Consider the following 57,671-nt stretch of genomic DNA (forward strand, 5'->3'; position numbering starts at 1 on the left):
CTCCTTCACGGAACAGGGGGTGTTGCTGTTTTTACCCTATACCAACTCCTAAAGCAGAGGAGTATACCTATTACCTGGTAAAGAGGCTGGCATATACTTAGGCCAGCCCGGCTTCACTTTCGTTGGAAGTACAAAGAGCTGTTTATGCTTCGTTATACTTCATAGAGCTGCCCTCATGAAGAAGTAGAGCCAGTAGTAGGTGGCCTGCTAACTTACTCCTACTCTCATGCTAGTAACTAAGTAGCCTGCTTGTTAGCTATACTTCACTTCCGTTTGAATCACCATTATACAGGTGTCGATTCTGTTGCCTTCAGAAGGGATCTAATTATAGTATACCTCAGAGCTGTTCCTCATACTTTTTTGTAGTGAACGACGACAGCATCACAGGCTAGTAAGTCTTACCTCAGGTATAAATTATCAGATAAGGTTATACTCCCTGCAAAAGCTTATAATAACCTACCTTTTATAAAACAGCAGCGCCCGTAAGCGAGATCTCACTTACGGGCGCTGCTATTAGGTTATATCTTCTTTCTAGGACTTCTTACCTGCAACAGAAATCTGCATGGAATCAAAGGTGAGATACTGTTGGGCCAGCCGCTGAAGCTCGGAAGGCGTTATCGTTTTTATACTTGTTACAAAGTTGTTGTAGTGCTCGTAGGGCAACTCATATAGTATAATGCGTTTGTAATGGTCGCATTGCTCAAAGATTGTAGCAATGTCGTTCAGGAACTTGCCCAGCATGTAATTCTTTACCGTCTCCAGCTCTTCTTCTGCAATCTCTTCCTGCTGCAGTAGTTGCAGCTCTTTCCTTATTTCCTCGAGCGTATTTTCTGTTACAGCATAATTCACATCCGTGCCGATATAAAAGAGTGTATCGTATTCTTTAGGAGAGATGGCTGAGAAAATGCCATACGTATATCCTTTGTCTTCCCGGATGTTGCGCATCAGGCGGGAGCCGAAGTAGCCCCCCAGTATTTCATTAAGCACCGTCAGGTTCAGGTAATCGGCAGCGTGGATGGATGGGAATCGTTTGGCAACCCGGATAGAGGATTGCAGGCTTTCGGGCATATCCACAAAGTGGCTGTTTTCTGTGGCCGTACTTATTACAGCAGGATCAAGTATAGCAGCTGTGCCGGACGCAAGCCGGAGCTTGCTGATCTCGGTGGTAAGCTTGTCTTGCGTCTGCCTGTCAATGCTGCCACAGGCAAACACTTCCAGGTTTTCGGTTATGTAATGGGTTTCGTAGAACTGCTTTAGCTCAGGTAATGTAAGCGTATCAAAGGCATCCGCTTCAAAGCCGAATACATAGGGGTGGTCCTTGCCATAAATGGCTTTGGTAACGCTGTTGGTGGCCAGGTAGCTGTTCTTCTGGCGCTGCAGCTTTATATTCTGAATAGAGCGCTGCTTGAGCAGGGCAAATTCCTCTTCCGGGAAAGACGGGTTTTGCAGCACATCCAGCACGAGCGGCAGCAGATGGTCCAGGTGCTTGGCCAGGCAGTACAGCGTAAATTCAGAACGGTCGTAGCCATGGTTGTTCTCGAAAGAGGCGCCATAGTAGGCCACAGTTTCGGCAATCTGTTTGGCGGTGCGGGTATGGGTGCCTTCCAGCAGCATTTTGGCTGCCAGGTCCGATACACCGCTGCGGGGCTCAAACCACTTACCGGCTTTAAAAACAAAATCCAGCCTGATCACAGGCTGGGTTTCGCTTTTTATAACATGCAGTCTTGCTTTGTTTTCCAGGTTTGTGACCTCGGCTACTTGCAGCGTAACAGCATCTATATCGTATGTTTCAGGAGCTTTTGTTCTATCAAGCATTCTTATTGGTTCGGGTTTATACTTACTCTAAGTTAAGCGCCAGGGTAAAGCGCATGGTGTCGGCCAGCGGATTGCCCTGGTCGTTGGGGATCAGGTAAGCGGCATCCAGCGCAAACTTCTGGTACCGCAGGCCCAGGCCTAATGATAAGTACTGGCGGCCGCCTTTGCTGGGGTTCTCATAAAAATAACCGGCGCGGGCTGCAAACAGGTGGTTGTACCAGTACTCAAGGCCACCTGAAAGATTCACTTCCTGCATCTCCTCGCTAAAACCGCCTTCTGCATCGCCGAACGAAGAGAAGATGCCACTCACCACACTCTGGTCCGAATCGGCACCAGGCGATGGCACAAGCAGCTTATTGGCATCCAGTGCAAAGGTCAGCGTGTTGTAGGCGTCCAGGTTATAGGTTACTGCCGTACCCAGCTTCAGGTTAGTGGGCAGAAAGTCTTTCTCATCCTGGGTAGTATAGGCGATTTTTCCGCCAATGTTAGAGATGTTACCGCCCAATGCCAGGTTCACTTTTTGGCCCAGGTCTTTGTTGTAATAAATGCCGATGTCTACGGCTGCGGTGTTGCCGGGCTTGGACTCGAAGGTAGTGGAGCCGCCGCCAACATTCACGCTACCTGCCAGGTTAGAATGAATAAAGCGGGCACCAATACCCAAACTCAGGTTCTCGCTCAGGGCCTGGCCATAAGCCACCGAAACGGCATACTCTTTGGGGCTGTAATCCTGAATGGGGTTGCGATTTTCGTCAATGAACTGGATATCGCCCAGATCAAAGTATAAAAGTGAAAGCGAAATAGCCGAAGTTTCGTTTAGTTTTTTGTAACCAGACAGGTAGCTGAGCGACATATCATCCACGATATTGCGGAGCCAGGGAGAGTAGGAAAGGCTCACGCTCATATCCTGATCTACAAAGCCCAGTTTGGCAGGGTTCCAGTGCGGGGAGTTGGCATCCGGGCTAAGGGCTACGCCGGCATCACCGAGAGCAGCAGAGCGGGCGTCGGGAGCTACCGTAAGTATAGGAACAGCTGTGGTGACAGCCTTTACATCGTTGTCCTGGCCAACTGTAGATTGTCCGAAAGCCAAGGGTGCCGAAGTCAAGGCCAGTAAAAATGTAGCTGCCTTTAAAAGTGTACTTCTTTTATACATAGAATGGATGTTGATAGCTAAATCAAATATAAAAAGAATATAGAACTAATTTAATTTAATAGTACAAGTTTCTCAAATACGGAAGCCCGGGAGCCATCCTGCTGCGAGCGTACATTTACCTTATATATGTAAACGCCGCGTGCCAGCAAATCATTATACTCATCCCGGCCATCCCAGGTTAATTCGGCAATATGCGCCTTGCTGGCCAGGGTAGTTGTCTGCAGTGTCTTCACTAATTTGCCTGACACAGTAAAGATCTGGACCTGAATATCCAGCGTTTCACCGGCTCTGTTATGATCAAAATGGAACGTTGTTTTAGTGGAGAACGGGTTTGGATGATTCAGCACATGTTCTAACGCAAGTTCTGTGTCATTTGATACAATAAACTCTATGTATTCTTCGGCAGCATTGTTCGATGTATCCCAGGCCTTGAGCCGGAGCGTGTGGGGGCCGGGCGGAAGATCCTGTAAAGTATAGCGCACCTGCCCCTGCTGGTAACTATCGGCTTCGGAAGTATAAAAGTCATTGAGTACGATAAGCGCTTCTTTATTGTTATCCAGCACCGCCGTGATCTCGTGGCCAATACCGATACCGGCCGTATTGAGGCCATTGGCATCGTAGAGTTTTGCCAGTAAAACAGGACTTTTGCCGGTGCTTCCGCCGGATACGAATGATTCATCATCCAGAAATAACCTGATAGTCGGCGGCGTGTTGTCGGCCACCGTGCCTTTGGCGGCGCCTCCGATCACGATCTGCTGGTTTGCGCCCATGGCATCCTGGCTGCCGTTGCTGGCATAAAGCGTGATCTTGCCCGGCCCGTAAGTATAGGCAATGTCTTTGGGCACCACAAAAGCTGCTTCGAACAAACCCTGGCGCACGGTGGCTTTGCCGTCGTAGAGCACATGCTCAAACACCTTTACCGGCACCGGGGCGCTTTCGTTGCCCAGCGTGTTGCGCAGCAAGGGCTTTTCATACACTGTCAGGCGCAGCTCACCATTAAAGCCGGTTGCTACAACGCCGGCACTGCTGGTGATTTGACCACCCAGGGTTACTTTTCCAAGGGCGCCTAACGTGTCGGCACCGGCCTGTTTGCCGTTGATGCGGGTGATCTGCGCCTGCAGGTCCGGGTAAGCCAGTTGCAGCGAGGGGTCGCTGAGCAGCGTGAAGTTGCGGTTGTTTACGCCCCGTGAGCCACTTTGCTCGTCGGAGATGCTGTTGTTCTTGGTACGCAATACCAGATCGCCCAGGCGCGGCAATTGCCCATTGACAGGCGTAAAAGCAGCCCGGAAGAAGTTACGGTTCAGCACGCGGTTGTCGGTCGCGTAAACGGGGCGCGTAGTAGTGATCAGGCCCACCGCGCCGCCCTGGGGCTGCAGCACGGCCAGCTCGGCTCCTGAAATGCGGCCCGGGTCGTCGTAGCGGCCAAACTCGCAGGTGGCCGTCAGTAGAAAGGTCAGGTTATCTTTGTTGTGCCACTCCTGCACCTGAGGTAGGGTAAGGACCTGCTCAGCTGCCCAGCTTACCTCGTTGCCATGGCCGGTATAGTTGGTGATCAGCGAGCCTTGCGCGATGGCCTCATTCAGAGCCGCTGCCGCTGCCGGCGATCGTTGCCCGTTGGCAACCGCTTCCTGCGGAAAAAGGTCGAGGTATACTTTGTTGGGCGTATAGTTGGGGAAGGTGGCCTCCACGTAATTTGCCAGGAACTCGGCATCTTCCAGGTGCTCGTTGCTGTCGCCGTCATCGGCTACAAACGTGATCCGGCTGCGCCATTTGCCAAAGTGCGCGGGGCTTTCATAGGCCATAATCTTGTCTACCAGCGTGGCGGCCTCCTGCTCCGTTTTAGCCGGCAGCCGGCCAATGCCCACATCCAGCAAATGATCGCCGGTTATTGTTTCTGCCCATTCGCCTTCGTCCTCATCCAGAAAGCCATAATAATCTTCGGAAGAATAGCTTGTAATGGGATGCAGCGATTCCCGCGATTCATACACAGGCACCTGCAGGTTATTTTTACCAAGATGATTCTTATAATCGTAGGAGGCATCGCCGAAAAGCAGCAGGTATAATGCATCAGCGCCGCTCTTACGGCTGCGGCTGTACACCATCCGCATAAAATCCCGGATAGCCGTGACATCCTGCGCGCCCGACGAGAACTCATTAAACACCTGGCGGGTGGTAACAACCTGCACCTGCAAGTTGCTGTGCTGGCTGCGGTAAGCGGCCAGGCGGGTAGCCTGTGGCAGCAAGGCCGGGTGTGTGACGATCACCAGGTCAGTGGCGCCGTCCAGGTTCACGGCATGCAGGTTTTGGTTGCCTATTTTGCCGACGGGAGTTGGGGCAAGGCCAGCGGCATTCTCAAAGACTACAAACTCCCGCAGCACATCAGTTGGCGCACTAAAGCGGAGCGGCGTCGCTGCCATGGTTTGCTGTTGCAGGGGCTGCACCGGATCCGTCACATCCCACACCAGGGCGGTGGCCAGGGCGTTGGCAATTTCGAAGGTGCTGGCCGGGGCTGCCATACTTGCTACAGACCGGAAATTGGTTTGCGGGCCATACAGCTGTAGCTGGCGCGTATAGGTCAGCGCCAGGTAATTGAGGTAGCCCAAAGAAGTAGAGCTGCCCCCGGGGTTAAACTGCAGGGTCGCCTTTAGCTCGGTGGGGTTGCCCAGCGCCTGCTGCCCAATCTTGTAATCCCGAACGCTGTTGACGCCCTCCGGGTGATAGTTGTAGGTGCCCCGGTTAGTTATACTTTGCGATCCGAGCGATTGCCCATTGAGCTGCAGGGTAAAGGAGCAGTCGGCCGGCGAGTTGGCCATCACAAAAGCCCGCAGCTTAATTTCCGAGCCCGGCACCAGGCCTGATACGGGAAAGCTGACATCGCGCGAAGGTGTAAACGAACTAAACTCCTCGCCATACCATTCGCGGCCGGAGTATACCATGTTTTTCAGGTCCTGCTCATGAAACAGGTGTTCGTCGTAACTGCGGATGGTTTGCTGCGCCCCTGTTGCCTGCCCACGCGAAGCAATGCGCCTGCCCGAAGTATAGCCTACCCGCAGAAAGTAATATGCCGTGTCGGTGTATACATTGTAGTGGTGGGTAAATTGGTGCGCTTCCGCATCGTAAGCCCAGGTATGCGGCCCCTGCGCATAAAACTGGATGTAGTCGCCGTCATCAAACCGGCCGTCTGCTTCGCCGCTCACGCGGATAGCGTTTTCCAGCAGGTCGTCGGAACGCGGGGCGGCGTTGGGCTGGGGCAGCATGCCGCCGCCATTGCCATACACCTGCAGCGTCCGCGGGTCAATGCTTTGCGGGTTGATGCCCAGCGCCTGCAGCATGCTTTTATCGATCTTATAGATGCCCGAAGCGGTTACAGCCAGCTTGTACCACTCGCCGGTACTGAGCACCGAAGTGGAAGTATAGCTGCCTTGGGCGCGCGCTGTGGCTTGTGTGGCGTTTGGGGCTTCGGAAGTATAGGTATAACTGAACCGGACCAGTTTTTCGAGCTGCCGGGTCTGGGGGTTACGCCGGATCGGCAGGAGGGTGACCAGGCTGGCGGGCACTTTGTTTTCAGTGGCGTTTACGATGCTGACGGCTGGCGTGGCGCCAAAGGTAGTGCCGGTAAAAAGCTGCTGCTCCTGCGCTGTGAACGGGGCATAGGTTTCCTCTGTCAGGCGGAAGCTGCGCAGGTGCGAGCCCGAAATGCGGAGGCGGTAATAAGGCAGGCGCTGGCTATAATCGATGATGGCACCGGTAAAAGCCGGTATTTGGCCGGGGTTGCCCTGGCCGGGCGGCACTTGCTCCTGCTGCTGCCAGGCCAGCGCGATGGCCGGCAGTGGCGCTGACTGGGCCCGGACGCCGGTGCTGCCGGCGCCAAACCACAGGAACGCGCAAACGACGAGCAATCGGGAGGGCCTCATCATATCAGAAAGCTATAAAAAGGAGGAAGATGCCCGCCAGGCCGGCAGGCATCTTCTTATACTATAGATACGGCTGCTTACGCCGGCACGCGGCTTGCTTATTGTTGCGAAAGCTCGAAAGTATAGGACTCCATGATCAGGTTGGCCAACAGTTTGTTGCAGGCTTTGTCTACCTTCTCGCGGGCGATCTCTTCTGATTCGGCTTCCAGTTGCAGGGTAATATGTTTTCCGATGCGTACGTCGCCCACCTGGTCCAGGCCCAGGTGCTCCAGGCCCAGCAGCACGGCTTTGCCTTGGGGGTCTAACAACTCCGGACGGGGCATTACATTTATTTCGGCAGTAAATTTCATGATGCGTGTGAGGTTTTTTGAATAATGGACAAAAGGATATATAACACGATGATCAGCGGTATGGCTGCGAAGTTAAGCAGTGCCAGTAAGATAACCGAAATCCCCAGGAAAATAAACCGCGTGGCGTTGTCCTGCCAGCGCAGGTTTTTAAACTTGAGGGCAAACAACGGCAGCTCGGCTACCAGCAGAAACGAGAGCAGCACGGTGAGCGGCACCAGCACCAGCGGGTTAAGGATGATCTCGTAGTGGATCAACTCGCCGTTGGCCAGGATTAGGGGCAGCGAGGCCACAAACATGGTACAGGCCGGTGTGGGCAACCCGATAAACGAAGTCGTCTGGCGGGTGTCGATGTTGAATTTGGCCAGCCGCAACGCCGAGAAGATCGTGATCAGAAATCCGAAGAAGGGTATAATACTGGCCGGCACGCCCAAGAAAGGTTGCCCGGCTTTGGAGAGCAACATAAAGACCATCACGCCCGGCACCACGCCAAACGAGACCATGTCGGCCAGCGAATCGAGTTGCTTGCCGATTTCGGAATACGCCTGCAGCACCCGAGCTAACATGCCATCCAGAAAATCGAGCACAGCCGCAATGCCCACCAGGTAGGCACTATAAACCAGCTGATCCTGGAAAGCAAAGTATAGCGCCAGGCAGCCTGAAAACAGGTTGAGGCAGGTAATGGCATTGGGCAGGTGTTTTTTCATGCAGGGCAGGCAGCGTGCGTTACTGTAAAAAAGGGTTATGTTGTTTTTCGTAGCCGATGGTGGTTTCAGGGCCATGACCCGGGTATACGGTTACTTCGTCGGGCAGCGTGAAGAGCCTGGTTCGTATACTTTGCAGCAGCGTTTGGTGGTCGCCTCCCGGCAGGTCGGTGCGGCCGATGCTCTGCCGGAACAGCACATCGCCGCCAATCACTACTTTGTCGGCTTCGTTGTAAAAGACCACATGGCCCGGGGCGTGGCCCGGTGCAAAAATAACCTGCAGCTCCGTTCGCCCGAATTTGATGACATCCCCATCCTTCAGGTAACGCTCCGGCAATTGCTCGGCATACTGCGGAAAGCCGTAGGCGGGTGCGTAAGTTGGCACGGCGCGCAGCACCTGCTCATCGGCGGCGTGTATCTCCAGGCCCACATTGTAGGTACTGGCTACAAACTGGTTGCCCAGCACATGGTCGATGTGGCAGTGGGTGTTCAGCAGGCGCACCACCTTCAGGTTATGGTCGGCAATGTACTTTTTTAGCTGCTGGCGTTCTTCCGGTGCATAGCAGCCGGGGTCAATCACCACGCACTCGCTGGTGTCGTCGTGCAGCAGGTAAGTGTTTTCCTGAAAAGGGTTAAACGTAAAGCTGGTAACTTCCATGGTAGTATACTTTTGGGTAAGCGGACCCATAAAACCGGGTTCCAAGTTACAAATTCTACGGGTACAACGCGTAACTTGCCCCTATGAAATACGATTTTATAGTAGTAGGCCATGGATTGGCAGGTGCTATACTTGCCCATACCCTGCGCCGGCAGGGCCGCAGTGTGCTGGTAATTGATAAACCTAAACCGGATTCGGCTTCTAATGTAGCGGCGGGTCTGGTGAACCCGGTGGCCGGCAAACGCTTTGCCAAATCGTGGCGCGTGGATGAGTTCCTGCCCGCGGCCGACACGTTTTACAAGGCACTGGAGGCCCACTTTGGCCAGGAGCTATACATCCACAAGCCCATTTACAAGATCTTTTCCTCGATAGAAGAGCAAAATACCTGGATGGCCAAAAGCGCAGGCTCCAACTGGAGCGAATACATCCTGGGCACCTATACCCAAAGCCTGGCGCAGCCTACGATACAGGACCCCTACGGCGGCATTATGATCGGACGGGGCGGTTACCTGCTGGTGTCAGAAATGTTGCAGCTGCTGGCTGCTGAGCTGCTGGCGGCGGGCCTGTTGCTGCCCGAGCGGTTCGATATGGCGCAACTGCAGCTTACGGACGAGGGCGTGCAGTATAAAAACATAACGGCCAGCCAGCTTGTTTTCTGCGAGGGATACCAGGTGGTGCACAACCCCTACTTTGCGTGGCTGCCGCTGCAGCCTACCAAAGGCGAGGTGCTGGAAGTGCAAACGCAGAATTTTAACCCCGAATGCATCTATAACAAAGCCGTTTACGTTGTTCCGGTAGGAGCAGGCCTGTTCCGGATCGGGGCTACCTACAACTGGCGTACGCCGGACGAACAGCCGACCCGCGAAGGAGAGCAGGAACTGACCGAACGCTTCAGCCAGATCACTTCACAAAGCTACACGGTGGCCAGCCACAAGGCAGGTATCCGGCCGGCCGTGCGCGACAGGCGCCCGCTGGCAGGGCGGCACCCCAGGTATGCGCAGCTAAGTGTGTTTAACGGTATGGGATCCAAAGGCGTGCTCATGGCCCCCTACCTGGCAGAACACGTTGCCACGGCGCTTACCAGCGGGGCGGATGTGATGCCGGAAGTAAATATTTCAAGATATTTTTCGTTATATTACGACTACATAAATCACCAGAATCTTCAACCCTAAGCGCATGCGTCTTTCTTTAAGGTTACTGTTGCTGTTCGCGTTTTGCACCCTGGCGGGCACAGCCCTTCAGGCGCAGCCTGGCCGCGATACGTTTGGCAAGAGCCGCATCCAGTATAAGAACTTCGACTGGAAGCTGTATAGCACTCAGAATTTCAACATATACTTCTCGCAGGGCGGGCAGGACATTGCACAGAATGCCGCCGCCTACGCCGAACGGGAGCTCAAGCGCGTTACCAGCCTCATCGGGTATTATCCTTATTCCAAGGTCACCCTCATCCTCTATAACTCCCCCACAGACCTGAAGCAAAGCAACATCGGCATCGACAACGACCAGTTTGAGACCGGGGGCGAGACCTTGTTTATGAAGAACAAGGTGGAGATTGCCTTTAGCGGTACCCAGACCGAATTTAAGCGCGACCTGAGCTTTAAGCTGACAGAGCTTTTGCTCAACGACATGATGTATGGCGGCAGCCTGAAGGAGGCCCTGCAAAGCAGCTACCTGCTGCGCCTGCCGGACTGGTTTGTGAGCGGGGTGTCTGCCTATACGGCCGAAGGCTGGAGCCTGCCGATGGACAACTACATGCACAACATGATTTTGAAGGAGCCGCAACTGAAGCCTGAAAAGCTTGTTCTGCTCAGTCCGCAGCTCACGGGCCAGTCTGTCTGGAATTACATTGCAGAACGCTACGGCTATACTTCTATCCAGAACATCCTGAACCTGACCCGCATTACGCGCGATGTGGAGATCGGCATTACCAGCAGTCTGAACATTCCGTACAAGCGCTTCCTGGCCGACTGGTACAACTACTATAAGCAGATCAACACCCGCTCGGATAACCCGCTGGTGCTGGTGCCCGACAACGCCAAACTGTTTAAAAGCAATAAGCAGAACCTGCGCTATACCGAACCGATGCTGAACCCGGACGGAACGCTGCTGGCCTATGCCGAAAATGAAGACGGCCGCTACCGCATTATTGTGCAGGACGTGCGCACCAAACGCGACCACGTGGTATGGCAGGGCGGCTACAAATCCCTGGACCAGGCCAATGATTATACCTTGCCGGTGCTGGCCTGGCGCAGCAACAGGCAACTGGGCTTTGTGGAGGCGCGGCAGGGCAAAATGGTGCTGCGGCAGATAAATGCTGGCCGACGGCGCGCGCGCATTCCTTTTCTGGATGACCTGCGGACACCCGCTTCCGTGCTGGACCAGTTTACACAGGTACATGACCTGAGCTACTCGGATGACGGGGAGAGCGTAGTGGTGAGCGCGGTGCAAAACGGCCAGTCAGACTTGTATCTGATGCGCGCCAACGGCCGCTCCGTGCAGCAGCTCACCAACGATGTATACGACGATATTCAGCCGGTATTTCTGAAGGGGAGCGAAGGCATTGCTTTCAGCTCTAACCGCTGGGTGGACTCTACCGGCATGGCCACAGCCGCTGACTTTAATGCGGTGGTAAACAACTACGACATTTTTGTGCTGCCCCAGACAAGTAAACAGGCGCCTGTGCGGCAGCTCACCAGTTCCATTGCCAGCGAGTATAGCCCCCGGGCCCAGAAAGATGGTAGCCTGGTATACCTGAGCGAAGAGAACGGCATCCGCAGCCTATACCATTATGACATGGCCGCGGGCACCAGCAGGCCCCTTACCAACTTTGAGCAAAGTATAACCCAGTATGATTATAACAGCGCCAGCAACACGCTGGCTTTTGTAGCTTCCGACCGCTCCCGCGATTATGTATACCTGCTGCCGGCCTTTACGCCTACTTCGCTGGCCATGCTGCCCAAAACATCGCGCCAGATCATTCTGGAAACGCGCGCCCGGGTGCCCCAACAGGCTGCTGCGGCGCGCAAACTACTGGAAAGTGACACCACCACGGCCAAACCCCGGCGGCAAGGCGAAGTGAACATCGAGAATTACCAGTTCGAAGGCGACAACCAGGCACAGCAGCAAGACAACAACCAACCCAAAGCCGGCGGCGTGCGCCGTGCCACCTCCGCCGTCAGCAATCCCGGGCTCGTGGGGCCCATCGACTACGATATCCGGTTCAGCGTGCAGCAGATCGTTACGTCTGTGTATGCTGATCCGCAACTGGGCTTTGGCATTGTAGCTGGCGTAAACATGAGCGATCTGTTTGAGAACCACCACATCCGGGGCAACGCTTTCCTGCGCACCGATCTGGAGACAAGCCGCCTTTCTGCTGAGTATATGAACCTGAAGAACCGTGTGGATCTGGGCATGCAGTTTCACCGCGATGTGATTGTGACGCAGGAAAATGAGACTGGTGCCGTGCTGCGCTTTGGCCGCAACGAGTTCTCACCGGTGCTGGTATACCCGCTCAGCTACAGCACCAGTATCCATGTGCGCCCCATGTTTGTGAACACCCGCTTTACGTTTATCAACAACTTCTCCTCGCCCGACAGCGTGACCAACTTTGGCGGTGGCAATATTGAGTTTGTGTTTGATAACACGGTAACCACCGGGGTGAACATGATGCTGGGTACGCGCATGAAAGCGGGCCTGCTTAACCTGAAAAGCTTTGGCAGCTCGGAGGGCAACTTCAGCAAGTTTTATGTAGACCTGCGCCACTACCAAAAGCTGCACCGCCAGATCACGCTGGCTACGCGCCTAAGCTACGGCTCCTTCTTCGGCAATTCTCCCAAGCGCTTCCTTATCGGCGGCATGGACAACTGGCTTATCTCCAACGATGCCGATGAGAATGATGCCAACAACATCCTTATTACCTCGCCGGCCGACCTGTTTTACCTGCAGTACGTAACGCCGCTCCGGGGCTTTGACTATAATACCCGCAACGGCAGCAAATACCTGCTGGCCAATGCCGAGCTGCGCATCCCCATTGTGCAGTACATTTATAACGGCCCGGTGCCTTCGGGCTTTTTCCGTAACCTGCAGTTTACAGCCTTTGCCGATGCCGGCTCGGCCTACAACGGGTCTAACCCGTTTACGGGCCGCAACTCCATCAACACCCGCGTGATAGGCGGCCGTACCAGCCCCACCGAAAATGATCCGTTCGAGATCACGGTGGTTAACTTCCGTAATCCGTTTTTGCTGGGCTATGGCGTAGGGGCACGCACCACGCTGCTGGGCGTGTATGGCAAGCTGGATGTGGCCTGGGGGCAGGAGGATTATGAGCAGAAAGGGCCTAAATTTTATATCACGCTGGGCTACGACTTCTAAACCACCTGATGAACCGAAAGACCAGACGCTTTGGCCTTGGCACGCTGCTAGTTGTACTCCTGGCAGCCGCCTGGATCCAGATGGCCGACAAGAATTATGTGTACAAGGCTGTTTACCACAATTTTGCTGACATCGATGATAACCAGATCTTTGAGCAGCGCAAGGTAGACGCGCCCCGCAAGGCGCAGCCCTGGCCGCTGGCAGCCCGCTACAACAAGGTATCCCTGCCGGCGAGCCTGCAACAGCTGCACCAGGACCTGGAATCAGTGGCTTTCCTGGTGATCCACAACGATTCTATCCTCTACGAAAAGTACTGGGACGGCTACTCCGATAATTCCAAAAGCAATTCTTTTTCGATGGCCAAGAGCATTGTAAGTATGCTGGTGGGCGCGGCTCTGCAGGAGGGAAAGATAAAAAGCGTGGAGCAGCCGGTAAGCGACTTCCTGCCGGAATTTAAAGAGGGCGCCAAAGCCCGCATTAAAATAAAAGACCTGCTGCGGATGAGCTCCGGCCTGAACTGGGACGAATCCTACGTGAATCCCTTCTCTATGACCACCGAAGCTTACTATGGCGATAACCTGAAGAAAGTGATAGGAAGGCTGGAGGCCGTGGAGGAGCCGGGCAAAAAATACAGTTACAAAAGTGGCGACACGCAGGTGCTGGCGTTTATACTGAAAGCAGCTACCGGCAAAAGCCTGAGCGAATATGCCGAAGAGAAACTATGGAAGCCGCTGGGCGCTGCCCATGATGCCGAATGGAGCATAGACCACCTGGGGGGCATGGAGAAAGCCTACTGTTGCTTTTTTTCCAACGCCCGCGACTTTGCCCGCTTCGGCAAATTATACTTACACAATGGCATCTGGAATGGCGACACCCTGGTGCCCCCCGCCTATGTAAAAGCCTCGCTCACCCCTAACGGCCTTGTGGATGCTGCCGACGGAAAAAAAGTGGATTTCTACGGTTACCAGTGGTGGCTGCTGCCCGCTTATAAAGGGCAGCGTATCTTTTATGCCCGCGGCATACTGGGCCAATACATCATCGTGATCCCCGAGAAGAACCTCATCATCGTGCGCTTGGGCAAAAAGCGCGGCGAACGCATTGGCCCGCATCCCAGCGAAGTAATGGCCATGATCGATGGCGTGAATGAGATGGTGCCTTAACAAAGTATGGCTCCGGTTTTAGCAAAGCTGAAAAATTCACCTGTAAAAACCGGCGTTACCACTTACGCACATAATGCAGATAACCGTCATCGTGACGGATACACTATAGTTATGTGTAAATTAAAACAATGAATAAAGAAATAATCATTTTCTTAACTATTCATCTCATCGTGCCAATGGCGGGACTAATCTTCTACCTTAGACTTGTTCAGAAGATAAAAAGAGAAAAGGTAGAGAATCCGCCTATCATTGATCTGTTTTTAACTTTTGCCACATACGGTGGACTTTTACTTGTAATGTTAACGACCTTCTTCTGGGAATGGTCAGCAATGGCATCTCTCGGTGCATTTTACCTAACTATTTTAGGACCTATAGTAATGGGAGTCATTGCATATAAGAACTACAAAAACAGAAATGTCTCCAAGTATCATGAATGGACATATTGGGCTGGAAAAGCATACTTTGTCTTTCTTGCAGTGTCTGTTTTAATTGCTTTTATAGTTGAACAAGAATAACATCCGCCAACAAAGTACAGGCACCATGTTCGGTGTATACCTCACCCGCTGCCTGTACGAGACCGTTAGGAGCGATTAGAAAACCAACCAATGAATAGTAAGAAAAGGCCAGGCAGCATTATGCCATTTCTGAGAATAGCTTTCATAGCTTGTATAACCACGTTGCTATTCACTTGCTGTGCTGTTCAGAAGCAACCGCAGCAAAAGATGGCCGTGAAAGATATGATGATCCGGATCGCTGAAATAGAAATAGTACCCAACTATCTTGAGGAGTATAAGGCTATTCTGAAAGAAGAATCAGAAGCTTCTGTTCGTCTGGAACCGGGTGTTATTTCCATTTATCCCATGTATCAGAAAGACACTCCGACCCAGATCAGGATACTGGAAATATATGCTGACAGGCAAGCCTACGAATCGCACCTAAAAACGCCCCATTTCCTGAAATACAAAACCTCCACGCTTAACATGGTAAAAGCATTACGGCTTATAGATATGGAAGCGCTGGACCCGAAAACGATGCCGCACATATTCAGCAAACTAAAGGAGTAAAAAAGCGAAGGGATTCGAAGTATAAAAGTTAAAGCGCCTGCCGCTGGCATTGCCACAAACTAATAGCGGGTGATTTGGTGAACCAGGGCTTCCGGCTCTTAAAGCCATACTTTGCGGGCACACTGTAGAGGGCTTCAGGCGTTGCCACAAACAAAGGCACTTAGTCGGTGCTCCATAAATGCTGTGTTTATTGGCGAAATGCCTGTACCTTCAGGGCACAAATCAGGCACAACCCAATGCACAAAACACGGTTAGAAGCATTCAGCGATGGCGTGCTGGCCATCATTATCACGATTATGGTACTGGAGATTAAGGTGCCGCATGGCTACGATCTGGAGGCGCTGCGCCCCCTGGTGCCGGTGGTGATCAGCTATATCCTGAGCTTTATTTATGTGGGCATCTACTGGAACAACCACCACCACATGCTGTATACCGTAAAATTTGTGACCGGCGACATACTTTGGGCCAACATGCACCTGCTCTTCTGGCTCTCGCTTATTCCGTTTGTGACCGGCTGGATAGGCGAAAACCATTTTGCCCCCATTCCCATGGCCTGTTATGGCTTGGTGCTGCTCTTTAACGCAATTGCCTATACTATTTTACAGCACCGGATCATCAAAAGTCACGGCCCGGATTCTATACTTGCCAAAGCCATCGGCAAAGATATTAAAGGCAAGCTGTCTCCTGTTTTATACCTGGCAGGCATCTGTGCTGCCTCTGTCAGTTCCTGGCTTTCCGGGGGCATCTATGTGCTGGTTGCTTTTATGTGGCTGGTGCCGGACAGGCGCATCGAAGTGCTCCTGCAGCATCGGAAAGAACAGGAAGCTGCAAAAGAAGCCTAAAGTTTGCCTGTTGGTTATACTTGTTTTAAGGCAGCTTATCGGTTACCACAGCGTATTGCGGGTCTTCCAGGATGTTGACCTCTATCATATTGCCGGCCTTTTCGAGCAGGCGGCGGCAGTCTTCGCTCAGGTGGCGCAGGTGCAGCGTTTTGCCGGCGTTCAGGTAACGTTCGGTCAGCTTGTTCAACGCATCTATACCTGACATATCGGCTACCCGGCTTTCCCTGAAATCAATGATCACTTCCTGCGGGTCGTGCTGCACATCAAATTTCTCGTTAAACGCAGTGACCGAACCGAAGAATAGCGGGCCGAAGATCTCGTAGTGTTTTACTCCGTCGGCATCGGTATACTTGCGGGCCCGGATGCGTTTGGCGCTTTCCCAGGCAAAAACCAGCGCCGAGATGATCACCCCGATCAGGACAGCCAGCGCCAGGTTGTGCAGCCAGATGGTGATCACCGCTACCAGGATACCGACGAAAATATCATGCTTCGGCATTTTGTTAATGATCCGGAAACTGATCCACTCGAAGGTGCTGACAGAAACCATCACCATTACACCTACGAGCGCCGCCATCGGTACTAACTCAATCACTGGGGCACCATAAAGTATGATCAGCAGAATGGTAAGCGCGGCTATAATACCCGATAAACGGGCCCTTGCCCCGGCTGAAAGGTTAACCAGCGTTTGCGCTATCATGGCGCAGCCACCCATCCCGAAGAAAAAGCCGTTCAGCACATTGGCACTGCCCTGGGCGATACTTTCGCGGTTGCTGTTGCCGCGGTTACCCACTATCTCATCTACCAGGTTCAGCGTCAGCAGGCTTTCGGTTAACCCAACGCCGGCCATGATCAAGGCATAAGGAAAAATGACGGTAAGGGTTTCAAAAGTAAAAGGCACCTGCGGTATATGGAACGGCGGGAGGCCACCGCTGACGGAGGCAATGTCTTTCACTGTTCTGGTATCGATGCCAAAGCCCAGCACGAGCAGGAAAATCACTATAATTGCTACCAGCGAAGCAGGAACGGCTTTTGTGAGCTTCGGAAAGAAAACGATGATAGTCACCGTAAGCGCTACCAGGCCCAGCATGATCAGGAGCGGATCGCCGGAAAGCCAGGTTGTTTCGCCGTTCACTACTGTTTTAAACTGCTGTAGCTGCGAGGTAAAAATGATAACGGCTAGGCCGTTCACAAAGCCATACATAACGGGTTGCGGCACCAGCCGGATAAACTTGCCCAGCTTAAACAACCCGACCAGGATCTGAAAAATGCCCGCCAGCGCTACAGCGGCAAATACGTAGTCGATGCCATGCGACTGCATGAGCGCGATAAGAACGACCACCGTGGCACCTGCACCACCGGAGATCAGACCCGGCCTGCCGCCAAAAACAGCCGTAACCAAGCCCATGATAAAGGCCGCATACAAACCTACCAGCGGCGGGAAGCCGCCCAGTATGGCAAAGGAAAGCGACTCGGGCATCATGGTCATTGCCACGGTGAGCCCCGCCAGAATCTCGTTCTTATAATTGATTTCTTTCAGTTTGATCGAACTGTAAAACATAAAGTATAAAGTATAGCAGCGTGGCAGGCAAGTATAAAATCAGCCCGGGCGCACTCGTAAGTATGCGATAAAAGTATGATAGATAAGGGAATTCAGGCCAGGCCGGAACAGCTTGGCAAAGCAAGCATCATGGGGGCGTGACGGTCCGGAAGTGCCTTGCTTTTCTCATAATGGGTGTAAAAGTAGGACTTTTAGAACTGCCATCAAATTGGCCGGTTATACTTTACCGGTACAAGCCCCTGCTGCTACAACCAAAAAGCCCCACCTATACTATAGGCAGGGCTTTTTTATCTTATAAGAAAATCTAAGGTCTTATTTCTTAGATCAAGCGCCTCACTTAAGCGTTGACCATCTCTAGGATTGATTCGAAAATAGCACGGCCATCGGTGTTGCCCAGTTCCGGGTCTACGGCGCGCTCGGGGTGCGGCATCATGCCAAACACGTTTTTCTGCTCATTGGCTACACCGGCAATGTTAAGCAAGCTGCCGTTGATGTTGTAGATCTCGTGCGTATCGGCAATGTTGCTGCTATACTTAAACATGACCTGGTCGTTGTCTTCCAGGCGGCGCAGTGTGTCCTTGTCGGCATGATAACGGCCTTCGCCATGTGCCACAGGTATTTTGTAGGCTTTGTTCAGGTCCAGGTTACGGGTTGGCAGCAGGTTGGTTGTTACCGGCCGGATGTAGACGTTGTCGCAGATAAATTTCTGGTTTACGTTGCGCAGCAGGGCGCCGGGCAGCAAACCCGCTTCTGTCAGGATTTGGAAACCATTGCAGATGCCCATTACGTACCCGCCACGGTTGGCGTGCTGCACCACTTCCTGCATAATCGGCGAGAAACGGGCAATAGCGCCGGAGCGCAGATAATCTCCGTACGAGAAACCGCCGGGCAGCAGTATAAAATCACAACCTTGCAGGTCATGGTCTTTGTGCCACAGCTTTACAACTTCCTGCTGCATGCCCACGCTAACGGCATCAACCAGGTCTTGGTCGCAATTGGACCCCGGGAAAACGACTACACCAAATTTCATACGTCAAAGTTACATAAAAAAGTATTGGCCCACCTACACAATGGCCGGCTTTTAGCAGCTTTCGCGGCAGGCGCTAAGCAAAAGTGAATAATTATCCCTAATTTGCCAAAGTATCATTTTATAAAGACCTATGTTGCAATCCATGACAGGCTTTGGCAGTGCCCGCCTCGACGCCGATCAGTACTCCATTTCAGTGGAGATCCGTTCGCTAAACTCGAAGGGCATGGACCTGAGCGTGCGCCTGCCGCGTTTTCTGGCAGAGCGGGAGTATGAGATAAGAAATTTGGTGACCAAGGTGCTGGTGCGCGGCAAAGTAAGCGTGTGCATCGATTATACCCGAAACAAGGCCCAGAAAGCCCGCAATACCATTAACAAAGAATTACTGCAGACTTATTACAAAGAGCTCAGCGAAGTGGCCGATATGGTGGGAGGCTCTAAAACAGAACTGTTCCGGCTGGCGTTGCATATGCCCGATGTGCTGCAGCAGGACCAGGCCGAAGAAGAAGCTACCGGTGCGGAATGGGACAATGTGCAGCCTCTTTTCCAGGAAGCCCTGCAGGGAATTGCCATGTTCCGCTCAGACGAAGGCAAGGCACTGACCACCGAGATCATGTCGTACATCGATAAGATCCGTATTCTGCTGGCCGAAGTGGACAAGTATGACCCCAGCCGCATGGAGCAGATCCGCACCCGTATCCGGTCACATATGGGCGAACTGGCGAGCTCCGAGCATTTTGATAAGAACCGCTTTGAGCAGGAAATGGTGTATTATATGGAGAAGCTCGATATTGCCGAGGAGAAGGTGCGCCTGGTCAATCACCTGCATTATTTCACCGAAACCGTTTTCCTGCCCGAGCCTACCGGCAAAAAGCTGGGCTTTATTGCACAGGAAATCGGCCGTGAGATCAACACCATCGGTTCCAAAGCCAACGACGCAACCATTCAGCGCCACGTGGTGGACATGAAGGAAGAACTCGAAAAGATAAAAGAGCAGATCAACAATATTCTGTAAGCTATACTTTAGCAAGTATAACCCGGGCGCCTGCTGCTGATGTGTTCAGTGGCAGGCGCTTTTGTTTAGGCAAGGTGCCAAAGACCTTGCGGTGTCTGGCTATAAGCTTGGTAGCTTACCTGGCGCAAGCGTCCGCTTGTGCCTTGCTAGCGCTGGCATTCCCCTCTGAAAGCCATACCTTGCCATCCGGGCTATACTTATACTTACCTGAAAGCTATTACAGCAGCACAAGCAGACGCTTGCGCTATAGCATCTCTAGACCTCGCAGTGTCTTTCAGACTTGCGAGCGTCTGACACAACGTGGAAGCAAGAGAAAGTATAAATAGCCTACTGCTGCAGTGCAGCCGCAAAATCAGTGATAAGGCGGAAAACCTCCGGGAATTTGGTGAGCGGCAGTTGGCTGGCGTAGTCGTGCACGTTGTGGTATGCGGCCGTGCCGCCCAACGTATAAAAGAAGAACGCCGGCACCCCGGCCTCCGAAAAAGGAAAGTGGTCGGAATTGCCAGCTTTGCCCCGGGCCCTGATCTGGGGCAGATACTGGTGCCGGTCATTAATCGCCTGCAACAGGGTATACTCCGGCTCGTGTACTTTGCCGTTCACTACCATCAGGCCGTCGCTGCCGGTGCCCAGCAGATCCAGGTTAACCAGGAACCGGATGCGGGAGAGTGGAAAGAGCGGGTGCTGCACATAATAGCTCGAACCCAGCAGGCCCGCTTCCTCGGCGGCAAAAGCCATAAACACCAGGCTATACCTGGGCTGATGTGCCGGCTGGCTGTAGTAGGCGGCCAGCTCCAGCAACATGGCCGTGCCGCTGGCATTGTCGTTTGCTCCCGGAAAGTATACACCCTTGCCCTGGCCGCCCAGGTGGTCGTAATGTGCTGAGAAAACCAGAAAAGAGTCCGGGTGTATACTTCCTTTCACAAAGCCGAGCACATTCTGTGTAGGGTACGCAGGCATCAGCTCTGCCTTAACCTTATACTTTAGTTTTTTAGCATTGGCAGGCCAGCTGCTTTCGAGTACCTCCAGCACGGGCACAGGGCTTTGTTGTTGTGCTACTGTGGTCAGCAGGCTTTTTTGCAGCACCACGTGCACCCGGGCCTGCTGCAGTTGCTGCTGGTAGGCCGGCGGAAGCGTGCGCAGCTTTCGGGCATCCTGCTGGCGATATACCAGGACATACTTGCTCATGTCTTTGGCAAAGAACTGCTGCGCAGCCACCGTATCGGTAAACAGGAGGGTATCCAGCACAAGTATAGCAGCTTTGCCTTTGCCGGAAGGCGAGGCGGCATTTGCCACAAAGTCCTGGCCCGGCACCAGCTGCCGGTTATTTATTTGCAGACAAGGGGTTTGGATGATGCGGTTAACCGGAAGTGTAAACGGCTGAAAATAGCTGCTTTGGGCCGGCAGCGGTTGCAGACCTACCTGGGCAAACCGGTCCCGGATGTAGCTGGCAGCTTTGGTATCGCCGTTCAGCACGTAGCCGCGGCCGTGCATCGTTTCGGAGGTAAGGGTGTCGATGGTGCGGTGTACGCGGACCATGTCCTGGGCCTGCGCCTGCGCCTGCGCCAGGCACAACAGCAGCAGGAAAGTATAAAGGAGCTTCATAAGCTGCTGAAAAGAAGATAAGGTGTGGCAGGCAGGTATGGCAACAAAACGAAAGCCCTGGCGCCTACAACACGGAGCACCCTACCATTCATAGATCCATTTAAAGAGCACAATGCCCAGCAGGCACCCGATGGTATCGGCCAGTGCATCAATAAAGTCGCCTTGGCGGCCTGCTGCAAAATAGCTTTGCAGTAGTTCGATGGCCAGGCCAAAGAGCACGCAAACTACAAAAGACAAACGGATGGCCGTGTGCCGCAGCCGCATGTAGGTGTACTGCTTTTTAAGCCCGACGATCATCAGGAAAACAAGTACGGTAAAAAGAAAAGCGTGGGCAAAGGAATCGAAAGAGAGGAGCGACCAGAGCGACATGTTGGCCGGCATGGAAGCAGAGGGCAGCAATGTCAGCAAAAGGATCATTGCTGCCCACAGCAGAGTAAATAGGTTATAGCGTAAAATCACAACCTACTTGCTTTCTACCATTATTGTCCGGTTACCTCGCGGTAAGCAGCGGCAGATAAAAGGCCTTCTAACTCGGCAGAGTTGTCTATTGACATTTTAATGATCCAGCCATCGCCGTAAGCATCAGAATTTACCAGCTCGGGGCTGTTTTCCAGTTTCTCGTTTACTTCCAGTACGGTGCCGCTCAGAGGGCTGAAAAGGTCAGAAACCGTTTTTACGGCTTCTACTGTGCCAAACACGTCGTTCTGGCCCACTTGCTTGTCCAGCGTGTCGATATCTACATACACAATATCGCCCAGTTCGCTTTGTGCAAAATCCGTGATGCCCACATAGGCTATATCACCCTCTACACGTACCCACTCGTGGTCTTTGGTATACTTCAGGTTTTCAGGTAAGTTCATTTGTTCTGTTTTTTAAGTATTGCTGTTCAAAAATACGCCCTTTTTTGCAATGCCAAAACTTTATTGCAAACTAACTCGCAGCTGCACGCCTCCTTCGGTTACACTGTTGCGGAACGAGGTGGAGATCTTCGGATCCGATACGGTGCGCAGGACATAAAACTGCAGGTTCAGGCGCTGGCTCAGGACATAATCGATGGTCGGGCGCAGTTGCAGCTGGCGGGTACCATTGGTGATCTGGTTCTGGCTGCGCTCCACCTTCTGATCGTCGCGGGAAATAGCGCGCTGCACCGTCTGGTTGTCGCGCACCGACAGATCCAGGCGCATGGTCAGCTCGTTGTCCAGCACTTTGCGCTCGCCGCCGATCTTGAACGGAATCCGGAAGCGGGTGGTCGTATAACCAAAGCCCAGCACATAGTCCTTCACGTGCATTTCCGTTACCTGCGCGTTGGTCAGGTTCAGCGACAGGTTGCGCTCCACTTTATACTCGAGCCGGCCTGTAAGGTTAGTCTTGGTGCGGAAGTTCACCCCGATCAGCGGCGCCAGGCGTTCCGATACGGTTAGCTGGTTCACGATATAGTATGGCACGATCTGGCCGGCATTGTTGAGCTGGTTGGGGAAGCCGCCGGGCTTCTGCTCGTAGGCCAGCGAAGTAGTAAAGCTCGTGACGTTATAGGTAGCATTATAGGCATGCGTCAGGTTTACCTGGCTGAACCACTGCTGGAAGAACGGCAGCTGCGAGAGGCCATTGTAATCCACGCGCCAGTTCGGAATTGGCAGGCGCTTGAACGGGCTTTCGGCTTTGGCTTTATACCCGTTTATGTCGCGGCCCTGGTAGGCATACACAAACGCCTTCAGCAATACGTCCTGCGAGTTGAGCGTATACGCCGAATCGGAAGCCGTAGGGTTGGCACTCATCAGGCGCTCGCGCACTACATAGCGGTTCGAGATAAAGTCTTCGAACGCTGCCGAGGTGCCGTTGCTGGTCGACTCAAACAAGGTGCCCAGTGCCAGGAAGGAGGTACTGAATGCGCCGGAGTTGAACGGATTCTGGCGCTGGTCGGCATCGCTTACATGGCCAAAGTCATCATACTCCTTGCGGTAAAACACTTCCTCGATATTAGACATGTTGCGGCGCACGTCCACCTGCACGTTAAAGGTGCGGAAAGGCTCCAGGTTGGCCTGGGCCGTAAAAGTTTCGGTGCGGATGGAGCTCAACGGTGTGTTCAGGTACTGGCTGCTGTCGGTATACCAGCCGTTTCTGCTGGCGCGGTTATAGAGCTGGTCCAGGTCTTCCTGCTCACCAAGTATAAACGGCAGCCCCGGCGCGTCAAAGCCGCTGTCGAAACCAAAAAGGCTGGTCGTCGGCAGATAGCCCGGCAGCAAAGTGCCCCGGTTCTGCAGGTAGGTAAAGTTAATAGAGCGCGTCATCATCAGCACCCGCGCCAGCGATTTGGCCAGCAGCATTTCCGACTTGGGCTTGGCGGCCGTTGTGTCGCCGGGGGCTGGTGCGGCTGGCTTTCCGGTAGCAGGCGTGTTTACGTTCTTCAGGAAGCGGACCTTGTTGTAGAGCTTCACCATATCGAACTTTCCGTTCACGCTAAATTCGGTGCTGTTTTCCACGGTGTTTCCCAGCTGGAAAGTCGTGTCCTGGTTCAGAGCGGTAGAGCCGGCCGTCCAGATGTAAGTGGCAGCATAACGCGTTTCTGCGCCTACCCAGTCGGTCAGCGGGAACTTATCGAGCGGCAGTTTATAGTTCAGGGCTACTAGCTGGTTAAAGTTGGTGTTGCGGCCCCCGCGCTTCAGGTTATCCCAGATCACTTTGCTCTTATACTTCAGGGAGTCCACTTCGCTGTTGATACGCGCATCGGGCTCGTCTACTACGGCGCGGTTGGTGGCGGTATAGTCCAGCGAAAGGCTTTTGCTCAGGTCCCACTTCAGATCGTAGATGCGGTTAAAGTAAAAGTACTTCTGGAATGTAGGGTCGATGCCACGGGAGGTAATAAGGCCTGTCTCGGAGTCGCGGCGCTGCAGGAACGTTTCGTTGTAGCGGCGGTCCAGGTCGGCTCTGAAGGCAAAGCGGCTGGGCAGCGGCGTAAAGTTCAGGTCCTTGAGCAGGCGCAGGTAAGGCGAGTTCAGGGCTTTGCTTCGGGCTAGCGGCGTATAGTTCTTCGGCGTAGTGGCATAGGTATACGCCACGGCGCCCATGTAGGTCTTGGTATAATCGCGGTCGGTTTCGATGTTGGAGAACATGCGCTCGGCATAGGAATACGACAGGGAGAGGTTCTCCACATCATAGGGCTTTACCTTGGCCTCGGGGTTAGTCCGTTCCTTGTGCACATTCAGCAGGCTGATGCTCTTGCGGGTCTCGCGCGTAGTCACTTCCTGTTTATAAGCGGCCCGGGCTTCGTTGTCGTCCCCAAACCGCGTCAGCGACTGCGCCAGCGGCACATCTTGGTCTAGCGGGTCGTATTGCGGCTCGCTGTTCAGGGTGCCATACTGCACCGATACCGGTATCTTTATACCTGATTTCTCGGGCAGGAATTTTTCGGCGGCAATGTTGGCATTGACATCCAGCAGGGCAGTGTTCTCGCGCGAGCGCTGCGCTATTTTCTGCTGCAGCCCGCCAAAACCTACGGTAGTATAAGAGCCTGTCGCCGTAACGTTGGCAAAGTCGGCCAGCTTGGTATTCAGCCGGGCATTGGCGGCCCAACCCGACTGGTTTTTGAAGTCGGTTACGCGCAGCTCGTCCACCCACAGGCATACGGAGTGGGCACGGCCGCTGTCGTTTGGCCTGCGCGGGTTGCGGATACCGATCATTACGCTCTGCACCTCGCTGAAATCCGGGTTACCCAGCACGCGGATGGTCTTGTCGCCGATCGTTACAATGTAAGGGCGGTTGCGGTCGTAGCCGCCGGGTTCGCTATTACGTCTAACTTTGGCGTTCACAAACTCATCCAACGAAATATCCACTTCATTTTCCAGCGGCCATATCTCACGCTGGCCGGTGCTGTTGCGTGGCGTCATCTTCAGCGGCACCACATACTCGTAATAGTTCTGGGTATAGTCGGTACCGATGCGGATAAAGGCTTCCACATCGCCATCAAGCGTGTTCGGGTCCTGGGTTTCGGCGTGCAGGAACATCTTCAGGCGCTTGTAGGTAAGCATATCCAGCGAGATGTTCTTATACACGGCTTTAGAGAACGAGTCTTTCAGGTCTTCCACACACAGCTGCAGCGACTGCTCGTTCTGGCGGCGGTTGGTGGTCGAGGCATAATCGCGAAGGCGGTCGATGCCAGGTGGCAGCACATACGGGGTAGCGCCTTCGGTGGCCTGGCCGTTTTCCTCTATGTTCACCGTGGAGATGGTAAAGGTTTTGGCATCATCGGTACAGGTCAGGCACGGGTTTCCGTCGTTAATCGGCTGCTGGTACTGGCGCCACTGGTTGGCCACAAACTGAAACTGCACAAAGCGCAGCACCACCGGGTCGGCAAACTGCGTCATGTACATACGCATGAACCGGATAGACTTAAAGCCGCTGATGTTGCCTACGCTGCCTGTTGGCTGGCGCACTGGCACCCGGAACTGGTACCAGGTCACGCTGTCGCCGTTGATCTTCTGGCCCACGGCATCCACAATAAAGTTCTGGCCCACGTTCAGCTGGCCCGGCTTCAGGTTGATCTTATACTCGTAATACTGCTCCAGGTCGCTGATAACATTGTCCTTGTTGAGGTCTTCTTTATCAGGGAAGGCGTAGTTGGCAAAGCGACTGTTTTCCGGGGAGTTGTTTTCCATGCCGTTATACATCTTGTAACGGGCCAGGATGCCGGCGTTCTGCTGGTCATATAACGGGTCGAGCTGGTGGCGGAAATCATCTGCTGAAGGGTCGTCGAGCACCGCTTTGGGCGCTGACCCCGGGATCTGGTTCAAAAAGCTGTTCTGGAAGTAGCTGCGCTCAGAAGCATCGTTCAACCCGTCCAGTCCGATATCCTGTGATTGCCGCGCGCCCGGTACGCCGGTAAACGCATCGGTCAGGAACTGCTCAGTTGTTACGCGGCCCCAGATCGTCTCATCCACATTCTGCAGATTGGCTGCATCGGTTGGTAAGCCGTTTTCAAAAGAATACTGGTTGTCCTGCAGAATATCTTCCGATACGCTTCCCAGGTTCAGCACCAGTTCGCCTCCTTCCTTGTTCTGTACCGGATTTCCCTGGGCATCTTTCCTCCCGTTCGGGCCGGAAATAAAAGGGTCCATCATCCAGAACTCGATGTACTCGATGTTGGCATTGTCGAAGTCGGTATCAAAGCCGATCTCGCGGCTGATACCGCCATAGTTGTTGCGCGGGTCGCCGGCCAGCAGGCCCTGTGGCGTGAGGTTCGGGTTATAGTTGTACTGGCCCCGTTCCCTGGGGTAATACGCCAGGTCAAAGGTATACTCAAAGGTATTGGCTACCTCGGGGTCACGGCCGGGGAACACTTCGTTGCGACGCACGCCGCGCACGTAATGGTTTTGCAGTTCCTCTTTGGTGATGTTGGAAGGCTTCAGCCCGTCGGCATCGCGGTAAAAGATCTGGTCGATCGTATACCAGGCCAGTTTCGCCCGGTTATAGGAGTACGCCAGTCCTGCACCCGGAATGAGCGGCTCAGGCGTGGAAGCCAGGCGCCAGCTGGAGTTGTTGTAGCTACCCAGGTTATAGGGTGTTTCCGCCCCTTCAAAATCATCGATGTATGAGGTGCCGTCTTCGTTTACCGCCGATTTGGTTTTGGCAGGCACCAGTTGAGCAAACTCGCCGCTAAAGGTAATGGAAGAAGGTGCTTTGGTCTGAATCAGCGGGATGGCATCGGTTAGTTTTGTCAGCAAACGCGAATTCTTCTGCAGGTTCACATCAAACCCATAGATGGTGTTGTTCGTCGGCTCGTCGCCAATGCTCACGCGGTTAATGTAAGGCTGCTCGCTCATGTGCAGCACCGTGGCACCCAGGTTTACGTCATTACTCAGGTGATAATCGAAGCGGGCGCCCAGCATACTGCGCGGCTGGATGTTGAGCAGCTCGGCTTTCTCGTAGGTTACCCGCAGGTCGCTGGCAGAGCTGATGTAGCTTGGGTTAAGTATCTTGATGCGGCCCAGGTCATAGAACACCTGGTAATCGGTGCCTTCTACCAGGCGGGTGCCGCCGGAGTATACGGCCACGGAACCTTCGGCTACCCGGAAGCCCGGCAGCGCGATCTCATCGGTAGAGGACGCCTGGTAGCGGCCCTGCAGGAAAAATTTGGCTTTGGCACTGTTCTGCTGAGCATCCGTCTGGGTCTGGTCATACAACTCCTGGAACACATAGCGGTCGATGAGCTCGGGGCGACCTTCCAGTTTGCTGGCCAGGTAACTGCCGAAAGGCTCTACCTCCGGGAAGAAAATGCGGCCTGTTTCAGGGTCGATCGTGATACCCGGTAAAAAGTCGAAGTTGCCGTCGCTTGGTTTGTCGTTGTTGGTGTTTATGTTATCCAGGTTCATCACCTCTACCAAGGGTACGTTCTGGATCGGGCTGGGCTCTTTTAAGCTGGTGATGTCAACGCCTGTTTCGTCGTCCTTGTAAATAAGCTTGAGCTGGAAATCTTCGCGGTTTACCTGTGTAGCGTCCAGGCTATACACGTTTTTCATCATCAGGTCCCAGGTCGGGTAATCCAGCGACGGGTTGGTAGCCTTGAGCAACTTCATCTGGATCACCTGCTCGTCCTGCAGGTTCTGATAGTCTTCCATCATTTCGCCCACCTGGTAGGTTTTACCATTGTAGGTATACTCAAACGCCACACCCAGCACCTGCTCGGGCAACAGCGCGGTGTTAAGCGAGATGTAGCCCAGCTGCGCATTGAACTTATACTCGCGCGGGTCCAGCCTGCGTGCCCGCACGTGTTCAAAGTCGATGCCTTTCTGCAGGCCCTGGCTGCGCAGGTACTGGTCTACGTTGGCATTGTTGCGGGCAGTAGGGTTGGTGAGTAAATTGTACAGGCTATTGGCATCGTTGCTGGCAGGAGCGGTAGGCGGCTTGCTCTGGAACTGCTGCCGGAAAGGAGCTGCCTCGCCCAGGTCCATGTAGGCCACCATGTTGCGCAGGTTCTCGGTTGCCCGGTTGCTGTTGGTCACATACAGTTCGATACGGCGGATCACGATGCCCGAATTTACCAGCGGCAGGTTTTTGAGGGCATTGTTGTAGCGGTCGCGGAAGAACTGCGACAGGTAAAAGTGGCGGTCTTTATCGTAATTGTCTATTCTGATCTCGAAGGGTTTGTTCTGTGCGCCGTTCTGCACCACCACTTCGTCGTTGCGGCCGCGTACGCTGGAAGCAATGGTGGTTACGCCCAGGCGCCCGAACTGCAGCTGTGCTTTTACGCCAAACAGGTTCTGCGCGCCCGTGATGAGGGAGTTGTTGAGGGGCAGGCTCACGTTACCGGCTTCTACCTTACGAATGATCTCTTCTTCGTAACCGGTATAATCCAGTTTCATGTTGTTCTCGAAATCGAAGTTGGCGTTGTTGTCCCAGTTAAAGTTGAGGCGCATTTTTTCGCCGATCTTGCCCACCAGGTTCAACGAGATGTTCTGATCGAACTCAAAATCGCCGGTGCGCTGCTGGCGCAGCGGAATAGTCGGGTTCTCGTTGCGGTTAAAACGGGCACCAAACTTAAGCGAGACGTTGCCATTGGGCTGGATATCAACAAAATTGCCGCCAAAGATGCGGTCGAACACCGGGCTGATGTAAATCTTGGGCACCAGGCGGTTGCTGCTCACCACGCTTTCGCCATCCAGGCCGGCAGACTTTTCGCGCCAGTAATTGCGGATCGCCTCCCGCTGCTGCCACTCCGAGTACTCCTGCATCGTCATCGACGAAGGCGTGCGGTAATTCACATCGCCCAGCGTTTCGGTAATATTATACTGCTTCAGGCTATCATCCAGCTCCACGTTGAGCTTCAGGTTTGTCGGCTGGCCCAACAGCAGGGGAGACGGACTGGTACGGGTACTGAACGGACTGCCGCGCCGGTCGGAAGGCACAAACGTAGGCCGGCGGCTTGGGATATACTGCTGTAGCTTGGTAGAGTCTGCTTTTGCGGTATCCTGGCGGGCGGTATCCTGTAGTAGAAGATTATCTAAAATAGTTGAATTGAACCGGCTACGCGAATGCAGTTCCTCTGCCTGCGACATCCACGCCAGCAAAGAGATAGCTGCAACCATAGCGAGAAGCAGGCTGTTTTTTTTACTTTTCCGGATCAAATGGGTATATTCTGTTAAGAAGATTTCAACGCAAACTTTATCAGTTCCTCTACGCTCAAATTACTGCCTTCGCGTTTGATAATACTGTCCAGCGTTTTTTCAGCTACAGTCTTGGCAAAACCCAAAGTAACTAAAGCAGATAACGCTTCGGCACGGACCATATTGTGTACCGTTGCCGGTGCCGAAGTAGCATCTGAGAGGAGCACTTCTTTCTTCAACTTGTCCTTCAGCTCCAGTATTATGCGCTGCGCCGTTTTGGCTCCAATTCCTTTCACATGCTGAATGGTGCGCACGTCCTCCCGCACAATAGCCTGCTGTATTTCCTCTACCGAAAGCGACGACAGGATCATCAGCCCCGTATTAGGGCCAACGCCGGAGATCGAGATCAGGTGCAGAAAAGCATCCTTTTCGGCTGTGGTGGTAAAGCCATACAAAGTATGGGCATCTTCCTTGATGTGCAGGTAGGTATGCAGCTTGCAGCGCTCCCCGGTCGGCAACGAAGAATACGTACTCAGCGAGATCTTGATCTGGTACCCGATGCCGTTCACATCAATGATGACGTAGGTCGGGTCCTTATACGTTAATTTGCCGTCGATGTAGGCTATCATGTATATATTTATATATTCTGATTAGTATGATTCTGTGCATCTACGACAGCAATGGTCACCATGTTCACAATATCTCTGATCGAGCTGCCCAGCTGCAGAATATGCACCGGCTTGCGCATGCCCATCAGCACCGGCCCAATGGTCTCGGCTCCACCCATTTCCTGCAAAATCTTGTAGGCAATGTTGCCTGCCGTCAGCGTCGGGAAAATGAGGGTGTTGGCCCCTTTTTCTGCCAGCTCGCTAAACGGGTAATTCTCCCGCAGCAGGTCGCGGTTCAGAGCCGTATTGGCCTGCATCTCACCATCCAGCAGCAAGTTAGGGTAGCGCTGTTTTGCTTTTCGCACGGCCTCTGCGCCTTTGTCCGGAATTTCGCCCCGCACTGATCCGAAGTTAGAGAACGAGAGCATGGCTACCCGCGGCTCGGTGTCAAAGAAACGAACCGTACGGGCCGTCAGGCCAATGATGTCAACTAATTCGTCTGCCGTTGGGTTCACATTTACGGTGGTGTCGGCAAAAAAGTAAGGCTCTTTTTTATTCAGGATGATATACATGCCCGCTACTTTGTTTACGCCTTCTTCCACGCCAATTACCTGCAGGGCCGGAAGGATGGTTTTGGAATAGTCGCGGGTTAAGCCCGAAATCAGGGCATCGGCCTCTCCGGTCTCCACCATCATACTTCCAAAGTAGTTGCGGTCACGCATCAGGCGGCGCGAGTCAAAGAGGGTTAGTCCTTTGCGCTGGCGCTTGTTGAAAAGCATTTGTGCATACTCCTCCCGTCTGGTGTCCTCCTCAAACGTGTCGATGATGGTTACGCCTTCCAGGTCCAGGTGGTTTTCCCGGATAATGGTTTCGATCCTGCTGCGGTTGCCCAGCAGAATCGGGTTGGCAATGCGCTGCTCGCGCACCATCTGCGCTGCTTTCAGAATTTTAAAGTGATCGGCTTCCGCAAAGACCACGGTTTTAGGCGCTTTTTTAGCCTGGTTCGTGATGCGCGTCATCAGCTTCTGGTCGATGCCGATGCGTTCCTGCAGTTCCAGTTCGTACGCTTCCCAGTTAGTGATAGGCCGGCGTGCTACGCCGCTCTCCATGGCTGCCCGGGCCACAGCCGGCGAAACGGTAGTGATCAGGCGCGGGTCCAGCGGTTTGGGGATGAGGTAAAAGCGACCGAAGTTGATGGAATTATCGCCATACGCTTTGAGCACCAGGTCGGGCACGGGCTCTTTGGCCAGGGTAGCCAGCGCATGGACGGCAGCCAGCTTCATGGCTTCGTTTATTTCGGTGGCCCGCACGTCCAGGGCACCCCGGAAAATGTAAGGGAAACCCAGCACGTTGTTTACCTGGTTCGGATGGTCGGAACGGCCGGTAGCCATGATCAGGTCCTCGCGGGTGGCCATGGCCACATCGTAATCAATTTCAGGATCCGGGTTGGCAAGGGCAAAGATGATCGGGTCCGGGGCCATGCGGTTTACCAGCTCGGGCGGCAGCACGTTTGCGGCCGATAAGCCGATAAACACATCGGCGCCTTCCATAGCTTCTGCCAGCGTGTTGATCTTGCGGGTGGTCACAAACTGCGCCCGGTAAATGTCCAGGTCGTTGCGCTCGGGACGGATGATGCCGTCTTTATCAAACATGACAATGTTGTCGAGCTTTGCCCCCAGGGCTACGTAGAGTTTGGTGCAGGCAATTGCCGCAGCGCCGGCGCCGTTGATCACCATTTTGATCTTACCGATCTTTTTACCCGTCAGCTCGAGGGCATTGAGGAGTGCGGCCGAGGATATGATCGCCGTTCCGTGCTGGTCGTCGTGCATGAGCGGAATATTCATCTGCTCTTTCAGGGCATTCTCGATCTTAAAGCTTTCCGGTGCTTTGATATCTTCGAGGTTGATGCCGCCAAAGGTAGGCTCCAGTGATTTCACGATCCGAATAAACTCCTCGGGATCGGTGCAATCGATCTCGATATCGAACACATCGATACCGGCAAACTTCTTGAACAAAACGCCTTTGCCTTCCATCACCGGCTTGGAAGCATCCGGACCAATGTTGCCCAGCCCCAGCACGGCTGTGCCGTTTGAAATAACGCCCACCAGGTTACCCTTAGCGGTATACTTATATACATTATCTTTATCAGCGGCAATCTCTTTGCAGGGTTCGGCTACACCCGGTGAATAGGCAAGGGCCAGGTCGAGCTGTGTGCTCAGCATTTTTGTCGGTACTACCTCTATCTTTCCCGGTTTGCCTTCCATGTGGTAGTTCAGGGCATCCTGTTTGTTCACTTTGATCATGATATGCAGTATTGTTTGTATTATTATGTTGGGCCCAAAGGGCAACGCGCCTTCGTCTTTCGCTGGAAACGATGCAGGTTAAAGACCAATTTCCTAAGAAAGTATGGCTATTCAAAACGCAGCCGCAAAGATACGGCCTATACAAGGTAATTGAAGCAGAAAATGCACTTTTTTACCACCTGCCCTCTTGCTGGGCTTGGCTGAGAATAAAAAAGCACCTCCGATAGAAGGTGCTTTTTTATACCTGGGGCGTAGGCGATTAGCTGATAATGAGCTTTTGCCCGGGCTTGATGGCGTTCGTTTTTAACTTATTGAGTTTCTTGATCTGCTCTACCGAAATACCATTGTACCGTTTAGAAATGGTCCAGAGCGTGTCGCCGGGCTGCACGTGGTAGATCTGCTCCTGGTCGGGTTTCTCCACCGTGATCTTCTGGCTCATAGCCGCCTTGGCAGCTTTTGCCGGCGCCTGTTCCGGTGCCGGCGGGGTGTTTGCCGCAAGCAGGGCAGGGGTGGCTTCCTCCTCCGGGGCATATACCACCAGTTTCTGATGCGGCCTGATCTGGTTACCGGATAGTTTGTTCCACTCGCGCAGCTGGCTTACGGTTACGTTATACTTGTCGGCGATCAGCGTCAGGTTATCGCCACGCTGGATAACGTATGTTTTTGTTTCGGTAGCAGGAGCAGCCTTTGCGGTAGCGCGGGCAGGAGCAGCAGCCGGTTGTTTCTTTGGTTCGGCGGAGGCAAGCAGCACAGGCGCCTGTTCAGGTATGTCGGTTGGAGCGGGCGCGGTTATAGGGGCCGCTGCCAGCAGAATGCAGCTTCTGTCGTCGGCACTGGCCAGCAAAGCCGTGCGTTGTGCCGGAATCCGAAGCGGGTAGTTGCGGACGTGCTCGGGCAGCACGGTCTTTTTGATCTCCGGGTTCAGTGCCTTCAGCGTACCGGGTGCCAGGTGCAGTTCCAGGGCTAGCTTCTCGAGGTCTACCGACCGGCTCACCCGCATCGTGTCCACATCCATCGCATACAGGATAGAGTCGGAGAAGATATTATGATCCGGCGCATACTTCATGGCGTAGATCACGGCCGTCATGGAAGGGATGTAGCCGCGGGTCTCTTTGGGCAGGTAGGGGAAGATCTCCCAGAATGTTTTTTTACCGCCACCGGCTTTGCGGATCGCTTTGTTCACATTGCCGGGGCCGCAGTTGTAGGCAGCCATAGCCAGTTCCCAGTCGTCGTACATGTTGTAGAGGCGGCGCAGAAATTTCATGGCTGCTTCAGTGGATTTCTCCGGGTCCATGCGCTCGTCGATGTATTGGTTCTGCTTCAGGCCAAAGTCTTTGCCGGTGCCGCCCATAAACTGCCACAACCCTACGGCGCCGGCATGCGAGGCAGCGTGCGGGTTCAGGCCCGACTCCACAATAGCGAGGTACTTGAGGTCCTGGGGCATGTTATGTTTCTTCAGATACTTCTCAAACAACGGAAAGTATACGTTTTCGCGCGTGATCATCATGCGCGTATACTTGCGGTTGCGGATAGTGAAGTAATCAATAAAGCTCCTTACATAGTTGTTGAAAGCCAGTGGAATATCAGCCTCGATGCAGCTCAGGCGGTCGGCAATCACCTCGTTAGGCTCGTTGGGGATATACTCCACCAGCAGCGCCAGTTCCTCCGGGGTAAGCAGCACGGTATCGATCCGGGGCCGGAGAGAATCTTCTGAGACAGCTTTTTCAAGCAAACGGCTATAGTTTGTAGCCTGGGCAGCGTGCGCCCAGATGCTGCCAACTATAGCCGCAACTATGGTAAAGAGTTTCGAATGGGTCATAGAGTGAAGTTATGCTTCAACGGTTATCTTATCCAAAATGTAATTTGAGAAAGCCAGCAAAGCTGTTTCCTCAAATGAGCGGGTCATGAGCTGCAACCCGATGGAAAGGCCGTTGGCATCGCGGCCAACCGGAATAGAGATGGCCGGAATACCTGCCAAGGAAGCCTGAACCGTAAAGATATCGGCCAGATACATGGCCAACGGATTGGCTGTATTTTCCCCTATCTTAAAGGCAGTAGTAGGAGCCGTAGGCAATATAAGAAAATCATATTGCTGAAGCAACTCGTCTGTTTTTTCCTTTATCAGGCGGCGTACTTTCTGGGCTTTGGTATAATAGGCGTCGTAATAATCGGCACTTAGCACAAAGGTGCCCAGCATGATACGGCGCTGCACCTCGGGGCCGAAGCCTTCGGCACGGGTCTTTTTGTATAAGGAGGTCAGGTCGGTGACATTGGGAGAACGGTAGCCATACTTCACCCCGTCGTAGCGGCCCAGGTTGGAGCTGGCTTCGGCCGTGGTCAGAATGTAGTAGGTCGGCACCATAAAGTCCAGGTATGGGAAATCAACTGCCTCTACTGTGTGGCCGGCCTCGCGCAGCATGTCTTGCACGCCCAGAATGCTTTCTTTTATTTCGGCATCCAGGCCTTCGCTCTCAAAGCAATCGCGGATGTAGCCGATCTTATACTTCTTATCGGCGGCCAGCAGCTGGCTGTAGGCGGGTACTTCGCGCTGGCTCACGGTGCTGTCGTAGGCATCCGGACCTGCCATCACCTCCAGCAGGAGCGCTGCGTCTTCCACGTTTTTGGAAATAATGCCGATCTGGTCAAAAGAAGAGGCGTAGGCCATCAGGCCATAGCGCGAAATGCGGGAATACGTAGGCTTCAGACCTACCACGCCGCAGAAAGAAGCCGGCTGGCGTACCGAACCACCGGTATCGGAACCGATAGAGGCCAGGCACAGATCGGCCTGCACGGCCACGGCAGAGCCGCCCGAAGATCCTCCGGGCACGCGGCTGTGGTCGTCTGCATTTAACACAGGGCCAAACGAGGAGTTCTCGTTGGAGGCGCCCATGGCAAATTCATCGCAGTTCTGGCGGCCAATAATAATGGCATCCTCGGCCAGCAGGCGTTGCACAGCCGTAGCAGTATATAGCGATTTAAAGCCGTTCAGAATCTGGCTGGATGCCTGCAGGCTGTGCCCCTGGTAAGCCAACACGTCTTTTATGCCGATAATCATACCGGCCAGTTTGCCGGCCGTACCATTGGCCAGTTTCTGGTCTACGGCATCGGCACGGGTCAGAGCTTCGTCGTTAAAGGTTTCCAGAAAAGCATTTAGTGCCGCCTTTTCTGAAATATTCTGCAGATAGTGCTCTACCAGCTGCCGGCACGTAACCTGGCCATTCGCTATGTCCGTGCGGATGGCACGTAGGGAGTGATAGTTTTTCAATCTTTTTTCGGCTTGTCGTCGTCCTTCACAGAACGCTCTAATTCGTGCTTGATTTCGTTGGTGGCGTCTTTAAATTCACGGATACCTCTGCCCAGCGAGCGGGCAATACCCGGAATGCGGTCAGCGCCGAACAGGAGCAGGAAAGCCATGAAAATGACCATCATTTCTCCTCCTCCCAGATCCCCCAGAAAAAGGAAAACAGTACCTAACAACATATGGAATGATGTTTAAATATACTTACTTCACGTTGTTCTTTACGTGGTCTTCTTTAGCAGCAGATTCAAATTCGTTTTTAACGTCTTTTGTGGCGTCTTTGAATTCCCGGATGCCTCTACCCATCCCTTTAGCCAGTTCTGGGATACGCTTGGCGCCAAAAAGTAGCAGAATAACCAAAAGGATAAGCATTACTTCCGTGCCACCCAAGCCTCCAATAAATGCGAAAATGTTGGTGATACCCATATTTTAATGTTTAGAGTGTTGATACAAAATTAGGAGTATATTTTAAATTAACCCATAACACAACAGATTAGTTTACCTCATAACCATGTTGTGCAAATACTTACGGGGCGCCAGCATAAACGGATTGGGATGTTCCCCAAGTATGGCGTCGGCAAGCTACCGGCAATAAGAGGATCCTTTTTTGCATCTTGAATTTTCCCGGAAGCAGTGAATTTTTTCCCAAATCTGGATGTTTTGAAAGCAGGTATAACAATATAGAAGCTGATTATAAACGTGTTATACTTGTAGCCGTTTTTGGCCCGGATATTGTTCGCTATAGTATAGCAGCAGGCTTTAAATGAAAATGAAATACGTTCCTATATAAGTATAGAGGGATATTTAAATATAATTTTCATTTTAGCAACAAATATTCAAAAAAAACAGTATGATGCTTCATAATCCGGAAGAATGTTTTTAAATTTGTTAGTTGTTGTGTGATTTCTGCCAGGATTTTATAGTATAAAAAGAAATTAAAGCAGATAGTCCTGAATAAATAGGATATCTGTTATATATAAAAATATTAAGTTTGTTTTCATAGCTTGGAAAGGCACCCTGCTTTGTAGGGTGTTTTTTTATTTTAGCCCCTTCGGTTTAGCCTTCCGCTGCACCTATTATACTTCCGGAAAAGGTCCTGCGCAAACAAGGCTTTCTAATTTCAGGGATAACATCAAAAGAGCTGGCCGAGGACTTGTGCCCGGCCAGCTCTTTTGATGAAGTAGTGTCCTTTGCTTAAAGTAAGTATTACCGGGCAGGAAATCCTTATTTGTGGATAAGCCAGGTAGCGGGGTTCAGGTTGTTGCTGTTTTTCCAGATCTGGAACTGCAGCGCCGTAGTGCCATCCGGGTCGGTGTACACCGTTCCGATCACATCTTTCAGCTTTATCGTTTGCCCGGGTGTTACGCTCACCGTCTTTAGCTTGGCATATACGGTAAAGTAATCGCCGTGCTGCACCATCACAATGTTGTTCATGCCCGGCACGCTAGCTACTGTCAGCACTTTGCCTTCAAAAATAGCGCGGGCAGTGGCCCCCTGGGTGGTCTGGATATCAATGCCCCGGTTCTCAACTACCACACCTTTTAACACAGGGTGGTTGTGGCGCCCGAATGCCTGCGAGATAAAGCCCCGCTCTACCGGCCACGACAAATGCCCTTTGTTGCCGGCAAAAGAAGACGAGATAAGCGCCGTTTCAGGGGTTAGGGTTACTTTACCGGCGCTGTTGCTGGAGGCGTTGCCTGCCGCGCGGGCGGCACGGGCAGCCCGCGCAATTTCTTCGCGCACGATATCGGCGATGAGGTTGTCCAGCTTTTTAACGGCCTGCTGGCGCGCTGCCACTTCCTGTTTCAAGCTTTGTTCCTGTTTGCTGAGGCGCGAGATCACGCTGTCCTGCTGCGATTTGAGACTTTGCAGGTTCTTGTTCTCGACCAATTGCTTGTTAAGGAGGCGTTCTTTCTGGTTTTTCTGAGACTCCAGCAGGTTAAGCTGCTCGGAGAGCACCGTCTGTACTTTATTGATCTGGGCTACCTGTTTCTGGCGTGCTTCGGAGTATTGCTGCAGGTAGCGCAGGCGCATTACCAGCTGGTTAAAAGACTCGGAGGCGAACACGAACATGAGCTTGTTGTAGCTGTTGGCTGATTTGGAGGCAGCGTATACCATGGCGGCATACTCTTTCTTTAGCTGCTCCAGATCCGTTTGCAGCGCGCCTATCATGCCCTCTTTTTCCTGCACATCCGACTGGATGTAATGGATTTCTTTGGAGATGTTGGTGATAACGCCTTTCTGGACCGTTATTTTCTCCTGGATGGCATTCAGCTGGCCAATAGAAGCTTCCTTCTGCACCTTGGTTTGCTGCAGAATGCGGTTTGCTTCTTTAATACGGTTAAGGTTTTCCTTCTTCTCTTTCTGCAGTTGTGCTTTCGATTTCTGCTTCTGAGCCTGGGTGGCCAGCGGCAAAAGCAGCAGCAGTAAGAAAAAGGCTACACTGTAAAGGGCCTTCATCAAAACGTCTGGGTCTTCTTCTCTAAGTGTACAAATATGGGAAAACTATAAGTGAAGAACCAACGGCCTCCGGGATTTAATTCATCCCGTGCCGTTTATAATCGCCCGGAATGCTAAAGGGAAAGGAAAGGGCCTCGTCTGTAACCGTTACTTTGGTGTGGTTGAGGGTATAAAAAGACGTTTCGCCCTGTTGCAGTACTTGCGCGGCCAGCCCATAAGCAAACGGCACGCTGCCCAGCTCCCGGAAGCTGTCATACTTCACGGTAATGGTGTTGCCGGTGTTGGTATCCTGCACGTTCAGTTGCTGAAGTTTGCTGTTCTGGCGGCCGATAAAGTAATCGAAAAGCAAGTTCTCGCGCATTTGCTGCACATGTTGCTGGTCCTGGGCAGTCATTACTTTCTCTGTGCCCTGGGGTTGGTAATTACCCAGCAGCAGCGCCTGCAATACCTCAAAGTTCATGTCTACCAGAAACCTGTTGCGCAGGTATGCATAGTCGGTCGCGATGTATTCTTTTTTCAGGCGGTTCATCACAAAGACCGAGTCTTGGGTCAGCATCAGGCGGGCGGCCTCAATGCCCAGCCCCGGCTGCACCGACACCCAGATCACGCTGTCTTTTTTGATGCGCAGCGAAATGCCCGACGAGAGCTTCTCGTTCTTGTCGTCCAGGCTGATCTGGCTTTTGGCCGTCAGGTAATTAAAATCAAGGTTGCTGACGGTGACGTTTCCGACAGTTTCAGTGGTCGTGGCGGCCGTAGTGGGCACAGCTTCTTTCTTGCATCCTGCCAGCAACAGCACTGCCAGCAGGCAGCTCAAAAGGCGGTTACTCATAGAGTTTCTTCTCTTTTATTTTTTTGTCGATATACGCCGAGGCTTCGCCCTTCAACTTGGCTTTCTGCCATTGGCTCACAGCCTCCTCTTTCATGCCCAGCTTGTAGAGCACGTCCCCGTAATGTTCTACCATGGTAGCTTCGGGCGAGATAGCAACGGCCTGCTCCAGGTATTTACGCGCCTCGGTGTAGTTGCCCATTTTGTAGAGCACCCAGGCATAGGTGTCCAGGTAGGTAGGGTTATTGGGGAATTTGGTGATGAGGCGCTCTGCCATGGTTTTGGCCTTGGGAAGGTTCTCGTTGCGCAGCGACAGGAAATAGCTATAGTTGTTGAGTACATGCTCGTTGTCGGCATCCTGCGCTAGCACGGCTTCGTAGGCTTCGTCCGATTTGGGGTAGTTTTTCAGGGAGTTATAACTGTCGCCCAGCTGCATGTTAAACTGCATCACCAGCTCGGCCTCGCCGTTCGACAGCGTTTTGCCCCGCTCCAGCGCTTTTACAGCCCGGTCATAGTGCTTTTCAATCAGCTGGCCGGTACCGTTATAGAACCAGAAAACGGCTTGGTTCGGGAACAGCTCCAGGGCCTGCTCCGAATGCGCTACCAGCGAATCGGACTGCCCCAGCTCCGCATCCAGCAGCACGATCTGCTGCCATATTTTAAAGTGGGAGTTGTCGCGCTTTACCGCCTGCAGGTAATTGTTGCGGGCCACTTCTTTTTTGCCCACAATGGTTTGCAGGTCGCCGGCCACCGCGTAGGCTTTTGCTTCCTCAGGGTGTGTTTGTATCGTCAGGTCGGCTAACTGCAGCGAAATGTCTTCCAGATCCGGGTTGGGCAGCTGCCGGATAAAGTCCACCAGAATGCGCACTTTGGTATCGATGTCGAGCTCGGGGCTGGCAAAAGCGATCTTTACCTGTTTTGCCGACTCCGGCAGGTTGCCTTTTTGCCGGCTCAGGTCCGAGAGCATCAGGTGCGCAAAGGGGTTATTGGGTTCCAGGCGCAGGGCCTTGTTGATGGTTTCAATTGCCTGGTCAGGGCGTTGGGTGGCATTGTAGAGTTCGGCCTGTGCCAGGAAATAACGCACTTCGGTCGGGTTGGCTGCCAGCAGTTTTTCGCCTTCGGCAATGGCTTTGTCCGTGTTCTTCTGGCGCAGGTATATCTGCTGGCGGCTTACCAGCAGCTGCTCCAGCGGCCCGAATTGCTTTTCGATGCGCTCATATGTTTTCAGGGCATCGTCGTAGCGGGACTGCGATAAGTACAGGTCGGCCAGGTTAAAGAGGTATTCTTCCGAGTTAGGGACATTCTTGAGCAGGTCGTTGTAGGCCTGCGCCGCTTCGGTGTATTGTTTTTGCTCAGTCTGCGCCTGGGCCAGCAGCAGGTAATAATAGGCGTTCTTCTTATCCTGCGCGATGGCGGCCTGAGCAAAAGGTACGGCCGCTTTGGCATCTTTCAACATCAGGTAGGTTTCCCCGATCTTGTAGTTAAGGGCCGCGTTGTGGGGTGTTATGGTATAGGCTTTCTGAAAAAGCTGGAGGGCTTGTTGGTAGTCCTCCAGCATATAATATTTCAGGCCGTCCAGAAACAGGGCCTCGCTTATCTGCTTGTCGTGCTCCGAAGGCGCAGGGGCCGGGGGCACTAGAACGGCAGCTTCCCGGGCCGCTTTGGCTTTCTTTCTGGAAGTCTGCGCCACGCCGGGACCCGCCGCCACTATAGCCAGGCAGCAGGATGCGAGAACAATGTTTCTGAATCTGGTCATGTCATCTTAGTCAATAAAGGTATTGTAGTCGCCCAGGCTCAGATCAGAAGGGCGGCCTTCGAACACAACAAAATTGCCCAGCATTGAGTTTGTTACGTTGCTGTTTTTTACGGTGGTGTTTTCCTGGATAATCGAATTGCTTACCACCGAGTTTTCGATCGTGGTGTTGTCGCCGATCGAAACGTGCGGGCCTACCACTGCATTGCTGATGCGGGCATTCTCTCCGATAAATACAGGCGGTACGATCACGGCATTCTCCAGTCGGGCAGAGGCTGCTACCAGGCCTTCCTCATCCTTTATATACTCTAAATAGCGCTGATTAGTATACACGGTTGCGTTTTTATTTCCGCAGTCGAGCCACTCGGTAATAACGGCCGGAATAAAGGTAGTGCCTTTGTTTTTCATGTTCTCCAGCGCGTTGGTCAGCTGGAACTCGCCTTTGTCCTTGATGTCGTTGTCGAGCAGGTACTGCAGCTCGCGGCGCAGGTACTCGCCGTCGCGGAAATAGTAGATGCCGATAATGGCCAGGTCCGATACAAACTCTACGGGCTTCTCCACAAAATCCGTGATCTCGTTCTGCTCGTTTAATTTGATCACGCCAAAGGGACGCGGGTCTTCCACGCGCTGCACCCAGATGGTGCCGTCGGCGTTGGTGTCGAGGTGGAAGTCGGCTTTAAAGAGCGTGTCGGCAAAAGCCACCACTACTTTGCCTGTCAGCGACTCCTGGGCGCAAAGGATGGCGTGCGCCGTGCCCAGTGCTTCTTCCTGGTAAAAAATGCTGCCCTTGGCGCCTACCGACTCGGCAATGCTTTTTAGGTCCTGCTCCACCTGCTCGCCAAAATGGCCGATGATGAAGGCCACTTCCTCAATAGGCTCCTGGCATACTTTGGCAATGTCTTCTACCAGGCGCTGCACAATGGGCTTGCCGGCAATCGGGATAAGGGGCTTGGGAACAGTTAATGTGTGGGGGCGCATGCGCTTGCCCATTCCTGCCATCGGTACGATAATCCTCATAGCTGTTGATTTGGTTTTTAAGTGTGAACCTGCCGGTTGCTGTGGCAGCGGACAGGTATAAATAAATAGTATATCAGGTATAATTACGTGCTGGCAACGCCGCGATGCCGGGCATGCGCAGGGTGGTGGCCAGCTACCTTTATACACAAAGGCCGTTGGGGCTTACGGGATAAACGCCCAAAGGATAGGTAAAGTTGAATATTTATTTAATGCCGGTGCTGCCATAGCCGCCTGCGCCCCGCTCGGTATTTGATAGTTCTTCGGTTTGCTGCCATACTACCCGGCTATACTTAGCTACCACCATCTGGGCAATGCGCTCTCCGTCTTCCACCACAAAGCCCTGGTCCGATAAGTTAACGAGCAGCACTTTTATCTCGCCGCGGTAATCGGCATCAATCGTGCCGGGGCTGTTTACGATCGAAATACCATGTTTGAAAGCAAGGCCGCTTCTGGGGCGGATCTGGGCTTCGTAGCCTGCAGGCAGTTCGATAAACAGACCGGTTGCAATGAGGGCGCGCTGCAAGGGTTTTAACGTGACAGGGGCATCCAGGTTAGCACGCAGGTCCATGCCGGCAGCGTGCAAGGTTTGGTACGAAGGCAGCTCATGTTTGGATCGGTTGATTACAGCAACGGGTAGAGCGGAGTTGGTCATGGGTGAAGGATAGATTAGAAGTGAAGGAAACGGGGCCGCTCACGCAGCCATACTACGGCCAGAAAGCCCAGGCTCAGGGCCATGTGAAAAGCATGGCGCAGCCAGAAATCGGCGATGGGCACATTCAGCGCCAGCCAGGCCATTGCTACGGCAAACAGAATGTAGCCGCAGATGGTTTTGACCGGGTAAGGTATGGGATAGTGTTTGTTGCCCAGCACGTAACTTACTAGCGCCATGCTGAAATAGCAGATAAAGGTGGCAATGGCAGAGCCCATATACCCCAGCACCGGTATGAGCAGCAGGTTGAAAATAATGGTAACGGCAGCGCCGCCAAAGCTGATGTAGGTGCCATATTTTGTCTTATCCGTTAGCTTAAACCAGATGGACAGGTTATAGTATACGCCCAAAAACAGGTTAGCCAGCAACAGCACCGGCACAACCATAATGCCCTCGCGGTAAGCGGCACTGCGCAGCAAAAGGGCAAAATCCTCCAGGTTGGCCGTAATGAACAGGAAAATAAAGGCACACGCAATCACAAACCACTTCATCACAAAGGCAAAGGTTTTGGGCGAGTCCCGGTCTTCGGCCTGCGAAAAGAAGAAAGGCTCGGCCGCGTAACGGAAGGCCTGAATCGTGAGCGACATAAAGATGGAGAGCTTGTAGCAGGCGCTGTATACCCCAATTGCTGCCAGGTTGCTCATGTTCGGGTAAAAACTTTCAGGGAGCCAGCTTTCAAGCAAGATGCGGTCTATGAGCTCATTTACCATGCCAGCCAGGCCCATGAACAGGAGGGGATAAGCATATCCCCACATCGGCTGTAGCACCTCTCTACTCAGGTTAAATTTAAAGTTGCGCAACTCACGCCACAGCATTGGTATAAGAAGGGCGTTTGCAACTAGGTTAATTAGGAAAATATAGCCGATGCCAAAGTCAGGATTGTAGATACCTGTTATAATTGGGCGTAGTTCATGCAGGTATTTGCCTTGATAAATATCTCGGCAAAAAATGAGGAAGAAAACATTGCCTCCTACATTAAGTGCAATGTTTATGATCTTTATAGAGGCAAATTTAATGGCTTTATTTTCTAGGCGAAGCTTTGCGAAGGGAATAGCTACTACAGCATCTATGGCTAATAGTATGGCCAGCCATATTATATACATCTGCCTAGCCGGCTCTCCGATATGGTCAGCAATTGGACCTGAAGCAAGTATAATTGCACCTGATAAAAGCACGCTGCTGCTCAGGATCAAGCTTAAAGTTTGATTGTAGAGCTGTTGCTTGTTTTCGCCTGCCTTACTGGCAAACCGGAAATAGGCTGTCTCCATGCCGTAGGTATACAGCACGTTAAAGAAGCCCATAAAAGCATACAGATAAGACACCACTCCGTACTCTTCCCGAAGGAATACGGCGGTGTAGAGGGGAACGAGCAGGTAATTAAGGGCTCTGCCAACAATACTGCTTAGCCCATAGGCAGCCGTTTGCCCAACCAGTTTCTTGGCTATACTCATAGGGTGCGTCTCAGGGTCGGGGAATGCAAAATAAGGTTATAGGCCTTTAAAGACAGCCCGGCGCTTTTCCAGAAAGGCATTGGTGCCTTCCACAAAATCTTCGGAAGTGCAGCAGCGGGCAAACGAGTTCGCCTCGGTCTGGAAGCCGTTTTCGTCTTTGTCATACACGGCGTTTACGCACTCGATCACCAGACCAATAGCAAGCGGCGCCTTGCCCATGATCTTTTCGAGCAGCTCCTGGCATTTGGCCATCAGCTGCTCCTGGGGCACCACGTAATTAACCAGTCCAAGTTGGCGGGCTTCTTCGGCGGACACCATGTCGGCGGTCATCAGCAGTTCCATGGCCTTGCTTTTGCCAATCAGCTGCGTCAGGCGCTGGGTGCCACCATAACCCGGGATCAATCCTAAATTTACTTCGGGCTGGCCGAAACGGGCGTTTTCGCTGGCAACACGGATGTGGCAGGCCATGGCCAGCTCGCAACCGCCGCCCAGGGCAAAGCCGTTTACAGCCGCAACAATGGGCTTGTTACAGCGCTCGATCATGCTGAACACTTCCTGGCCCCGCTCGGCAAAGCTGCGGGCATTTACTTCGCTCAGTTCGGCTATCTCCGAGATGTCGGCACCGGCTACAAAGGCCTTCTGGCCGGCGCCTGTAAACACAGCCCCTTTCACGTTTACATCGTCGTATACTTGCTGCACGGCATTTTTAATTTCCCTGATAGTATCTATATTAAGGGCATTAAGCTTATCCGCTCTGTTGATAGTGATAGTTAAAATGCCGTTGTTCAGGTCAAGCAGCAGGTTTTCGTATGGAGCCATAGGTTGAGTTGCAACGCAGGTTAAAATCTGTTTTTCAGGCGCAAAGATAATGATTTTGTTAACTCCTGATACAGCTAATTGGCAGCAGGGCCGTAGCAGGGGGTGAGCAGGTAACAGGCAAAGGTGGCGCCCAACGGTTAATTATACTTTTACGTAAGCTGCTGTTTTAGCTTCCCCGCTACCGGCTTTTTGCAGTAATTCCAGGCGCCTTTTACTTGCAGCCTATTGCGGATGGAGCGAACTGTAAGCGAAAGGGAAATGCTGCCGCCACCGAAAATTGTTTACACAACACCTCGATACTTTAACTACTTTAACACCCTATACTTTTACATGAATAGCGTTTTACGAACGATCGTTTTTGTTTTTATCTTTTTATTTGGAAGCACCGCCAGGAGCTGGGCGCAGATCACCGTACCGGCCGACACCCTCCAAGCTGACACTGTGAATATTTGGGATTTCGGAGGCGTGGGCACCCTTAACTTTAGCCAGGTAAGTTTGAGCAACTGGGCAGCAGGCGGGCAGAACGCGTTATCGGTATTGGGCATTGCCAACCTGTATGCCAACTATAAGCAGGGCAAAAATACCTGGAACAACGCACTGGATATCACCTACGGCACGGTAAAGCTGCAGAACCAGCAGGTGCGCAAAAGCGATGATAAGATGGAGCTCAATCTCAAGTATGGCCATAATGCCTCGGAGCGCTGGTACTATACGGTGCAGATGAATCTTAAAACACAACTTACGCCCACCTCCACCGTAACCCGCGATACGCTGATCTCCGACTTTTTGTCGCCGGCTTTTGTGCTGGCCTCCTTGGGGATGGACTACAAGCCCAACGACAAGCTTTCCGTATTTATTTCGCCGGTAACGGGCAAGTTTACGTTTGTTAAAAGCCAAGTGCTGGCCGATAAAGGCGCTTTTGGCGTGCAGGGAGCCCGTCAGGATATGTTGGGAGACCCTGTGCCCGGCACCGGCAAGCACCTGCGTAAAGAGTTTGGCGGCTACGTGAATGTGCGCTACAAAGAAGAGATTGTACAGAACGTGACCCTGCAGTCGAAGCTGGACCTGTTTACCAATTACCTCAACGACCTCAAAAACGTGGATGTGAACTGGGAGAATATGGTCAACTTCAAGGTAAATAAATTTATTGCCGCCAGCTTGTTTGTGCACCTCATCTACGACGATGATGTGAACGTAGCCGTTGACCGGAACAAGGACGGGCAGGCGGACGGCAGCGGTCCGCGCCTGCAACTGAAAGAAACGCTGGGTATCGGGCTATCCTACAAATTTGAATAGCCGAACTTTTATTGTATATAGTCTTGTTAAAAACGATGTAAGTATAATTTAGGCGCTGCTTTGCGTTATATAGTTGTTGTAATCTGCTAGATATGAAGAAATTCCTGTTTTCGATGCTCGTGTTGGGAGGCATCCTGGCTTTTTCCGATGCCCGTGCCCAGACCCAGGGCAGTACTTCCGCGTCATCGTCTTCTAAGGACGAGTATTGGGGAACCTCCCGTACCGAAGAGAAGGGCGCCACGACGGATGCCGTGGGCAAGCGCTCCGCAGGATTGGATGAACGCTGGAATGCCTATGAAACGGGCAAACAAAGCCGGTTTACCAAAGAGCGGATCAAGCATAGTGCCAAAATGAAGGCTATCCTGAAACAGGAAAAAGAGATGCAGCGCAAGCACAAGCGGGATAAGAAAATGCTGAAGCGCAACCGGGCAAGACACTAATCCGGAGCACCCTTTAAACAAATATAAGCAAACAGGCTGTTGTACAAACACCCTGTTTGCTTATATTTGTTTAAAGGAACAGGGCCGCTGTTCCTTGCCCTGCCGCAAGTATGGGCACATTTTGTCCTGGAATTACACCGCCTGCCCCGCCTTTGCTGTGTCGTGCTCTCCGCAACCGAACGCCATACAGCCACCTGTGCGCGTGTAAACAGGCAACTTATAGGTTGAAATAAAGTATCAGAACAAGCCGATAAGAAACAAAAAGGCACCGTAAAGGGCCTGTGTGGATGCCTCCGGAAATGTTAGTTTTTTCAGTCTGGCCAATTTTATACTTTATACTACCACCTATTTAAACAACTCCGATCACCCTATGGAAAACAATGCTGCAGCCGTACCTGTCAATACAGGCAAGAATTACGATTCGGAGTTTTGCGGAAGTATACCCCTTAACTTAGTGAACCAGATCCAGCCGCACGGCCTGCTGCTGGTGCTCGACAAGCAGCTGCGCCTGGTGCAGGTAAGCGAGAATGCAACAGACTACTTTGCAGTGCCGCTGGAAGAATTGCTCGACCAACCCCTTGCTGCGTTTGTGCTTGCCCGGCAGTTCCAGGAAATGGAAGCGAAGATCGAAAGCAAAAGCCGCTACGATAAGATTCCGATGAGCCTTACCCTGGCTGTGGGCGGCAAGGAGTTTGCCTGCACAGCCCTCATCCATACCAAAGAAGAATACGTGCTGCTAGAGCTCGAAGAAGATACCAAGCCGAGTGCCGAGAAATCTTTTACCGGGCTCTACCAGCAGATAAAATATATCACCTCGCTGCTCAAGCAGGCCGATACCCTGGCAGACGTGGGCCAGATTGCCGCCGACGAGATCAAAAAGATAACAGGCCTGGATCGGGTGCTGGTTTACCGGTTTGACCCGCAGTGGAACGGCAGTGTGATAGCCCAGGCCAAAGAGGCTGACATGGATGATTACATGGGCCTGCGTTTCCCGGCATCCGATGTGCCCCGGCAAGCGAGGGAATTATACTTCAAAAATCCTTTCCGCCTTATTCCGACGCGCGTTTATACGCCCGTCCGGCTGCTGCCCATCGTAAACCCGCTCACACAACGCTTCACCGACCTGGCTGATTGCAACCTGCGCAGCGTGGCAGGCGTGCATTTGGAGTACCTGGCCAACCTAGGCGTGATGGCGTCTATGTCGCTGCCCCTGATCATTGATGACAAGTTGTGGGGGCTGATTTCCTGCCACCACAAGGCGCCTTTCTACCCAAGCTATGAGCTTCGTTCCGCTTTAGAACTGTTAACGGGTATTGTCTCTGCCCAGGTAGCATCAAAAGAGCGGGAGCGCGGCATTCTGTACCAGGCCAGGCTCAAAGGCATGCACGCCCAGTTGCTCGAAAGGCTCTATTCCGGCACCGACCTGGCGGATGGGCTTTTAAATGGCGCAACCAATGTGGCGGAGCTGCTTGGCTTAACCGGCGTGGCCATTAGCTATGATGGCGAGCTACAGACCAGCGGGCAGGTGCCCGACAGGCAAAGTATAAAAGAGCTCACCTTCTGGCTGCGCCATAACCAGGGAAGCGAAGTTTTTGCGACCGATAACCTGGCCAAACATTACCGCCAAAGCCTGGTTTATAAAGATATTGCGAGCGGCCTGATCTCCCTGCCGATCAACCCGGACCAGGGCGAATACCTGCTGGGCTTCCGTGCCGAGGTGCTGCAAACCGTTAGCTGGGGAGGAAACCCCGACAAGGCAATCCAAATAGAGCCGGATGGCAAAACGTACCATCCCCGCAACTCTTTTGCCAGCTACCAGGAAGTTGTGAAAAATACCTCGCTGCCTTGGTATGCCGAAGAAATGGACGCGGCAAAAGCGTTGCGCAATGCTGTGTTGGAGAAGATCTTAAGAGACCGCTATTAAGGGGAAGCCCCCTGTTATCTACTTTGCTCATTTCAATACCCGTTACTTGTTTTGTCAATGCCCGGTACAACATTAGAGGAGAAAGATCAGTCTAACATAACGCTCCGAACAGATCATTACCTAATAGGAATTGGTGCCTCCGCAGGCGGGCTGGAAGCCATTCATAAGCTTTTCGATCATTTCCCGAATAACTCGAGTTTTTCTTTCGTCATTATACAGCACCTCTCGCCCGACCACAAAAGTCTGATGGCCGAGTTGCTTTCCAAGCACACCCGCATGCAGGTGCAGGAAGCGGAAGATAACATGCACACCCGCCCCAACTGTGTGTATGTGCTGCCCAGCGGAAAACAGCTGACCCTGGAGCACGGGCGCCTGCGCCTGACTGAGAAAGCGCGTAACCGGGAGCCCAACTTCGCCATCGACGTGTTCTTCGAATCGATGGCCAGAGATCTTGGCCCTTATGCAATCGGAGTGGTGTTATCAGGTACCGGAACAGACGGCACAAAAGGAGCCAAAGCTATTAAAAAGGCAGGCGGCATGGTGGTGGTGCAGGACCCAACCTCTGCTAAATTCGATGGTATGCCCCGCAGCGCTATCCAGGCTGGTTGCGCGGATTACGTTCTCTCGCCGGCTCTGATGCCGGGCGAGATCATCACCTATACTCAAAAGATTCCCCTGGTCAAATCACTGATCGAGCGGGAGGCCGAAGGGGACGAGGAGGAGATCCTGCAGGAGGTGCTGGACCTGGTTTGTACCCATACGCAGACCGATTTTAGAAACTACAAGCAGGGCACCATTTACCGGCGCATCCGCAAGCGCATGGATCACCTCACGATCAAGTCGATGCAGGGTTACCTGACCTATATGCATGAACATCCGGCGGAGATCAAACTGCTCTGCCAGGAGTTCCTGATTGGCGTTACCCAGTTCTTCCGCGACCCGGAAGCCTTCAGCATGCTTGAGCACGAGGTTATCCCCAAGATCATTGCGGCAAAGCCCGAAGATGAATTTATTAAGATCTGGGTCACAGCCTGTAGCACCGGCGAGGAAGTATACTCTGTTGCCATGCTTTTCAGGGAAGCTTTTCAGAGACTGGGGCGTGAGCCGCTTATCAAAATATTTGCAACCGATATCGACCAGCGGGCTATCACCCAGGCTTCTAAAGGAAGTTATCCGCTCTCTATTGCTAAAAATATAACACCCGAGCGGCTGCAGCACTTCTTCTACCAGCAGGGCAGCCGCTACATTGTGAACGAGGAGATCCGGAAGCTGGTGATCTTTGCGCAACATGATCTACAGAAAGATCCTCCTTTTGGGCGGATAGACCTGATCAGCTGCCGCAATATGCTGATCTATCTCAATCCGGTGCTTCAGAAAAAGGTGCTCGGCCTCTTTTCTTTTGCCCTTAACCTGCACGGCTACCTATTGCTGGGCCCCAGTGAGCAGATCGGGGAGATAGGGGCTATTTTCTCGGAGGAGAATCGCAAATGGAAGCTGTTTAAGAAGATAAAGGAAAGTCGGGGCTTGCAGCAAAGCTATGGGGTAACCGACTATTCACCTGTGTCGGCGCCTGATACGCAACTGAGCGCCAGGATCACGCAACAGGCCCGCTATAACGAATCCTTTATGGATGCTATGGCCGAAGACTTTAAAATAACCGGCCTGTATATTGATGAAAATTACCAGCTGCTGCACGGAATCGGCGATATCAGCCGTTTTCTGAAGTTCCCGAGCAAGCGCCTGCATTTCAACCTGCTCAAAATGGTGCCCGAGGAACTGGCCATTGTGCTAAGTGTAGGCATCCGCAAAGCCCTGAAGCAGAACCAACGGGTGGTGGGCCGCCAGGTAGTGGTGAAACTGGGCAGAAAGGAATCCCTGGTGCAGGTCTCCATCAAAGCCATTGAAGCGGACAAGAACCAGCCCCGGGTCATTCTGATCCTTTTGCAGGAACATGCCCCGACAGGGCCGAAAGTGAAACAGGCTGAACCGGGCGCAGTGGTGGATGCTGATTTATACCAGCAGCTCACGGCTATGGAGGCCGAGCTGAAAGAGGCCCGTGAAGGACTGCAGCTCACGGTTCAGGACCTGAGTGCCGCGAACGAGGAACTGCAGTCTAGTAACGAAGAGCTGATGTCCTCCAACGAGGAGCTGCAAAGTTCCAATGAGGAGATGCAGTCGCTGAATGAAGAGCTGCATACCGTTAATACCGAGCACCAGCTGAAGATAAAAGAGCTGCAGGAGCTGAACGAGGACCTGGATAACTACATTCGGAGCTCCAACATCGGGCAGCTTTTTGTGGATCATAACCTGGTAATCCGCAAGTTCACCCCTGCTACCAGCGAGATCATCAACATCATCCCAAGCGATATCGGAAGGCCGATTCACCACCTGTCTCATAACCTGAAATACACAAACCTGACCCAGGACATACAGCAGGTCAATAATACGTCGGTGGAGGTGGAGAAAGAGATCGAGACCAAGGGGGAGAAGTTCTTCCTGATGCGCATAATCCCCTACCTGAAGCATGATGGCAACAAGGACGGCGTGGTGCTGAGCTTTGTGGATGTAACCAACATGAAAGTGTTGAGCAACATTGTGCAGGGTGTTTTAAACAGTTCGCTGAGCAGCATCATGGCGTTCCAGGCCGTCCGGAATGAAAATCACGAGATTGTAGACTTTGCCTGGAACCTGCTAAACCGCAAGGCGGAGGAAATGATCGGGAAACACTTTGCCGAGCTAGCAGGCAACAGTGTGCTGGCTACATTGCCTTACCTGAAAAAGAGCGGCCTGTTTAAAAAGTATGCTAGCGTAGTGGAAACCGGAAAGCCGCTGCACATCCAGCAGCAGCTTACGCTACTGGAGCACAAAGCCTGGTACGAGATCGTGGCCGTGAAAATGGGCGATGGCGTAACAGTGACCCTGGCCGATATTACCGAGAAGAAGAACAGCGAAGAAAAGGTTTTACTCGCTTACGAGGAAGTTAAAAAAGCAGAGGAAAGCCTTATCAGGCTCAACAATGAGCTGGAGAACCGGGTAGCAGAACGCACCCAGGCACTGGCAGCCAGCGAAGAACGCTTCCGGCTGGTATCGATGGCTACCAATGATGTGGTCTGGGACTGGAACATCGTTACAAATAAACTTTGGTGGAGCGACAGCCTTGCCACCGTACTGGGCTTTGAACCGAGTAATATCGAAAGCGGGGCAAAGGGGTGGTTTGACAAGATCCACCCTGACGATAAGGACCGGATTGTGAAAGGTATAAACCAGGCCATTAATTTCGGCAAAGAGCAATGGTCGGACGAGTACCGGATTGCCCGCTCCGATGGCTCTTATGCCTATGTGTCGAACAGGGCACATATTCTGCACAACGAGTATCAAACGCCTTACCGCGTACTGGGCTCTTTTATTGATCTGTCGGACCTGAAATTAACCCAGGAACGGCTGCAATCGGCGAATGAGCATTTGCTGAAAGTGAACGAAGACCTGGATACGTTTGTGTATACTGCCTCGCACGACCTGAAGGCGCCTATTGCCAATATCGAAGGGCTGATGCTGCTGCTGGAAGATCAGATCAAGGAGTCGGGACCGCTGGAAGGCGAACCGACAGAGCCCCTGTTTGTGATGCTGAAAGATTCGATCAGCCGCTTCCAGAAAGTGATCAAGGACCTGACCGACATTGCCAAGGTACAACGCGATGTGGACGGCGAGGCGGAACAGGTGGAAATGCAGGAGATAGTGGACGAGGTGCTGACTAATTTGGAAGGGCTGCTTTCCGAAAAGAACGCCCAGCTGCAGATCGATTTCAAGGCTGCTCCTGCAATTAATTTCTCACGGAAAAACCTCTACAGCATCCTTTACAACATGATCAGCAATGCGGTGAAGTATAGCGATGAGGAGCGCACGCCGGTAATTCAGCTGAAAACAGAAGAAACAGGGCCTTACGTTTGCCTTTCGGTAACGGACAACGGTTCAGGCATCAGCAGTGATAACCTCTCCAAAGTGTTTACCCTCTTCAAGCGCTTCCATGCGCATGTAGAAGGCACCGGCATGGGACTTTATATTGTGAAGCGCATGATCGATAATGCCGGAGGCAAAATTGAGGTAGAAAGCTGCGAAGGCCAGGGAACCACGTTCAAGCTATACTTTAAAATTTAATTACTGAAAATGAATTCTGCCGCTACCCTTTAGCCGGATAGCAGCAATTACCCAATTGATAGAAAGATGTTTATCGCTTTAAGTACATTCACCATTGCAAACGGATTAGTAGCAGAAGTAAGGGAAGCCTTTGTGAACAGGCCCCACATGGTAGATAATGCCCCCGGCTTTGTGCGGATGGAAGTTTTGTCGCCGCAGGAAAACCCGAATGAGATATGGCTCATGACCTTCTGGGAAGACCAGCCCAGTTTTCAGGTATGGTATAAAAGCCACCAGTACCAGGATGCGCACAAAGGCATACCCGCCGGCCTGCGCCTGGTGCCCGGCAGCACCAAGGTGCAGTACTTCGATGGCTTTGCCAAGTAGGACACAAGTATAAACCGGCAGAAATTCTGCCCGCCTTCCCGGCTTGGACCTGATCATTTTAAAAACAAAAACCCCGGCTACTTTCGCAGCCGGGGTTTTTGTTTTTACTTCTGTTTATACTTACAAAGTACGTTTTACTTCTTTCTCTACGTAGGCTTCGATGATATCGCCTTCCTGGATCTCGTTGTATCCCCTCAGACTAATACCGCACTCGTAACCTTGTCTCACTTCGGACACATCGTCTTTGAAACGCTTCAGCGCCAGGATCTCGCCGTCGTGCACCACAATGCCGTCGCGCACCAGGCGTACTTTGGCGTTACGCTGTATGGTGCCGTCTGTTACCATACAACCGGCAATGGTACCTACTTTGGTGATGCGGAATACGTTACGTACTTCGGCGTTACCTGTAATTTCCTCTTTCAGCGTTGGAGCCAGCATACCTTCCATGGCATCCTTCACCTCGTTTATCGCATCGTAGATGATCGAGTATAGGCGCACATCAATTTGCTCCTGCTCGGCCAGCTTACGTGCATTGGCCGAAGGACGCACCTGGAAGCCAATGATGATCGCATCGGAGGCAGAGGCTAGCAGCACATCGGATTCTGAGATGGCACCTACGCCTTTACCGATAATGTTTACCTGCACCTCGCTGGTCGAAAGCTTCAGCAACGAATCGGAAAGGGCTTCTACCGAGCCATCCACGTCGCCGCGTACAATCACGTTGAGTTCCTTGAACGATCCGATAGCCAGACGGCGACCGATCTCATCCAGTGTAATATGCTTACGGGTACGCAGGTTCTGCTCGCGTTGTACCTGTGTGCGGTTAGAAGCTATTTCACGGGCCTCACGCTCCGACTCCATTACCAGGAACTTGTCGCCGGCTTGCGGCGCGCCATCCAAACCGAGTAATTGCACAGGCGTAGATGGGCCGGCCTCTTTCATTTTCTTGCCGCGGTGGTCGGTCATGGCTTTTACACGGCCATAGTGCGAACCCGCCAGTACAATATCACCGATATGCAGCGTGCCGGTTTGTACCAGCATCGTGGCTACGTAACCACGGCCTTTGTCGAGCGAGGCTTCGATCACGGTACCAACGGCATTTCTGTTCTTGTTGGCTTTCAGCTCCAGTAATTCGGCTTCCAGCAATACTTTCTCTAACAGGTCAGGTACACCCTGGCCGGTTTTGGCCGATACTTCCTGGGCCTGGTATTTACCACCCCATTCTTCTACCAGAATGTTCATTTGGGCCAGCTCTTCCCGAACTTTATCCGGGTTGGCACCTGGCTTGTCAATTTTATTCAGGGCAATGATGATCGGTGCCCCGGCTGCTTGCGCGTGGTTGATGGCTTCTTTCGTCTGCGGCATCACCGAGTCGTCAGCTGCTACCACGATAATAACCACGTCCGTTACTTTGGCACCACGGGCACGCATCGCTGTAAAGGCTTCGTGACCAGGTGTGTCCAGGAACGTAACCGCACGGCCGCTTTCCGTTTTTACTTTGTAAGCGCCGATGTGCTGGGTGATACCACCTGCTTCGCCGGCTGTTACATTGGCGTTACGGATATAATCGAGCAGGGAGGTTTTACCGTGGTCTACGTGGCCCATGATGGTCACGATAGGCGCGCGTTCTTCCAGGTCCTCCTCGTTCTCCTCGCCGATATCTTCCAGGGCCTGCTCATCTTCAGAGGTGATGAACTCGACGTTATAGCCAAACTCATCGGCAATGATGGTGATAGCCTCGGCATCCAGGCGCTGGTTGATCGAAACGAACATGCCCAGCTGCATACATACCTTGATCACTTCGTTCACGCTCACATCCATCAGCGACGAAAGGTCGTTGGCCGATACGAATTCGGTTACACGCAGTGTCTTAGACTCTGCCTGCTCTGCCATACGGCGTTCTTCGGTCGCATCTGCAATAGCCGAGCGTTTTTCACGGCGGTACTTGGCGCGGTTGCCACCACCACCTTTGCCACCGCTCAGTTTCGCCAGCGTTGCTTTGATCTGCTCCTGGATCTGCTTATCTGTTACTTCAGCCTTATCTGCACGGGCTGGCACCGTATCACGGCGTCCTTTGCCCGGAGCACCTGGTCCTCCCGGGCCTCCTGCCGGTTTGCCACCGCCACGCTGTTCGCGCTGCACCATTGGGCGGATAGGGCGGTTATTGCCCTGGCCGGGTGCTGCCGGTGCCTGACCCTGCTGGCCGGGCTGTGCTTGTCCTGGCTGGCCACCTTCTGTGGCCACCATAATGCGCTTGCGCTTTTTCTTTTTGCCTTTCTTCTCGTCGGAAGATGCTACCGGCTTGGAACCTTTTCTACGGGACTCTACTGGCAATTCTATTTTGCCTAGCACCGTAAGGCCTTTCAGCTGATCGGCTTTTGCTGTAATTGTTTCTATTGGTTGATTTTCTTTATCTGCAGGTGCTTCGGCTACAGGTTGTGCCGGAGCTGCAGGAGTTGGTGCCGGGGCCGGTTGTACAGGTGCCTCGGGCTGCTTTTCAGCAGGCTTCTCGGCAGCAGCCGGTTGCGACGGCGCTTCTGCCTGAGGCGTAGCTGGTTCTTCTTTTTGTGGTGCCGGGGCTACTTCTGGTGCCTGCGCAACAGGTTTGGTCTCGGCTACTACCGGTTGTTGTGTTTCTTTTGGCGCAGGTGCAGCTACCGCTGGCTGCTGGGCAACCGGAGCTGGCGCTGGGGCAGGAGCCTCGGCCTTGGGCTCTGTTCTTTTCGGAACAGGGCGCCCTTTGGCATCCAGCTCTATTTTGCCCAGTACCTTAATACCCGGCAGCCGGGCTTCTTCCACAGCCGGGGCTGCAGGCTGCGGCGCTGCTGGGGCCGGAACTTCCGGAGCTTTGGGCTGCGGAGCTTCTGCTTTGGGCTGATGCACCGTTTTGATCAGGATCTCCTGCTCCGGTTCTGCGGGCTTTTTCACCTCGTGGTGAAGCGGGGCCTCCGACTCGATAACCTGGTTGCTTTGCGGTTTCTTGCCGATGTTTAATTCTTCGGCCTCTATTTTGTCTTTCAGAGAGGACGCGAATTCTTTCGCCAGCATATTGAACTGATCTGCCGTGATTTTGGTGGTCGGTTTGTTTTCCACGTCAAAACCTTTAGCAGACAGGTAATCCACAATGGTGGAAGTACCAATGTTTAAAGTAGTCGCAACCTGTTTAAGCCTCCTTGTTGTTTCTTCTGCCATGTTCTAATATGCTGTCTCTTTTTTTATTCTTAATTACTTGTAATGGTAACCCATTGCAAGGGCTGCGCCGTTCATATTTTTCTCAAAATTACAGCAACAGCAGCCAACTCACAACTATTGGTTATCTTCTTCTTCCTCTAACTCTTCGCGGAGCACAGAGAGCACATCATCAATGGTTTCCTCTTCCAACTCGGTGCGGCGCAGCAGGTCTTCTTTGCTTACGGCCAGCACGCTCTTGGCAGTATCGAGGCCAATGCGGTGAAGCTCCTCAATTACCCATCCTTCTATTTCGTCTGAGAACTCATCCAGGTTGATATCCTCTTCAAACGTTTCTGACTCACGGAATACGTCGATCTCCAGGCCAACCAAACGGCTGGCAAGTTTGATGTTCTGGCCGCCTTTGCCAATAGCCAACGACACCTGGTCCGGCTTCAGGAACACCGATACGCGACCGGATTCCTCGTCAATTTTCATGCTGCTGATCTTTGCCGGGCTAAGGGCACGCTGGATGTATAGCTCCAGGTTGTCGGTGTAGTTGATCACGTCGATGTTCTCGTTCTCCAGCTCGCGCACGATGCTGTGGATACGCGAACCTTTCATGCCCACGCAGGCACCTACCGGGTCGATCCGGTCGTCGAACGACTCTACGGCTACCTTGGCACGCTCGCCGGGCTCGCGCACGATCTTCTTGATAGCGATCAGGCCGTCAAAGATCTCGGGCACTTCGTTTTCGAACAAGCGCTCCAGAAAAGCCGGCGATGTACGGGAAAGTATGATCTTAGGGTTTCCGTTCACAATTTCCACGCGCTGTACCACGGCACGCACCTGGTCGCCTTTGCGGTAGCGGTCTTTCGGGATCTGCTCGCCTTTAGGGATAAGCAGTTCGTTCTCTTCCTGGTCGAGCAGCAGCACTTCGCGGTTCCATACCTGGTATACTTCCCCGGAGATGATCTCGCCCACCTGGTCTTTATACTTCTGGAACAGCAGTTCCTTTTCCATGTCTTTGATGCGCTGGATCAGCGTCTGGCGGGCTGTGAGCACGGCGCGGCGGCCGAAGTCTTCCAGCTGTATTTCCTCCGACACCTCTTCACCTACTTCAAAATCAGGCTCGATCTTACGGGCATCCGTCAGGCTGATTTTATCATAATCCCAGATGTCCTCAGAGTTGTCGTCCACGATTTCGCGGTTACGCCAGATCTCCAGGTCACCCTTCTCCACGTTCAGGATGATGTCAAAGTTCTCGTCGGTACCCCACTTTTTACGGATCATGGTACGGAATACATCCTCCAGAATGCGCATCATCGTAGGGCGGTCTATGTTCTTGAATTTCGCAAATTCCGCGAACGACTCGATCAGGACTGAACTGTTCATTAGTTTATCATTTAAAAGATATTACCACATTTGCTTTTACAATCTCCCCGAAAGGTATTTGCACAGGCACATACGTTGCCTTTTTGCCTTTTTGTTTTGTTTCTTCCAGTAAACCGATGCCGTTTTCCGTCACATCCTCCAGTTTGCCGGTTTTCTCGGTGCCGTCCTGCAGTTTTACTTTCAGGCTGCGGCCCACGTTGCGCTGGTACTGCTTGGGCTGGGTAAGCGGAAAATCCACCCCCGGCGAGCTTACCTCCAGCACATAGCTCACTTCTTCGCCAAAGGTCTCCTCGATCCTTTTGTTGATGCGGCGGCTGATGGTTGCGCACTGGTCAATGGTAATGCCTTGTTCGCCATCGG

At 52.8% G+C, this 57,671-nt stretch carries 40 protein-coding genes (1 of these 40 running past the window's edge); 12 read left to right on the forward strand and 28 right to left on the reverse strand.

Annotated features, from left to right (window positions below):
• Window positions 1-531: 531 nt before the first annotated feature.
• The 6 genes from LWL52_RS00005 to LWL52_RS00030 form a co-directional block, all read right to left on the reverse strand.
• Window positions 532-1,815 (reverse strand): M16 family metallopeptidase, encoded by a 1,284-nt coding sequence (locus LWL52_RS00005; protein WP_242916071.1) that lies wholly within the window; start codon window positions 1,813-1,815, stop codon window positions 532-534.
• A gap of 22 nt (window positions 1,816-1,837) precedes the next feature.
• Entirely contained in the window at window positions 1,838-2,902 is a 1,065-nt protein-coding gene (gene porV, locus LWL52_RS00010; RefSeq protein WP_242916072.1) for a type IX secretion system outer membrane channel protein PorV, read from the reverse strand.
• 113 nt (window positions 2,903-3,015) lie between these two features.
• Window positions 3,016-6,882, reverse strand: coding sequence for a type IX secretion system sortase PorU (gene porU, locus LWL52_RS00015; RefSeq protein ID WP_242916073.1), 3,867 nt, complete (start codon window positions 6,880-6,882; stop codon window positions 3,016-3,018).
• A gap of 95 nt (window positions 6,883-6,977) precedes the next feature.
• Entirely contained in the window at window positions 6,978-7,229 is a 252-nt protein-coding gene (gene purS / locus LWL52_RS00020) for a phosphoribosylformylglycinamidine synthase subunit PurS (RefSeq protein ID WP_242916074.1), read from the reverse strand.
• On the reverse strand, window positions 7,226-7,933 hold the full coding sequence (locus LWL52_RS00025) for a CDP-alcohol phosphatidyltransferase family protein (RefSeq protein ID WP_242916075.1): 708 nt from the start codon (window positions 7,931-7,933) through the stop codon (window positions 7,226-7,228). Before LWL52_RS00025 ends, purS begins: the two co-directional genes overlap by 4 nt.
• A 19-nt stretch (window positions 7,934-7,952) precedes the next feature.
• A complete protein-coding gene (locus LWL52_RS00030; RefSeq protein ID WP_242916076.1) occupies window positions 7,953-8,588 on the reverse strand; it encodes an MBL fold metallo-hydrolase in 636 nt (211 codons plus the stop codon).
• An 83-nt stretch (window positions 8,589-8,671) separates the two neighbouring features.
• Between LWL52_RS00030 and LWL52_RS00035 the strand changes: the two genes are divergently transcribed.
• From LWL52_RS00035 to LWL52_RS00060, 6 genes are all read left to right on the forward strand, one after another.
• The gene (locus LWL52_RS00035; protein WP_242916077.1) at window positions 8,672-9,760 is read left to right on the forward strand and encodes an NAD(P)/FAD-dependent oxidoreductase; all 1,089 of its coding nucleotides are present in this window, start codon (window positions 8,672-8,674) and stop codon (window positions 9,758-9,760) included.
• Window positions 9,761-9,764: 4 nt separating this feature from the next.
• A complete protein-coding gene (locus LWL52_RS00040; protein WP_242916078.1) occupies window positions 9,765-12,959 on the forward strand; it encodes a hypothetical protein in 3,195 nt (1,064 codons plus the stop codon).
• Between the two features lie 8 nt (window positions 12,960-12,967).
• Window positions 12,968-14,119 (forward strand): serine hydrolase domain-containing protein, encoded by a 1,152-nt coding sequence (locus LWL52_RS00045; RefSeq protein ID WP_242916079.1) that lies wholly within the window; start codon window positions 12,968-12,970, stop codon window positions 14,117-14,119.
• 128 nt (window positions 14,120-14,247) lie between these two features.
• On the forward strand, window positions 14,248-14,634 hold the full coding sequence (locus tag LWL52_RS00050; RefSeq protein ID WP_242916080.1) for a hypothetical protein: 387 nt from the start codon (window positions 14,248-14,250) through the stop codon (window positions 14,632-14,634).
• 207 nt (window positions 14,635-14,841) lie between these two features.
• Window positions 14,842-15,183 carry a putative quinol monooxygenase gene (locus LWL52_RS00055; protein ID WP_242916081.1) on the forward strand — a complete coding sequence of 114 codons (342 nt, stop codon included), beginning with the start codon at window positions 14,842-14,844 and terminating at the stop codon, window positions 15,181-15,183.
• A 236-nt stretch (window positions 15,184-15,419) separates the two neighbouring features.
• Window positions 15,420-16,025: a TMEM175 family protein gene (locus tag LWL52_RS00060; protein WP_242916082.1), complete on the forward strand. Its 606-nt coding sequence runs from the start codon at window positions 15,420-15,422 to the stop codon at window positions 16,023-16,025.
• Between the two features lie 25 nt (window positions 16,026-16,050).
• Here the strand turns inward: LWL52_RS00060 and LWL52_RS00065 are convergent, their stop codons facing one another.
• Window positions 16,051-17,583, reverse strand: coding sequence for a SulP family inorganic anion transporter (locus tag LWL52_RS00065; RefSeq protein ID WP_242916083.1), 1,533 nt, complete (start codon window positions 17,581-17,583; stop codon window positions 16,051-16,053).
• Window positions 17,584-17,920: 337 nt separating this feature from the next.
• A complete protein-coding gene (purQ, locus tag LWL52_RS00070; RefSeq protein WP_242916084.1) occupies window positions 17,921-18,613 on the reverse strand; it encodes a phosphoribosylformylglycinamidine synthase subunit PurQ in 693 nt (230 codons plus the stop codon).
• 130 nt (window positions 18,614-18,743) lie between these two features.
• Between purQ and LWL52_RS00075 the strand changes: the two genes are divergently transcribed.
• Complete coding sequence (locus LWL52_RS00075; RefSeq protein WP_242916085.1) at window positions 18,744-19,625, forward strand: YicC/YloC family endoribonuclease; 882 nt, start codon at window positions 18,744-18,746, stop codon at window positions 19,623-19,625.
• A gap of 327 nt (window positions 19,626-19,952) precedes the next feature.
• Here LWL52_RS00075 and LWL52_RS00080 read toward each other — a convergent pair whose 3' ends face one another.
• From LWL52_RS00080 to LWL52_RS00160, 17 genes are all read right to left on the reverse strand, one after another.
• Window positions 19,953-21,227, reverse strand: a complete 1,275-nt coding sequence (locus tag LWL52_RS00080; protein WP_242916086.1) for a M28 family peptidase — start codon at window positions 21,225-21,227, stop codon at window positions 19,953-19,955.
• Window positions 21,228-21,308: 81 nt separating this feature from the next.
• Complete coding sequence (locus LWL52_RS00085) at window positions 21,309-21,644, reverse strand: VanZ family protein (RefSeq protein WP_242916087.1); 336 nt, start codon at window positions 21,642-21,644, stop codon at window positions 21,309-21,311.
• 62 nt (window positions 21,645-21,706) lie between these two features.
• The gene (gene gcvH, locus LWL52_RS00090; RefSeq protein WP_242916088.1) at window positions 21,707-22,087 is read right to left on the reverse strand and encodes a glycine cleavage system protein GcvH; all 381 of its coding nucleotides are present in this window, start codon (window positions 22,085-22,087) and stop codon (window positions 21,707-21,709) included.
• Between the two features lie 60 nt (window positions 22,088-22,147).
• The gene (sov, locus tag LWL52_RS00095) at window positions 22,148-29,305 is read right to left on the reverse strand and encodes a T9SS outer membrane translocon Sov/SprA (protein ID WP_242916089.1); all 7,158 of its coding nucleotides are present in this window, start codon (window positions 29,303-29,305) and stop codon (window positions 22,148-22,150) included.
• 53 nt (window positions 29,306-29,358) lie between these two features.
• Window positions 29,359-29,952: a Holliday junction branch migration protein RuvA gene (ruvA, locus tag LWL52_RS00100; protein WP_242916090.1), complete on the reverse strand. Its 594-nt coding sequence runs from the start codon at window positions 29,950-29,952 to the stop codon at window positions 29,359-29,361.
• An 8-nt stretch (window positions 29,953-29,960) separates the two neighbouring features.
• A complete protein-coding gene (locus LWL52_RS00105) occupies window positions 29,961-32,234 on the reverse strand; it encodes an NADP-dependent malic enzyme (protein ID WP_242916091.1) in 2,274 nt (757 codons plus the stop codon).
• 259 nt (window positions 32,235-32,493) lie between these two features.
• Window positions 32,494-34,053, reverse strand: coding sequence for a lytic transglycosylase domain-containing protein (locus LWL52_RS00110; RefSeq protein ID WP_242916092.1), 1,560 nt, complete (start codon window positions 34,051-34,053; stop codon window positions 32,494-32,496).
• Window positions 34,054-34,062: 9 nt separating this feature from the next.
• The gene (gene gatA, locus LWL52_RS00115; protein WP_242916093.1) at window positions 34,063-35,499 is read right to left on the reverse strand and encodes an Asp-tRNA(Asn)/Glu-tRNA(Gln) amidotransferase subunit GatA; all 1,437 of its coding nucleotides are present in this window, start codon (window positions 35,497-35,499) and stop codon (window positions 34,063-34,065) included.
• Window positions 35,496-35,714: a Sec-independent protein translocase subunit TatA/TatB gene (locus tag LWL52_RS00120; protein WP_242916094.1), complete on the reverse strand. Its 219-nt coding sequence runs from the start codon at window positions 35,712-35,714 to the stop codon at window positions 35,496-35,498. The genes gatA and LWL52_RS00120 overlap by 4 nt, the downstream gene beginning before the upstream one ends.
• A gap of 22 nt (window positions 35,715-35,736) precedes the next feature.
• On the reverse strand, window positions 35,737-35,958 hold the full coding sequence (locus LWL52_RS00125; RefSeq protein ID WP_242916095.1) for a Sec-independent protein translocase subunit TatA/TatB: 222 nt from the start codon (window positions 35,956-35,958) through the stop codon (window positions 35,737-35,739).
• 798 nt (window positions 35,959-36,756) lie between these two features.
• Entirely contained in the window at window positions 36,757-37,992 is a 1,236-nt protein-coding gene (locus tag LWL52_RS00130) for a murein hydrolase activator EnvC family protein (RefSeq protein WP_242920611.1), read from the reverse strand.
• A 76-nt stretch (window positions 37,993-38,068) separates the two neighbouring features.
• Window positions 38,069-38,821, reverse strand: coding sequence for a lipoprotein insertase outer membrane protein LolB1 (lolB1, locus tag LWL52_RS00135; RefSeq protein WP_242916096.1), 753 nt, complete (start codon window positions 38,819-38,821; stop codon window positions 38,069-38,071).
• Window positions 38,814-40,574, reverse strand: coding sequence for a tetratricopeptide repeat protein (locus LWL52_RS00140; protein ID WP_242916097.1), 1,761 nt, complete (start codon window positions 40,572-40,574; stop codon window positions 38,814-38,816). The genes lolB1 and LWL52_RS00140 overlap by 8 nt, the downstream gene beginning before the upstream one ends.
• 6 nt (window positions 40,575-40,580) lie before the next feature.
• The gene (locus LWL52_RS00145) at window positions 40,581-41,588 is read right to left on the reverse strand and encodes a sugar phosphate nucleotidyltransferase (RefSeq protein ID WP_242916098.1); all 1,008 of its coding nucleotides are present in this window, start codon (window positions 41,586-41,588) and stop codon (window positions 40,581-40,583) included.
• A gap of 202 nt (window positions 41,589-41,790) precedes the next feature.
• Window positions 41,791-42,240 carry a dUTP diphosphatase gene (dut, locus tag LWL52_RS00150; RefSeq protein ID WP_242916099.1) on the reverse strand — a complete coding sequence of 150 codons (450 nt, stop codon included), beginning with the start codon at window positions 42,238-42,240 and terminating at the stop codon, window positions 41,791-41,793.
• A 14-nt stretch (window positions 42,241-42,254) separates the two neighbouring features.
• Window positions 42,255-43,748, reverse strand: coding sequence for a lipopolysaccharide biosynthesis protein (locus tag LWL52_RS00155; RefSeq protein ID WP_242916100.1), 1,494 nt, complete (start codon window positions 43,746-43,748; stop codon window positions 42,255-42,257).
• A gap of 36 nt (window positions 43,749-43,784) precedes the next feature.
• On the reverse strand, window positions 43,785-44,567 hold the full coding sequence (locus LWL52_RS00160) for an enoyl-CoA hydratase/isomerase family protein (protein ID WP_242916101.1): 783 nt from the start codon (window positions 44,565-44,567) through the stop codon (window positions 43,785-43,787).
• 330 nt (window positions 44,568-44,897) lie between these two features.
• Between LWL52_RS00160 and LWL52_RS00165 the strand changes: the two genes are divergently transcribed.
• The 5 genes from LWL52_RS00165 (at window position 44,898) to LWL52_RS00185 (ending at window position 52,748) form a co-directional block, all read left to right on the forward strand.
• The gene (locus tag LWL52_RS00165) at window positions 44,898-45,863 is read left to right on the forward strand and encodes a DUF3078 domain-containing protein (protein WP_242916102.1); all 966 of its coding nucleotides are present in this window, start codon (window positions 44,898-44,900) and stop codon (window positions 45,861-45,863) included.
• A 92-nt stretch (window positions 45,864-45,955) separates the two neighbouring features.
• Window positions 45,956-46,303, forward strand: a complete 348-nt coding sequence (locus LWL52_RS00170) for a hypothetical protein (RefSeq protein ID WP_242916103.1) — start codon at window positions 45,956-45,958, stop codon at window positions 46,301-46,303.
• Window positions 46,304-46,673: 370 nt separating this feature from the next.
• A complete protein-coding gene (locus tag LWL52_RS00175; protein ID WP_242916104.1) occupies window positions 46,674-48,227 on the forward strand; it encodes a GAF domain-containing protein in 1,554 nt (517 codons plus the stop codon).
• Between the two features lie 57 nt (window positions 48,228-48,284).
• Window positions 48,285-52,382, forward strand: coding sequence for a chemotaxis protein CheB (locus LWL52_RS00180; RefSeq protein ID WP_242916105.1), 4,098 nt, complete (start codon window positions 48,285-48,287; stop codon window positions 52,380-52,382).
• Between the two features lie 66 nt (window positions 52,383-52,448).
• On the forward strand, window positions 52,449-52,748 hold the full coding sequence (locus LWL52_RS00185; protein WP_242916106.1) for an antibiotic biosynthesis monooxygenase family protein: 300 nt from the start codon (window positions 52,449-52,451) through the stop codon (window positions 52,746-52,748).
• Window positions 52,749-52,868: 120 nt separating this feature from the next.
• On the opposite strand, the gene infB is transcribed toward LWL52_RS00185, so the two are convergent.
• From infB to rimP, 3 genes are all read right to left on the reverse strand, one after another.
• A complete protein-coding gene (infB, locus tag LWL52_RS00190) occupies window positions 52,869-55,940 on the reverse strand; it encodes a translation initiation factor IF-2 (RefSeq protein WP_242916107.1) in 3,072 nt (1,023 codons plus the stop codon).
• A gap of 114 nt (window positions 55,941-56,054) precedes the next feature.
• The gene (nusA, locus tag LWL52_RS00195; RefSeq protein ID WP_242916108.1) at window positions 56,055-57,311 is read right to left on the reverse strand and encodes a transcription termination factor NusA; all 1,257 of its coding nucleotides are present in this window, start codon (window positions 57,309-57,311) and stop codon (window positions 56,055-56,057) included.
• 7 nt (window positions 57,312-57,318) lie between these two features.
• Window positions 57,319-57,671: the 3' portion of a ribosome maturation factor RimP gene (rimP, locus tag LWL52_RS00200; RefSeq protein WP_242916109.1), read on the reverse strand. 121 nt of this gene lie beyond the right edge of the window; only the last 353 of its 474 coding nucleotides appear in the window; its start codon lies off the right edge, out of view — the gene reads right to left on this strand; it ends in the stop codon at window positions 57,319-57,321.

This window comes from Pontibacter liquoris (assembly GCF_022758235.1).
GTDB classification, from domain to species: domain Bacteria; phylum Bacteroidota; class Bacteroidia; order Cytophagales; family Hymenobacteraceae; genus Pontibacter; species Pontibacter liquoris.

Excerpts from the sequence above, each read along its gene's own strand:
- porU (WP_242916073.1), bottom strand. The coding sequence starts at position 6,882 with ATGATGAGGCCCTCCCGATTGCTCGTCGTTTGCGCGTTCCTGTGGTTT.
- LWL52_RS00045 (WP_242916079.1), top strand. The coding sequence starts at position 12,968 with ATGAACCGAAAGACCAGACGCTTTGGCCTTGGCACGCTGCTAGTTGTA.
- LWL52_RS00170 (WP_242916103.1), top strand. The coding sequence starts at position 45,956 with ATGAAGAAATTCCTGTTTTCGATGCTCGTGTTGGGAGGCATCCTGGCT.
- infB (WP_242916107.1), bottom strand. The coding sequence starts at position 55,940 with ATGGCAGAAGAAACAACAAGGAGGCTTAAACAGGTTGCGACTACTTTA.
- LWL52_RS00165 (WP_242916102.1), top strand. The coding sequence starts at position 44,898 with ATGAATAGCGTTTTACGAACGATCGTTTTTGTTTTTATCTTTTTATTT.
- ruvA (WP_242916090.1), bottom strand. The coding sequence starts at position 29,952 with ATGATAGCCTACATCGACGGCAAATTAACGTATAAGGACCCGACCTAC.
- LWL52_RS00040 (WP_242916078.1), top strand. The coding sequence starts at position 9,765 with ATGCGTCTTTCTTTAAGGTTACTGTTGCTGTTCGCGTTTTGCACCCTG.
- LWL52_RS00145 (WP_242916098.1), bottom strand. The coding sequence starts at position 41,588 with ATGAGGATTATCGTACCGATGGCAGGAATGGGCAAGCGCATGCGCCCC.
- sov (WP_242916089.1), bottom strand. The coding sequence starts at position 29,305 with ATGGTTGCAGCTATCTCTTTGCTGGCGTGGATGTCGCAGGCAGAGGAA.
- LWL52_RS00025 (WP_242916075.1), bottom strand. The coding sequence starts at position 7,933 with ATGAAAAAACACCTGCCCAATGCCATTACCTGCCTCAACCTGTTTTCA.
- LWL52_RS00065 (WP_242916083.1), bottom strand. The coding sequence starts at position 17,583 with ATGTTTTACAGTTCGATCAAACTGAAAGAAATCAATTATAAGAACGAG.
- LWL52_RS00060 (WP_242916082.1), top strand. The coding sequence starts at position 15,420 with ATGCACAAAACACGGTTAGAAGCATTCAGCGATGGCGTGCTGGCCATC.
- LWL52_RS00140 (WP_242916097.1), bottom strand. The coding sequence starts at position 40,574 with ATGACCAGATTCAGAAACATTGTTCTCGCATCCTGCTGCCTGGCTATA.
- LWL52_RS00055 (WP_242916081.1), top strand. The coding sequence starts at position 14,842 with ATGGCCGTGAAAGATATGATGATCCGGATCGCTGAAATAGAAATAGTA.
- LWL52_RS00085 (WP_242916087.1), bottom strand. The coding sequence starts at position 21,644 with ATGATCCTTTTGCTGACATTGCTGCCCTCTGCTTCCATGCCGGCCAAC.
- LWL52_RS00035 (WP_242916077.1), top strand. The coding sequence starts at position 8,672 with ATGAAATACGATTTTATAGTAGTAGGCCATGGATTGGCAGGTGCTATA.
- purQ (WP_242916084.1), bottom strand. The coding sequence starts at position 18,613 with ATGAAATTTGGTGTAGTCGTTTTCCCGGGGTCCAATTGCGACCAAGAC.
- LWL52_RS00075 (WP_242916085.1), top strand. The coding sequence starts at position 18,744 with ATGTTGCAATCCATGACAGGCTTTGGCAGTGCCCGCCTCGACGCCGAT.
- LWL52_RS00120 (WP_242916094.1), bottom strand. The coding sequence starts at position 35,714 with ATGTTGTTAGGTACTGTTTTCCTTTTTCTGGGGGATCTGGGAGGAGGA.
- LWL52_RS00155 (WP_242916100.1), bottom strand. The coding sequence starts at position 43,748 with ATGAGTATAGCCAAGAAACTGGTTGGGCAAACGGCTGCCTATGGGCTA.
- LWL52_RS00110 (WP_242916092.1), bottom strand. The coding sequence starts at position 34,053 with ATGACCCATTCGAAACTCTTTACCATAGTTGCGGCTATAGTTGGCAGC.
- LWL52_RS00175 (WP_242916104.1), top strand. The coding sequence starts at position 46,674 with ATGGAAAACAATGCTGCAGCCGTACCTGTCAATACAGGCAAGAATTAC.
- lolB1 (WP_242916096.1), bottom strand. The coding sequence starts at position 38,821 with ATGAGTAACCGCCTTTTGAGCTGCCTGCTGGCAGTGCTGTTGCTGGCA.
- LWL52_RS00180 (WP_242916105.1), top strand. The coding sequence starts at position 48,285 with ATGCCCGGTACAACATTAGAGGAGAAAGATCAGTCTAACATAACGCTC.
- nusA (WP_242916108.1), bottom strand. The coding sequence starts at position 57,311 with ATGAACAGTTCAGTCCTGATCGAGTCGTTCGCGGAATTTGCGAAATTC.
- LWL52_RS00130 (WP_242920611.1), bottom strand. The coding sequence starts at position 37,992 with ATGAAGGCCCTTTACAGTGTAGCCTTTTTCTTACTGCTGCTGCTTTTG.
- dut (WP_242916099.1), bottom strand. The coding sequence starts at position 42,240 with ATGACCAACTCCGCTCTACCCGTTGCTGTAATCAACCGATCCAAACAT.
- LWL52_RS00050 (WP_242916080.1), top strand. The coding sequence starts at position 14,248 with ATGAATAAAGAAATAATCATTTTCTTAACTATTCATCTCATCGTGCCA.
- gcvH (WP_242916088.1), bottom strand. The coding sequence starts at position 22,087 with ATGAACTTACCTGAAAACCTGAAGTATACCAAAGACCACGAGTGGGTA.
- LWL52_RS00105 (WP_242916091.1), bottom strand. The coding sequence starts at position 32,234 with ATGATCAAAGTGAACAAACAGGATGCCCTGAACTACCACATGGAAGGC.
- purS (WP_242916074.1), bottom strand. The coding sequence starts at position 7,229 with ATGAAATTTACTGCCGAAATAAATGTAATGCCCCGTCCGGAGTTGTTA.
- LWL52_RS00160 (WP_242916101.1), bottom strand. The coding sequence starts at position 44,567 with ATGGCTCCATACGAAAACCTGCTGCTTGACCTGAACAACGGCATTTTA.
- LWL52_RS00080 (WP_242916086.1), bottom strand. The coding sequence starts at position 21,227 with ATGAAGCTCCTTTATACTTTCCTGCTGCTGTTGTGCCTGGCGCAGGCG.
- LWL52_RS00030 (WP_242916076.1), bottom strand. The coding sequence starts at position 8,588 with ATGGAAGTTACCAGCTTTACGTTTAACCCTTTTCAGGAAAACACTTAC.
- LWL52_RS00005 (WP_242916071.1), bottom strand. The coding sequence starts at position 1,815 with ATGCTTGATAGAACAAAAGCTCCTGAAACATACGATATAGATGCTGTT.
- LWL52_RS00185 (WP_242916106.1), top strand. The coding sequence starts at position 52,449 with ATGTTTATCGCTTTAAGTACATTCACCATTGCAAACGGATTAGTAGCA.
- LWL52_RS00125 (WP_242916095.1), bottom strand. The coding sequence starts at position 35,958 with ATGGGTATCACCAACATTTTCGCATTTATTGGAGGCTTGGGTGGCACG.